Here is a 56,553-nt window from a genome sequence, read left to right on the forward strand (position 1 = left end):
GGGCCCGGGGGGGGGGCGGGGGGGGGGGGCCGCCCCCCCCCCGCGGGGGGGGGGGGGGGGGCCCCCCCCCCCCCCCCGCCTCCCGTCAGGTGGTGACGCGCAGCCCCCGCTACTTCGCGGAGACCGTCTCGCCCTCCGCCGTGATGCCCATCTCCTCGAGCGAGCGACCCTTCGTCTCCGGGATCTTCGCGATGACGAAGAAGAGGGAGAGCAGGGCGAACAGGGCGTAGATGCCGTACGTGACCGTCAGGTTGAAGCCGGACAGCACCGGGAACGAGATCGTGACGACGAAGTTCGCGACCCAGTTGGCGGCCGAGCCGATGCCGAGCGCGGTCGCACGGATGCGGTTCGGGAACATCTCGCCGAGGAGCACCCACATGAGCGGCCCCCACGTGGCGCCGAACGACACGACGAACAGGTTCGCGAAGATCAGCGCGATGACGCCCCACGCGCCGGGGAGCTGCGGCTCACCGTCGACGATCGACGCCTGCGAGAACGCGATCGCGACCATCGTCAGCGACACGAACATGCCCGACGACCCGGCGACGAGCAGCGGCTTCCGGCCGAGCTTGTCCACCGTGAAGATCGCGATGAAGGTCACGGCGACGTTGACCACCGAGGTGATCGTCGAGATGAGGAAGGACTGCTCCTCCTTGAACCCGACCGCCTGCCAGAGCGTGGTCGAGTAGTAGAAGATCACGTTGATGCCGACGAACTGCTGCAGGACGGCGAGGATGATGCCGACCCAGACGATCGGCTGGAGGCCGAAGCGGTTGCCCCGGATGGAGCCCTTCTTCTCGGTGGCCTCCTTCTCGATGCCGTCCTGGATCTCCTCGAGGCTCGTGTTCACCGTGTCACGCGGGACGATCTTGCCCATGACGTCGCGGGCATCGTCCTTCCGGCCCTTGGCGAGCAGGAAGCGCGGCGACTCCGGCAGGGTGATGGCGAGCACGCCGTAGACGACCGACGGGACGACGCCGACGAGGAACATCCAGCGCCAGGCGGCGAGGCCGAGGACCTGTTCCGAGGCGCCGCCGGCCGTGACCGCGAAGAGCTGGTCGGACAGCAGGGCGGCGAAGATGCCGAGCGTGATCGCGAGCTGCTGGAAGGACGCCAGACGGCCGCGGATGGCCTTCGGGGACACCTCGGAGATGTACGCGGGGGCGATGACCGACGCGGTCCCGATGCCGAGACCGCCCACGAGACGCCAGATCACGAGGTCCCAGGTGGCGAAGGCGAAGGCGCTGCCGATCGAGCTGATGAAGAAGAGCACCGCGGCCCAGAACATCACGCGGGTGCGGCCCCAGCGGTCGGCCAGGCGGCCGGCGAAGTAGGCGCCGAAGGCACAGCCGATGAGCGCGGACGCGACCGCGAAGCCGCTGGCGGCGTCGGACAGGCCGAACTCGCCCTTGATCGCGTCGACGGCTCCGTTGATGACGGAGGAGTCGAATCCGAAGAGGAACCCACCGACTGCCGCCGCGATGGCGAACAGGGTGACCTTCCCCTTGAACGCACGGTCCTCGCCGTGCTGGGTGGACGTGTTCGACACGGTGCTCCAGGTTCCTGCCGCCGTGCTGGGTGGCGCACGGTGCCCCGGCGGTCGGCTTGTTCGCCGTCCGAGCGGCGTTGCGTGGTTCCGGAGCGCGCCCGACTGTACTCGCTGGTGGCCGCCGGGGCACATCGGGGTGCGGTGGGCGCGCCGGGGCCGAGGTCGGGGAGGGCGTGGGCCGGGTTCGGGTGGTGCGCCTGGGTCGCACGCGTTCTGCAACGTTCGACGTGTCGATCGACGCGTGCGGTGTCGCGGAGGAGGTGTCGCGGCGGAGGTGTCGTGCGGATCGGGCGCGACTCCGTCGCTGGGGCGCGGCGTTCCTGCACGGGGTGGGTGGGGCGGGCCGCCGTCCACAGCGCACCCTGCCGTCGTGTCCGAGGTGGTCCCGCTCCGCGATCCTCGGGTCATGCGCACGCCACCTGCACGGACCGGACCACGGACGGTCGTCACGGTGGTCGTCGCGGCGGTCGTCGCGGTGGTCGTCACCGCCGCCGTGGGCGTCGCGGCCGGGTCCACGACCGCCGTGGTCGTCGCGCCGGATTCGATCGTCCCCGGTGCACCGCGGCTGCTGTCCGCCGCGGTGCCCCGGGACGGTGACCGGCCCGGCGAGGCTGCCGCGCCGTGGGTGTGGCCGACCGGAGCGCGCGAGGTCGTCCGGGGCTGGGAGCAGCCGTCGGACGAGTACGCAGCCGGCCACCGCGGCATCGACGTCGCCGCGCCGGTCGGCACGACGGCGGTCGCGGTGGCGGACGGCACGGTCACGTTCGCGGGGCCGGTGGCCGGGCGGGGGGTCGTGACGATCGACCACGGCGGCGGCCTGGTGAGCACCCTCGACTCGGTCGACCCCGCGGTCGTCGCTGGCACGACGGTGGCGCAGGGCGACCCCGTGGGCACGGTCGCCGTCGGCCACTGTCCCGCGACCGCGCCCTGCCTGCACCTCGGTGCGCGCGTGGACGGACGGTACGTCGATCCGCTCCCCTACCTGCCGTCGGCCGACTGGCCCGTGCTGCTGCCGGAGTCGGCGTGGCCGGGGTGACCGTGGCGACCGGGGCGACCGGGGCGACCGGGGACGGTCAGGCGCGCGGGTGCGCCGTGCGGTAGACCTCCCGCAGCCGGGCGGAGGACACGTGCGTGTAGACCTGGGTCGTCCCGAGGCTCGCGTGCCCGAGCAGCTCCTGCACGGCACGGAGGTCCGCTCCGCCGTCGAGCAGGTGTGTCGCAGCCGTGTGCCGGAAGGTGTGCGGCCCGCTCGGTCCCGCGCCCGGCAGCCCCTCGAGGGCCCGGGCGACGATGCGGTACGCGCTCCGCACCCCGAGGCGCGCGCCCCGGTCGCCGAGGAACAGCGCCGACGGCTCCGGCGGTGTCGTCCGGCCACCGAGGACCGGCCGTCCGCGCTCGAGCCAGGCCTCCAGGGCATCGCGCGCGGGCACCCCGAACGGCACCACGCGCTCCTTGCCGCCCTTGCCGAGGACCCGCACCGTCAGCCGGGAGCGGTCGAGGTCGACGACGTCGATGCCCACGAGCTCGCTCACGCGGATGGCGGCCGCGTAGAGGAGCTCGACGACCGCGAGGTCCCGCAACGCACCCGCGCCGTCGGTGTCCGCACGGACCGCGAGCTGGTCGAGCACCATGCGCACCTGGTCCGAGGAGACCACCCGCGGCAGGTGGGTGGCACCCTTCGGCGCGCGCAACCGCACCCCGGGGTCGGTCGCGAGCACGCCGGTCTCGCTCGCCCACCGCGTGAAGGCCCGCACGGACGACGACCGACGCGCGATGGTGGACCGGGCGAGTCCGCGCTGGTCCGCCTCCCAGAGCCAGTCGCGCAGCAGTTCGAGCCCGAGGTCCTGCAGGCCGGTGCTCCCCCGCGCCGCAGCGAAGGCGACGAAGTGGTCGAGGTCGTTCGCGTAGGCACGGACGGTCTGGTCGCTGAGCCCCCTGGCGTGCCGGACGTGCTCGAGGAACGACTCCACCGCCGCCACGATCCGTCCGTCCGTCCGCTCCGCCACGACCCCAGGGTAGGCGCGTGCCGCGTCACGACCGGGTCCACCCGCCGACGCCGTGCACGACGAGCCCCTGCAGCTCGGCCAGCGCGAGGGCGTCCGCGACCTCGGCGAAGGACATCCCCGAGCGGACGGCGAGCTCCTGCTCCCCCAGCGCCCGCCGGCCCAGCGCGTCGAGCACCCGCAGCACCTCCGGGTCCTCCCGCCCCGGCGCGAGCGGTTCGTCGGCGTGCAGCACGTGCCGACCGCCCCGCGGACGGCGTGGACCGACCACCGCGTCGACGGGGTCACCCGGTCGGACCACGAGCTGCGCCCGCCCCTCCACGACCAACCGGTGACACCCCACCGACGCCGGCGACGAGAACGCCCCGGGCACCGCGAAGACCGGGCGGCCCAGCTGCGCGGCGTGGTGTGCGGTGTTGAGCGCCCCGGACCGCGCTCCCGCCTCCACCACCACGGTCGCGCTCCCCAGCGCGGCGATCAGCCGGTTCCGCGCGAGGAACCGCCACCGGGTCGGTCGCGTCCCGGGCGGCGACTCGGCGAGCAGCGCACCCTGCCGCGCGACGTTCCGCAGCAGCTCGACGTTGCCGGCCGGGTAGAGCTGGTCGATCCCGCCCGCGAGGACCGCGGTCGTCGGGGTGCCCGCCGCGACGGCCACCCGGTGCGCGGTGGCGTCGATGCCGTAGGCGCCGCCGCTGACGATCGTGCACCCGGCGTCGGCCGCCGCCGAGGTGATCTCCGCCGTCGCCTCGGCGCCCGCCACGGTGTTCGCCCGCGACCCCACGACGGCGAGGGCCGGTCCCGGCGCTGCTCGTCCGCACCGGGTCCAGAGGACGACCGGGGCGTGGGGTCCGAGGTCGTCCACCCCTGCCGGCCACGCGGCCGACCCGGGGACGAGCAACCGCGCGCCGGTCGTCACGGCCGCCGCGACGACCGCGGACACGTCGCAGCGGGCCAGCCGCGGTCCCCACCGCTCGAGCGCCGAGCCCACGGTGCCGAGGAACGCCACCGGGTCCTCCGCGCCGGGGACCCCGGCGTCCGCGCACTCCTCGACCAGGGCGAGCGGACCGTCGTCCTCCGCCGCCCGGACGGACGCCAGGGCACGTTCCGCCCCGAGTCCCTGCACGAGCGCACCGGCGACCGCATCCCCGGGCTCGACCACGGCCGACCACGCCACCCGCGCGGCGGCCTCGACCGGGTCGATCACATCGGTGGGACCACCGCCGACCGGCCCGAGCAGGGTGCGGACGGCCGCGAGCAGGTCGACGCCGCCGTTCACAGCGCACTCCGGAGCGCGAGGGCGTCGCGGACGTGCCGGTCGTCCGGCCGGTCCGCGCCCTGCAGGTCCGCGAGGGTCCAGGCCACGCGCATCGCGCGGTCCCACCCCCGCATCGTCAGCGTCCCCAGGTCGAGCGCGTGGTCGAGGACCGCGGTGGCTCCGGGGACCGCACGACCGGGACCGCGGAGCCACGCCCCGGAGACCTCGGCGTTGCGGGTCCAGCCCGTCCCGGCGAGCCGGTCGCGCATCACGGCCCGGGCGGCCGCGACGGCCTGCCTGGCCTCGGCGGTCGTCGGGGTGGCGCCGTCCGCACCGCGGATCAGCCCGGTCGTGACCCGCGGGACCCGGACGCGCACGTCCATCCGGTCGAGGAGCGGCCCGGACATCCGACCGAGGTACCGCCGCACGGCCGCCGGCGGGCACTCGCACGGCTGCTGCGCCGACCCGGCGTTGCCGCACGGACACGGGTTCGCGGCGAGCACGACCTGGCAGCGCGCGGGGAACTCGGCCGCACCCGCTGCCCGGTGCACGGTGATCCGCCCGGACTCGAGCGGCTGCCGGAGTGCGTCGAGCACCGCGCGCGGGAACTCCGGCGCCTCGTCGAGGAAGAGCACGCCCCGCGTCGCACGGGACACCGCACCCGGTCGTACCGTGCCGGATCCGCCACCGATCAGCGACACCGCGGAGGCGGAGTGGTGCGGGGCCTCCCACGGCGGGCGGGTCGTCCACGACGCCGCTCCGTGCCCGGCGACCGAACGCACCGCCGCGACCTCGAGCGCGGCCTCGTCGTCGAGGTCCGGCAGCAGTCCGGGCAGCCGCTCCGCGAGCATGGTCTTCCCCGCCCCGGGTGGTCCCACGAACAGTGCGTGGTGCCCACCGGCCGCCGCGGTGACGAGGGCACGCACGCCGACAGGGTTCCCGACGATGTCGGCCAGTTCAGCGACGGGCGACCGCTCGGGCAGGGCCGGCGGGACGAGGACCGGCTCGACCTCGACCGGTGGCAGCAGCGCCCCGGCGTCGATGGCCGCGGCGCGGAGCGAGTCGACGGGGTGGACGTCCACGTCGCGGACGAACCGGGCCTCGTCGGCGTTGCCGGTGGGCAGCACCACCCGGGCGACCCCGGCGTCCCGCGCCGTGAGGAGCATCGGGACCACCCCCGGGACGGGACGGAGCCGCCCGTCGAGCCCGAGCTCGCCGATGTACACCACCCGCTCGTCGACGTGTGGCGCGACGTCCGCCCCGGCCAGGACGGCCATGGCGATCGCGAGGTCGAACCCGGACCCCCGCTTCGGGACGGCCGCCGGGGTCAGGTTGACCGTGATGCGCCGTGCGGGCAGCGGGGCTCCTGCGTTCGCCGCGGCCGCCCGGACCCGCTCGCGGGCCTCGCCCAACGAGGTGTCCGGCAGGCCGATGATGCTGAAGGCCGGCAGCTGGCTCGTGAGGTGCGCCTCGACCTCGATCCGCCGCCCGGTCACCCCGAGCAGCGCGACCGCGGCGGACCGACCGATGCCGCTCACAGGACACCCGCCACGTGCTCGAACCCGCACCGGTCGCCGTCGACGTGCACCGCGACCGCGTCCACCCGGATCGCCCGCGCGTGCACCCCGGGGTGCGCGGCGAACCACATCGGCACCAGCCGACGCAGCCGGGCGGCCTTCGCGGGCGTGATCGCCTCCAACGGGTGACCGGTCGTCGTGCCGGCGCGCGTCTTCACCTCGACGAAGACGAGTGTGTCGTCCTGCCGGGCCACGACGTCGATCTCACCCCGTGCACACCGCCAATTGCGTTGCACCACCCGGTACCCCTGCGCGGTCAACCATTCCACGGCGCGGTCTTCGCCGTACCTGCCGAGTGTTCGTCGTTCCATGTCGTCGCCTCCGAACACGACGATCACCGAACGAGGCGTTCCACCGCCGGTGGAGAACACAGACTGTGGAAGAGCACATGTCATGGAATTGCTGTGCAGGAATGACAGGACCCCGGGCGATCCACGATCACCCGGGGTCCTGGAACGGCAGCGTCAGTGTGCGGCTGCGTACGCTTCCTGCACCTGCGTGGAGATACGGCCGCGGCTCGAGACCTCGTACCCGTTCTCCTTCGCCCAGTCGCGGATCTTGGCGAGTTCCTCGGAGTTGCCGCGCTTCGGGGCGGACTTCGGCGCGGAACCGGCGCTCCCACCGGAACGGCGGCCGGAGACCTTGCGTGCTGCGGCGACGTAGTCGGAGATCGCCTCGCGGAACTTGTCCACGTTGTCGTCGGACAGGTCGATCTCGTAGTTGGAACCGTCGAATGCGAATTCGACGGTCCGGCCTTCACCGGCGGTGATGGGCGAGTCGTCGAGGTCGTCGACAAGCTGGACGGTGACCTTCTGTGCCATGTCGTGCTCCTGGGTCGAGGGGTGGGGATCTCCACCACCGTAGCGCGACAATTGCAGGAATGTCACCGGAATGACCTCGCGTCGCAATTCCCGACACGAAGTCGAAGATCACTCGTCGAGCGCGAGTTCCTTCGGGAGTTCGAGTTCCCGCGAGGTGAGTTCCTCGACGTTCACGTCCTTGAAGGTGAGCACACGGACGGACTTCACGAAACGGTCGGAACGGTAGACGTCCCAGACCCACACGTCGTTCATCGTCAGTTCGAAGTAGAAGTCGTGCTCGGTGTCACGGCGCACGAGGTCGACCTCGTTCGCCAGGTAGAACCGCCGCTCGGTCTCGACCACGTACCGGAACTGCGACACGACGTCGCGGTACTCGCGGTACAGGGCAAGTTCGACCTCGCGGTCGTAGTCGTCGAATTCGTCGTCATCCATCGCCCGCACAGTCTACGGCGACCGGACCGACGATGGACGACGCGGTCTCAGCCGACGGCGGAGAGCAGGTCGAAGCCGTCGAGGGCCACGGCCGACGCCTGGTGCAGCCAGCTCTTGCGGTGCAGCGCGTGCGCTCCGACGGCCCGGATGCCGTCGTAGTGGGCCGTCGACCCGTACCCCTTGTTCGACGCCCAGGCGTAGTGCGGGGCGTCGTCGTGGGCGGCCACCATCAGGGCGTCCCGCTCGACCTTCGCCACGACCGACGCCGCGGCGACCGACGCGCAGTCGCGGTCCGCCTTGACGCGGACGACGACCTCGAGCGGCCCGTCCGTGGGGGCGAGACCCGGCGGCAGCGCGCGGGAGAGCCAGTCGGAGGACCCGTCGAGCACGACGACGGCACCGTCGAGCGACAGTCCGTCACGCACCAGTTCGCCGAGGGCTGCCGCGCCGGCCTGTCCCAACGCGGGGACGATCCCCTGCTGGTCGACGACCTCGGCGGCGGTCATCCCGACGGCCGTGCGCGCCCACCGTCGCACCACGGGCACCAGCTCGGTGCGCCGGGGCGCGGACAGGAGCTTCGAGTCGGCGAGCCCCTGGGGCACGCGGCCGACGTCGACCGTCACGGCGGCGACACCGACCGCGACCGGGCCCGCGATCGCCCCGCGGCCGACCTCGTCCATGCCGATGACCGTCACACGACCGGCGCCGAGCAACCGCTTCTCGACACGGAGCGACGGCCGGACGGCGGTCACTCGTCCTTCTCCTCCACGCCCGCGAAGACCTCGGGGTGGTCGTCGAGCCAGGTCCAGCGGCTCATCGGCCACGAGATGACGAAGGCGCGACCGGTGACGTCGGACAGCGGCACGAAGCCCTTCGACGGGGTGTCGCGGTTGTAGCGGGAGTCCTTCGAGTCGTTGCGGTTGTCGCCCATCACCCAGATGGTGCCCTCGGGGACGGTGACCGAGAACGGGTCGGCAGACGCCGGCGCCCCGCTCGGCAGCAGCGTGTACGGCTCCTTGAGCGGCACGCCGTTCACCGACATCTGCCCGAGGTCGTTGCAGCAGGTCACCTTGTCGCCCGGCAGGCCGATCACCCGCTTGATGAGGTGGTCGTCGCTGTCACCGGTCCCGAGCCCGACCTGGGTGAGCAGGAAGTCGATCGCCTTCGCCGGCTGCGTCGTCGGCGCCACGCTCGGCACCTCGGTGCCGGTGAGCCAGCCGCCCGGGTCCTTGAAGACGACGACGTCCCCGCGCTTGAGCGACACGACGTCCGGCACGAGTTCGTTGACGATCACCCGGTCGTTGATCTGGAGCGTGTCCTCCATGGACGCCGACGGGATGTAGAACGACCGGATCAGGAACGTCTTCACGAGGAACGAGACGAGCAGCGCGGCGAGGAAGATGATGACGAGGTCCCGCAGGAACGTCAGGACGCCGTTGCCCTTCTTCTCGGTCTGCGGGCGGCGCCCCGATCCTTGCGTCGTGTCCGTCATCCCAGCTCTCGTTCACACCCACGCTCGAGGAGCGTGCAGGTTCCCACTCACGCTCGACGAGCGTGCAGACCGTTCGCGCCTGGACGGCGCGCACGACGGGAAAGCCCCCCGTCGATGCACAACCGTACATCGACGAGGGGCGTCCAGCGGCACCCGGCTCGCGGGCGCTCACTGTGAAGGCGATCAGGCGTCGCGCTTCTCCTTGATCTTGCGGCGGGCCGCCTTGCCGCGCAGCTCGCGCAGGTAGTACAGCTTCGCGCGGCGGACGTCACCGCGGGTGACGACCTCGATGTGGTCGATGATCGGGGAGTGCACCGGGAACCAGCGCTCGACGCCGACCTGGAAGCTCACCTTGCGGACCTTGAAGGTCTCGCCGAGGCCGTGACCCTGGCGCGCGATGACGACGCCCTGGAAGACCTGGACACGCGAGCGCGTGCCTTCGATGATGTTGACGTGCACCTTGATGGTGTCGCCGGGACGGAAGTCCGGGACGTCGGTGCGCAGGGACGCTGCGTCGACGTGGTCGAGGAGCTGCATGGTCGTTCACTCTCTGCGGACGCGCACGGGTCGCCGCGGATCGGTGGTGGAAGGAAGTGGTGTACCCGGAATCGGCGACTCCCCCGTGGCAGAGTCCAGCCAGGGCACAGCCACCCATCCTGCCACAGGACGGCGGTCCCCGCCAACCGGTGCAGGATGGGAGCATGATCGAACTCCGCACCCCCGCCGAACTGGAGGGCCTGCGCGCCGCCGGTCGGTTCGTCGCCGACGTGCTCGACGAACTGCTCGAGACCGTCGACGTGGGCGTGAACCTGCTCGACCTCGACCGCGTCGCCGCCCGCATGATCGCCGACCGGGGTGCGGTGAGCTGCTACGTCGACTACCACCCGTCCTTCGGCAACTCGCCCTTCGGCAGGAACCTCTGCACGTCGGTCAACGACGCCGCACTGCACGGACTCCCCCACGACCGCGTGCTCGTGGACGGCGACCTCGTCAGCCTCGACTTCGCCGCGAGCGTGGACGGCTGGGTCGCGGACTCCGCCGTCACCGTGCAGGTCGGTACGCCCCGCGACGAGGACCAGCGGCTCATCACGACCGTCGAACGCGCCCTGGCCGCCGGCATCGAGCAGTTCCGCCCGGGCAACAAGCTCGGTGACGTCTCGTACGCCATCGGCCGCGTCGCGAAGGACGCCGGGTTCGCGGTGAACACGCAGTTCGGCGGGCACGGCGTCGGGCGCACGATGCACGGCGAGCCGCACGTGCCGAACGACGGCCGCCCCGGCCGTGGCCTGAAGCTCCGTCCCGGCCTCGTCGTCGCGATCGAGCCGTGGCTCATGCAGGGCACCGACGAGCTGGTGCAGGACGAGGACGGCTGGACGCTCAAGAGCGTCGACGGCTCGCGCGCCGCGCACGTCGAGCACACGGTCGCCGTCACCGACGCCGGTCCCGAGGTCCTGACCCTGCGTCGCGCCCAGCGCGCCGAGGTGACGGACTGACGGACGGGAGGCGCGGTACCGGCTGGTACCGCGCCTCCCGTCCGCCCCGTCGTCGGGTCAGCGCGCGGTGTCGTCGGGCAGCAGGTCCGGGCGGACGCGTCGCGTCCGCTCCACCTGCTGCTCGTGCCGCCACGCGGCGACCCGGGCGTGGTGCCCGCTGAGCAGCACGTCCGGCACCTCGAGGTCACGCCAGACCGCCGGCTTCGTGTACGAGGGGTACTCGAGCAGGCCGTCCTCGTGCGACTCCTCGACGAGCGACTCGGGGTTGCCGACGACGCCGGGCACCAGTCGTCCGACGGCCTCGATCATCGCCATCGCGGCGACCTCGCCACCGTTCAGCACGTAGTCGCCGAGCGAGAGCTCGACGACCGAGCACCGGGACGCCGCCCACTCGAACACGCGGGCGTCGATGCCCTCGTACCGCCCGCAGGCGAACACGAGGTGGTCGGTGTCCGCGGCGAGGGACCGCGCGATCGCCTGCGTGAACGGCCGACCGGCAGGGGTCGGGACGACCAGGGTCGACGAGCCGTCGTCGCGGAGGACCGCCGACAGCGCCTGTGCCCACGGCTCCGGCTTCATGACCATGCCGGCGCCACCGCCGTACGGGGTGTCGTCGACGGTCCGGTGCCGGTCCGTCGTCCACGAGCGCAGGTCGTGCACGTGCACGTCGAGCAGCCCGTCGACGCGGGCCTTCCCGAGCAGGGAGACGTCGAGGACGGAGAAGAACTCCGGGAAGATCGTGACGATGTCGATGCGCACGGCGGCCTAGGAGATCGTCTCGGGCCGCGAGGTGTCCTCGGGGTCCTCGAACAGGCCGGTCGGCGGCGTCACCGTGACCGTGCCGGCCTCGATGTCGACCGACGGCACGATCGCCGAGACGAACGGCACGAGCACCTCGCCGCGGTCGGGGGTGTCGACGGCCAGCAGGTCCTGCGCCGGCAGGTGGTCGACCCGTGCGACGGTGCCCACATCGACGCCGTCGCGGAGGACCCGGAGCCCGACGAGCTGGTGGTCGTACCAGGCGTCGTCCTCACCGGTCTCGGCGTCGGCGTCCTGCTCGACCCAGAGGATCGCCCGCGCGAGGGACTCGGCGGCGGTGCGGTCCGCGACGCCCTCGAAGAAGGCGACCGGGTGGCCGTTGTACCAGCGGAGCTCGTCGATGGTCAGGGTCTTGCCCGACCACGGGGAGTCCGCGGGGACCTGGAGGGTGAACTCGGCCCCCGGCGTGAACCGACGATCCGGGTCGTCGGTGTAGAGCTCGAGCTTGATGCCGCCCTTGAGCCCGTGCGCCTTCGTGATTCGACCCACCCGGAGCTGGGTCGTCTCCCTAGGAATCGGTGTCGACCACGTCGACCCGCACCCGCTTGCCGTCGGCGAGAGCCGAGACGAGGGTGCGGAGCGCCTTCGCGGTCCGTCCGGCGCGACCGATCACGCGACCGAGGTCCTCGGGGTGCACACGCACCTCGAGGACCTCGCCACGCGCGGAGGTGGAACTGGCGACGCGGACGTCGTCCGGGTGATCGACGATCCCCTTGACGAGGTGCGTCAGCGCAGAGTCGAGCAAGGAATCAGGCCTCGGTCGTCTCGGCGGCGTCGTCGGCCGACTCGGCCGGAGCAGCGGCCGGGGCCGTCTTCTCCGACTTCGGCTTGAGGACGGCCTTCTTGGCGGTGTCCGCGACGAAGGCCTGCTTCGGCTCGGCGACCTTGACGGTGGACTCGGTGTTGCCCTCGCCCTTGAACTTGCCCCAGTCGCCGGTGAGCTTGAGGAGCGCCGCGACCTGCTCGGTCGGCTGCGCGCCGACGCCGAGCCAGTAGAGCGCACGCTCGGACTCGATCTTGATGACCGAGGGCTCCTCGGTCGGGTGGTACTGACCGATCTCCTCGATCACACGACCGTCGCGCTTGGTGCGCGAGTCGGCGACGACGATGCGGTAGTAGGGCGCACGGATCTTGCCGAGGCGCTTGAGACGGATCTTGACAGCCACAATTACTCCTGTTGCGTGTTGTTGTGGTTGAACCGGAACCGCGGGCGTGGGGGCACGCGCGGTGGAAGCTCGAAGGGAGTCGCGACCTGCTGGATAGAGGGTCGAGCAGACGCGATTCGACCGTTCATTCTTGCAGGTTTCCCGCCGAGAAGCGAGTCAGGACGCGCCGGTGCACCATTGGGTCACGGCGCGAGGCGTCGGACGGCCTCGAGCGCCTCGCTCGTCGCCCGCACCGCGTCGACGCTCCGGGCGTCCCGGGCACCGCCGACCACCTCGTGCGCGACACCCGCCGCACGGAGCGCCGCCACCAGGCCGTCGACACCGTCGGTGTCCGGTCCGGACGCCCGCTCCTGGCCGGCGCACACCACCACGTGGTCGGCCGGGACCGCCCGCTCGAGCCCGTCCTCGTCGCGGATCCAGAGCGCGCCCGGTTCGATCCGGAGGTACTCCTGCACGCCGCCGACCATCCGCACCCCGGCGTCCCGCAGCCGCCCGACCGCGACCCACCGCGAGGTGATGCCCACGCCCTGCCCGAACCGGCCCGACCGGCGGAGCACCGTCACCTGGTCCCCGGGCCGGAGCGACCGGTCCGACGCGGGCAGGCGCTGCGGCACGTCGCCGATGACGTCCGCGGCGACGTCGACGTCCCACCGCTCGGCGAACGCCGCGGCGCGGACGACCTCGTCGGGCGACTCCACCAGGAACGCCGCGGTGTCGACACCGATGCCACCCCCGCCGACGACCGCGACGGTGCCCGGCGGGACGCCGTCGCGGAGCGCCGTCTCGTACGACATCACGTGCGGCAGGTCCGCGCCCGGCAGGTCGACCACGCGCGGGACCACACCGGGGGCGAGCACGACGGCGTCGCTGCCGAGCAGGTCCGTGGTCGTGGCGGCCCGTCCGAGGTGGACCGTGGCACCGCGGTCGTCGAGCTCGGCCCGTGCGGCACGGACGGTGGCGGCGTAGTCCTCCTTGCCCGGGATCGCCGCGGCGAGGGCGAACTGCCCGCCGAGGGCACGGTCGGCCTCCCACAGGGTGACGCGGTGGCCACGACGTGCGGCGTCCACGGCGGCCGCGAGCCCCGCGGGACCGCCGCCCACCACGTCGACCCGCTTCGGCGCGGTCGTCGGACGGGCGGGGAACGCCAGCTCGCGGCCGGCACGCGGGTTCACCAGGCAGGAGACCGGCGCACCGACGATCGAGCGGTCGAGGCAGGCCTGGTTGCAGCCGATGCAGGTGTTGACGAGGTCGAAGCGGCCGTCGAGCGAGCGCCGCACCAGGTCGGGGTCGGCGAGGAACGGCCGGGCCAGGGCCACCGCGTCGAGGAGCCCGTCGCCGAGCACGGCCTCGCCGTCCCGCAGGTCGGTCATCCGGTTCGACGCGATCACCCGGACCTCCGGGTGGTCCGACGCCCGCACGACCCGGGCGACCCGGGCGGCGTACGCGAGCCACGCCCCGTGCGGCACCGCCGCCTGCACGGTCGGCGTGCGCGACTCGTGCCAGCCGATCCCCACGGAGATGCCGTCGAGACCGAGCGGCAGCAGGTCCTGCATGAGGGCGTCGACCTCGTCCTCGGTCGTCGACCCCGGCATGAGGTCAGCGCCCGACAGCCGGATCGTGACGGCGAGGTCCGGCACCGCGCTGCGGACGGCCCGCACGACCTCGACCGCGAAACGGCGCCGACGGACGGCGTCCCCGCCCCACTCGTCGTCACGCAGGTTCGTCAGCGGCGACTGGAACTGGTTGACCAGGTACCCCTCAGACGCCATGATCTCGACGCCGTCGAAGCCGATCGCCCGGGCCGCCCGGGCGGCGGCGGCGAAGTCCTCGACGGTCCGGCCGACCTCGTCCGCCGTCAGCTCCGTCGGCACGACACCACGGGCCGCGGCCCACGGCAAGGCGCTGGGCGCCACGACGCGCTGGGGACGTCCGTGCCGGTCGACCATCCCGCTGGCGAGTGCGTACCGTCCCGCGTGGAACAGCTGCGCGAGGACGGCCCCGCCCTCCTCGTGCACGGCCTCGACCGCGACGCGGAAGCGCTCGTCCGCTCCCCCGGCGCCGAACACCGCGAAGTCCGGGCCCCCGCGGGCCTCGTCGCTGATCGCGATCCCGCCCGTGACGATGCAGCCGACGCCCCCGGCCGCGCGCTCGCGGTAGAACGCGGCGAGGGCGGCCCCGCCGTCGTCGAGCACCTCGAGCCCGGTGTGCATCGAGCCCATCACCACCCGGTTCCGCAGGTGCAGCGGTCCGAGGGTCCAGGGCGACGCGACGGTCCGGAGCACGTCCGGGACCACGGGCGTCGAAGCGACGGTGCTCATGACACCACTCTGCCCGACGACGTGGTGCGGTCCGAGTTCCTTGTGCCGACCCTCCAACCCGACGGGCAGGATGGCTGCATGGACATCCGCTTCACCGAGTCCCGCCCGTCGACCCTCGGCGTCGAGTGGGAGCTCCCGCTGGTCGACCGCGACACCGGTGACCTCGCGCCCCGTGCCCCCGCCGTGATCTCCGCCGTGCAGGAACGCCTCGGCGACCCCGACCGGGTCACCGAGGAGCTCCTCACGAACACGGTCGAGGTCGTCACCGGCGTGCACGACACGGTCGGCGGCGCGACGCGGGAGCTCGCGGGCATCATCGGTGAGGTCGTCGACGCGGCCGAGCCCCTCGACGCGCAGGTGATGTGCTCGGGCACGCACCCCTTCGCGGTGTGGGACCAGCAGGAGATCACCCCGGACAGCGAGCACTACACGACGCTCATCGACCGGACGCGCTGGTGGGGTCGGCAGATGCTCATCTGGGGTGTCCACGTGCACGTCGGGATCGACGACCGCGACAAGGCGGTGCCGATCATGAACGCGATGCTCGCCTACGTGCCGCACCTGCAGGCCTTCACCGCGTCGAGCCCGTTCTGGGGCGGCACCGACACCGGGTACGCGTCGAACCGGGCGCTCATGTTCCAGCAGCTGCCGACCGGTGGGCTTCCGCCGGACGTCGCCGGGTGGGCCGACTTCGAGACGGTCGTCGACGACCTGACGAGGACCGGCGTGATCGAGGGCTTCAAGGACCTGCGGTGGGACATCCGCCCGTCGCCCGGCTGGGGCACGCTCGAGAACCGCGTCTCGGACGGCATCTCGACCCTGCACGAGGTCGGCGCCGTCACCGCGTTCGTCCAGTGCCTGGTCACCGCGCTCTCCGACCGCCTCGACCGCGGCGAGACCCTGCCGTCGATGCAGCCGTGGTTCATCCGCGAGAACAAGTGGCGCGCGGCGCGCTACGGCATGGAGGCGGAGATCATCACGAACGCCGCCGGCGACGAACGCCTGGTCACGGACGAGGTCCACGACCTGGTCGAACGCCTCGACCCGATCGCCGAGCGGCTCGGCTGCCAGCAGGAGCTGCACCACCTGGACACGATGATCGCCGACGGTGCGTCGTACCAGCGGCAGCTCCGGGTCGCGCAGGAGAACGGTGGCGACCTCCGCGCGGTCGTCCGTCACCTGGTGACGGAGCTGCGGGAGTCGCTCTAGACGCCACCACGGAACGGACGGGAGGCCCGGTACCAGCTGGTACCGGGCCTCCCGTCCGTCAGGGGCTCGTCCATCAGGGGGTCGCGACTAGCGGCCCAGGAACTTCTGCAGGCTGGCGAGCTCTTCCTCGCTCGGCGCCTTCCCGCCCTTGGCAGCGCCACCGAAGCCGAAGCCCGACCCGCTCGGCGCCTGCTGCTGCGGCTGCGCCGCCGCACCGGAGGCCAGGGCCGCACGCTTGGCGGGGTTGCCGACCTTCTTCTTCTTGGCACCGCCCTGCTGCTGCTTCTTCTTGCCACCGTGCATGCCCGGGATGGGGCCCATGCCCGGCATCTGCGGCACACCGCCGCGCGCGACCGTCTTCATCATCTTGGCCGCCTGCTCGAAGCGGTTCACGAGGGCGTTGACCTCGGTCACGGTCGTGCCGGAACCCTTGGCGATGCGGAGCCGCCGCGAGCCGTTGAGGAGCTTCGGGAGCTGACGCTCCTGCTTCGTCATCGACTGGATGATCGCCTCGGTCCGGACGATCTCGCCCTCGTCGAAGTTGTCGAGCGCCTCGCGCATGCCCTTGGCACCCGGGAGCATGCCGAGCATGCCCTTGATCGAGCCGGCCTTGCGCAGCTGCTGCATCTGCGCCAGGAAGTCGTCGAGCGTGAACGAGTCGGTCGCGATCTTCTCGGCGACCTTGCGGGCCTCGTCCTCGTCGAACGCCTGCTGCGCCTGCTCGATGAGCGAGAGGATGTCGCCGAGGTCGAGGATGCGGCTCGCCATGCGGTCCGGGTGGAACGGCTCGAAGTCGTCGAGCCCCTCGCCCGTGGACGCGAACATGATCGGACGACCGGTCACGCTGGCGACCGACAGGGCCGCACCACCGCGGGCGTCGCCGTCGAGCTTCGACAGGACGACGCCGGTGAAGTCGACGCCCTCCTGGAAGGCACGGGCGGTGTTCACGGCGTCCTGACCGATCATCGCGTCGATGACGAACAGGACCTCGTCCGGGTCGACGGCCTTGCGGATGTTCGCCGCCTGCTTCATCAGCTCGGCGTCGACGCCGAGACGACCGGCGGTGTCCACGATGACGGTGTCGTACTGCTGGTCGACCGCGGCCTTGATCGCGTTCTTCGCGACCTTCACCGGGTCGCCGACGCCGTTGCCGGGCTCCGGCGCGAAGACGTGCACGCCGGCCTGCTCACCGACGACCTGCAGCTGCTGCACGGCGTTCGGACGCTGGAGGTCCGCCGCGACGAGCATCGGGGTGTGGCCGTCCTTCTTGAGCCACTTGCCGAGCTTGCCCGCGAGGGTCGTCTTGCCGGCACCCTGGAGGCCCGCGAGCATGATGACCGTCGGCGGCCGCTTCGCGAACTCGAGTCGTCGCTGCTGGCCGCCGAGGATGCCGACGAGTTCCTCGTTGACGATCTGGACGACCTGCTGGGCCGGGTTGAGTGCCTTGTTGACCTCGTCGGAGAGCGCGCGCTCCCGCACCGAGGCGGTGAAGGCCTTGACGACCTCGAGCGCGACGTCCGCGTCGAGCAGCGCCCGGCGGATCTCGCGGACGGTGCCGTCGACGTCGGACGGGGTCAGCCGACCCTTGCTCCGCAGGTTGCGGAAGGTCTCGGTCAGCCGATCGGAGAGTGAGCCGAATTGCGCCATGATCCGTCGATCCTACCGTCCAGCCCGTCGCGGCCCCTGCAGACGCTCGCTCCGGTTGTTGTACTCCGTCCAGGAACTGCCGTACGGTGCTCCTCGTGGGAGAACTCGAGATCATCCGGTGGCCCGGCCTGCTCGACCACGCGGCGGGTGTGGCGGTGCAGCGCGGGTACCGGTCCGACGTGGTGGCCGGACGGTCGCCGGGCGTCGTGGTCCTCTGCGAGCACCCGTCGGTGTACACCGCCGGCCGCCGCACCGAGCCCACCGACCTGCCGACGGACGGCTCCCCCGTGGTCGAGGTCGACCGCGGCGGCCGCATCACGTGGCACGGCCCCGGTCAGCTCGTCGTCTACCCGATCGTCCGGCTGGCGGAGCCGCTCGACGTCCTGGCGTGGGTGCGCGACCTCGAGCAGGTCGTCATCGACGTCGCCGCGGCGGTCGGGGTGACCGCCGTCCGGGTCGACGGGCGGAGCGGCGCGTGGGTCCCGCGCGCGGCCGGGGCGGACCTCGACAAGGTCGGCGCGATCGGCCTGCACGTGGCCGAGGGTGTCACGAGCCACGGCATCGCGATCAACTGCACGAACGCCCTCGACGCCTACGCGGCGATCGTGCCCTGCGGGATCGCCGACGCGGGCGTCACCACCCTGAGCCGCGCCGCCGGCCGGGCCGTCACCGTCGACGAGGTCGCCGCCCTCGTCGGTCCGCGGGTCCAGCAGGCGGTCGACGGCATGCATACCGGCGACCGCATCAGCAGCACCACGCGACAGGAGGTCGCCGCATGACCCTCGCCCCCGACGGCCGACGGATGCTCCGCGTCGAGGCCCGCAACGCCGCGACACCCATCGAGGTGAAGCCCGCGTGGATCAAGACACGGGCGACGCAGGGACCGGAGTTCCGCGAGCTCTCCGGCCTGGTCCGCGACAAGCAGCTCCACACCGTGTGCCAGGAGGCCGGCTGCCCGAACATCTTCGAGTGCTGGGAGGACCGCGAGGCCACCTTCCTCATCGGCGGTTCACAGTGCACCCGGCGGTGCGACTTCTGCCAGATCGACACCGGCAAGCCCGAGGACCTCGACCGCGACGAACCCCGCCGCGTCGCCGACTCGGTCGTGTCGATGGGACTCAAGTACGCCACCGTGACCGGCGTCGCCCGCGACGACCTCGAGGACGGAGGCGCCTGGCTCTACGCCGAGACCATCCGGCAGATCCACGAGCAGTCGCCCGGCACCGGGGTCGAGATCCTGGTCCCCGACTTCAACGGTAGACCGGACCAGCTCGGGCAGGTGTTCGCCGCGCGTCCCGAGGTGTTCGCGCACAACGTCGAGACCGTCCCGCGCATCTTCAAGCGCATCCGGCCCGCGTTCCGCTTCGAGCGCTCGCTCGACGTCATCACGCAGGGTCGCGACGCCGGTCTGGTCACGAAGTCCAACCTCATCCTCGGGATGGGCGAGGAACGCGACGAGGTCGAGGACGCCCTGCAGCAGCTCCACGACGCGGGCACCGACATCGTCACGCTGACCCAGTACCTCCGGCCCTCGCCCCGGCACCTGCCGGTCGCGCGCTGGGTCGCGCCGGAGGAGTTCGTCGAACTCCGCGAGGTCGCCGAGCGGATCGGGTTCGCCGGCGTCCTCGCGGGCCCCCTGGTCCGGTCGTCGTACCGGGCGGGGCGCCTGTGGGCCCGCGCGACGGTGGCGCGTGGCGGCACCGTGCCGCCGCACCTGGCCCACCTGCTCGACGCGGCGCCGGGTCGCCAGGCCGTGTGAGGCGCGTGCGGCGCGTGGGGACGTGCAGACGGACGGGAGGCCCGGTACCAGCTGGTACCGGGCCTCCCGTCCGTCAGGTGGTCGCGCCTACACGCGGCTGCGGACACTCCGGACGATCCAGCCGACGACTGCCAGCAGGATGAGCACGATGCCGATGAACAGCAGGAACTTCAGGGCGGCGACGAAGATCCCGCTGAAGAGCAGGACGAGGCCGACGATGATTGCGATGACGAGCAGTGCGGGCATGGGGCCGACCGTACGCGCGATCAGCCCACGAGGTTCTGCACGAAGACGTGCGGCGTGAAGCCCGTCAGGTCGTTGATGCCCTCGCCCTGCCCGATGAGCTTGATCGGGATGCCGGTCTTCTCCTGCACGCTGAGCACGAACCCGGCCTTGGCGGAGCCGTCGAGCTTCGTGATGACGAGTCCGGTCACGCCGGCGCCCTCGATGAACGCCTGCGCCTGCGCGAGGCCGTTCTGCCCCGTGGTGGCGTCGAGCACGAGGAGCACCTCGGCGATCTCGGTCTGCTTCTCGACCACGCGCTTGATCTTCGTCAGCTCGTCCATCAGGCCGGCCTTGGTGTGGAGTCGACCGGCGGTGTCGATGACGACGATCTCGGTGCCGTCGTGGATCGCCTTCTCGACGGTCTGGTAGGCGACCGACGCGGGGTCCTGCCCGGGCTGCGCGGGCCGGACGACCTCGACGCCGGCGCGCTGCGCCCACGTGGCCACCTGTTCGACCGCCGCCGCGCGGAAGGTGTCCGCCGCGCCGACGACGACGGTGCGGTCGTACGTGCGGAGGAACTTCGCGAACTTGCCGATCGTGGTCGTCTTGCCCACGCCGTTGACGCCGACGACGAGCACGACGGCGGGCCGGGCGCTGAGCTTGAGCGTGGTGTCGAGCTTCGACAGTCGTTCCTCGAGGACCTCGCGGAGCATGCGCTGCAGGTCCGCGGGGTCGGTCGTGCCGTAGCGGTCGACGCGCGCGTGGAGGTCCTCGATGACCTCGTCCGCGATGTCGGGGCCGAAATCCGCACCGATCAACGCGGTCTCGAGGTCGTCCCACGTGGTCTCGTCGATGGTCTTCCGCTGGAACAGGCCGCGGAGACGGGTGGACAGTGACCAGGAACTCGCCATGCTCCCAGCTTAGAGCGCGCCACGGGCGGGCAGTGCCCGGTACCCTTGGGTCCTGAAGGGGAGTACTCCACTTCGGCGCACCCGTCAGTACGGTCTGGGACGATCCAGACCCGGGACGCCGGTCGTGTCGGACCATCTGGTCGACGCGGCGGAGGAGACCTTCAGGCCTCGGCGTACCCACGTGCGCCCATACCTGAAGGACATCCGATGGACGTTCCCCTCTACGTCTGGCTCCTCACCATCGCGGGCATCCTCGCGCTGCTGGTGTTCGACTTCTACTCCCACGTGCGGACGCCGCACGTGCCGCACATCAAGGAGTCCGCGTTCTGGTCGGCGTTCTACGTCGGCCTCGCGATCCTGTTCGGTGTCGGCATCCTGGTGTTCGGCGGCGGCCAGGCCGGCGGTGAGTACTTCGCCGGGTGGTTGACCGAGAAGGCCCTGTCGGTCGACAACCTGTTCGTCTTCCTGATCATCATGTCGAGCTTCGCGGTGCCGAAGGAGTTCCAGCAGAAGGTGCTGCTGGTCGGCGTCGCCATCGCCCTGGTTGCCCGCGGTGTCTTCATCGCCCTCGGCGTCACGATCATCGAGAACTTCTCGTGGGTCTTCTACCTGTTCGGTGCGCTGCTGTTCTGGCTCGCCTGGTCGCAGGCCCGCAGCGGGAACGACCACGGTGCCGAGGAGGGCGACTCCCGGCTCATCCGCATCCTGCGCCGCATCATCCCGACCACGGACAACTACCACGGTGACAAGCTGACCGCGAAGGTCGACGGCAAGCGCCTCTTCACCCCGATGCTGCTCGTCATGGTCGCGATCGGCCTCACCGACGTGCTCTTCGCGCTCGACTCGATCCCGGCGATCTTCGGTCTGACCCAGGACGCGTTCATCGTGTTCACCGCGAACGCGTTCTCGCTCCTGGGCCTGCGCCAGCTGTACTTCCTCATCGCGGGGCTGCTCGAGCGCCTCATCTACCTCGGGCAGGGCCTGGCGGTCATCCTCGCCTTCATCGGTGTGAAGCTCGTCTTCCACGCCATGCACGTCAACGAGCTGCCGTTCATCAACGGCGGCGAGCACATCGAGTGGGCGCCGGAGATCCCGATCTGGTTCTCGCTCAGCTTCATCGCGCTGACGATCGCCGTCGCGACGGTCGCGTCGCTGGTGGTCTCGAAGAAGCGCCAGGAGCGCGGTCTCACCCCGACGGGCGAGCCGAAGGAGCCGGTGACGGCCGACGCGGAGTAGTCGCGACGGTCTGCGGACGGGAGGCGCGGTGCCGGCCGGCACCGCGCCTCCCGTCCGTCCGCCCCCGCGTCCGCTAGGCGACCGCGGGCTCGCGCCGCTGCACCCGCTGACCGACGACGGCGGACACGCCGTCCTGCCGCATCGAGACGCCGTACAGCGCGTCGGCGATCTCCATCGTGCGCTTCTGGTGCGTGATGACGATGAGCTGCGAGGACTCGCGGAGCCGCTCGAACACCGTGAGCAGTCGTCCGAGGTTCGCGTCGTCGAGCGCCGCCTCGACCTCGTCCATGATGTAGAACGGCGACGGGCGCGCGGTGAAGATCGCCACCAGGAGTGCCACCGCCGCGAGCGACCGCTCCCCGCCGGAGAGCAGGGTGAGCCGGTCGATCTTCTTGCCGGCGGGCTTCACCTGCACGTCGAGCCCCGTCGCGAGCATGTCGTCCGGGTTCGTCAGCGTGATGGACCCCGTCCCGCCCGGGAAGAGGATCGGGAACACCACGTCGAACGCGGCCTTCGTGTCGTTGTACGCCGACTCGAAGATCGTCTGCATCTTCGTGTCGAGCTCCTCGATGATCGTGAGGAGGTCCGTCCGGGTCTTCTGCAGGTCGTCGAGCTGCTCCGCGAGGAACGCGTGCCGCTGCTCGAGCGCCTGGAACTCCTCGAGTGCGAGCGGGTTCACCTTGCCGAGCCGGCCGAGGTCCCGCTCGGCCGCCGCGAGCCGCTGCTCCTGTTCGGCGCGGACGTACGGCACGGTCTCGACGTCGGCGCGGTCCACTCCGTCGGTGGCGTCGAACTCGGGCAGCGCGGGTCCGCCGGGCAGGGTCGACTCGGCCGGCACGAGGTCCGCGTCGTCGACGTCCTCCGCGGGGTCCTCGTCGCCCCGGGCCGCTGCGTCGGCCGCCCGGGCACGCTCGGCCTCGCGGTGCCGGCGGGCGAGCACCCGCGGGTCGACCAGCACGTCGACCGGTACCGGGACGTCGGGACCGTACTCCGCGACGAGCACGGCCTCCCCCAGCCCGAGCTCGCTCTGCGCGCGGTCGAGCACGCCGGACACGTGCAGCTTCTTCTCGTAGATCTCCATCTCGAGCGAGTGCACGCCGTCGGTGATCGTCTGCAGCCGGTCGCGGAGCTCACGCTCCTCGTTCCGGATCACCTGCAGCTCGGTGTTGCGCTTCGTGCGCTCCGACTCCTCGGTCGCGAGCCGGACCCGGGCCTCCGCGAGCGAGCGGTCGACCGCGGCGAGCACACCGGGCAGGTCCGCGAGCACGTCCTCGGCCACCGCGATCTGGGCGCGCCGGACGACCGCCCGGCGCGCTGCCTCCTCGGCAGCAGCGCGCTCGGCCTCGAGCTGCCGCTGCAGCCCCGCCGCCCGGTTCCGCTCCGACCGCGCCCGCTCGCGCACGGTCTCGACCTGGATCCGCTGCTCGATCTGCGCCGCACGCGCGCCCTCGAGCGCCTCCTGCAGCGCGGGCCGCCCGGAGGCGTCGACGACCGGTCGTGGTCCCTCGTCGAAGACCCGCCGGGCCTCCTCGGCCTCGCGCACGGCACGGTCGACGGTCTCGATCGCCCCGTCCGTCTCGGCGAGGGAGGCGCGCAGCCGGTCCACCTCGGCGACGGCGTTCTCGGCCTTCGCCCGCGTGGACGCGCTCGACCGGTCGTACTCGGCCTTCGCCGCGGTGTGCGCGCGGAGCGCCCGGTCGGCCTCCTCGGCACGGCGGCGGGCCTCGTCGACGGCGGTGCGCGCGGCCTGGAGGCCCGTGGCCGCGTCGGCCGCGTCCGTCGCCACCGCGTCACGACGGCCCTGCGCGTCGTCCCGCTCGGCCACGAGCTCGATGCGGGACACGGTGCGGGCACCGCCACCGGTCACGCGGACGGTGCGCACGAGGTCACCGGAGCGCGTCACGACCGTCGCGTGCGGGGCGGCGGCGAGCACGGACTCCAGGTCGACGTCCTCGTCCACCGCGACCAGCGTCGTCCGGAGCACCGCGGTCAGCGCGGCCGGACCCTGCACCACGTCGAGCGCCGGCCGGACACCGGCCGGCAGCGTGCTCGGCAGCCCCGGACCGTCGACGACGGCGTCGGCGACGACGACGTCCACGCGGCCGAGGTCGGCCTCGCGGGCGTGCGCGACCGTGGCGAGGGCGGTGCCCCGGTCGGCGGCGAGCACGGCGTCGGCCAGGCCGTCGAGCGCCGTCGCGACCGGCGCCTCGAACCCGGGCTCGACGGTCAGCGCGTCGGCGAGGCGACCGAGCACGCCGTCGCGCCGGGCGTCGACCACGGCCTGCGAGCCGTCACGGACGTCGATCGACATGCCGAGCGCGGCGACGCGGGCGTCCAGGGCGTCCCGCTCGCGCTCGAGGGCGTGCAGCCGGTCGCGGAGGGCGTCGCGTGCGGTCTGCGTGCGCTCGAGCTCCTGCCGCGCCTCGTCGTGCGCCGTGGCGAGGGCGTCGACGTCGACGCCCTCCGCGGGATCGAGGCCGATCTCCTCGAGTGCCGCCGTGGCACGGGCGGCGCGGTCCTCGGCCTCCGCGAGGGCACGGGCCCGACGGTCGCGGTCGGCGACGACGGACGTGCGACGCGAGCGGGCGACGTCGACGGCGGCGCCGAACCGCTGGGCCTCGAGGTCGTGCCGGGACACACGCGCGGCCTGCGCGGCGATCTCCTCGTCGAGTGCGTCGAGTCGGGCACGGGCGTCCTGCACGGCCGCGGCGGCGGCACCGGAGCCGGCGGTCATCTCGGCAGCGCGCGCCTCGAGCCGCTCCGCCTCGGCGCGGACACCCTCCACCCGCTCCGGGGTGATCGTCGGTCCCTGCTGCGGGGCGTCGGCCTGCTGCGCGAGGAACACGAGCCGCTGGTTGGCCAGGCTCGACAGGCCGCGGAGGCGCTCCTGCACGCTCTCCAGGCGGTGCACCACGGTGCGGGCGCGATCGACGTCGTCCCCGACCATGCTCTGCTCGACCTGCTGCTGTCGGGCGCGCGTCTGGTCGAGGCGTTCCTGCAGGACGACCCGCTCGGACTTCCGACCCGTCTCGACCGCCTGGTGCTCGTGCAGCTCGCGGCGCAGCCGGACCACGTCGTCCGCGAGGATGCGCGCCTTCGCGTCACGCGCGACCGCGGCGACGGACTGTGCCTTGCGCGCGACCTCGGCCTGTCGGCCCAGCGGCTTCAGCTGGCGCCGGATCTCCCCCGCGAGGTCGGACAACCGGGTCAGGTTCGTCTGCATCGCGTCGAGCTTGCGGAGCGTCTTCTCCTTGCGCCGGCGGTGCTTGAGGATCCCGGCGGCCTCCTCGATGAAGCCGCGGCGGTCCTCCGGGGTGGCGTGCAGCACCTTGTCGAGCTGGCCCTGCCCGACGATGACGTGCATCTCGCGCCCGAGCCCGGTGTCGCTCAGGAGCTCCTGCACGTCGAGCAGACGGCAGTTCTCGCCGTTGATGGCGTACTCGCTCCCGCCGTTCCGGAACAGCGTGCGGGAGATCGTCACCTCGGCGTACTCGATCGGCAGGAGCCCGTCGCTGTTGTCGATCGTCAGGAGCACCTGCGCGCGGCCGAGCGGGCCGCGCGTCGAGGTCCCGGCGAAGATGACGTCCTCCATCTTGCCGCCGCGGAGGGTCTTCGCGCCCTGCTCCCCCATGACCCAGGCGAGGGCGTCCACCACGTTGGACTTGCCCGACCCGTTCGGCCCGACGATGCAGGTGACACCCGGCTCGAACGCGAACGTCGTCGGCTGCGCGAAGGACTTGAACCCCTTGATGGTCAGGCTCTTCAAGTGCATGCGGGTCTCCGGAGTCTCTCGCTTCCGGGCAGGCTAACGCCTGCGCAGGCGCGGAGCGGGCTGGCACACGGGGCAGCGGTGGCTCGACCGGTTCATGAAGGCCTCGCGGACGATCGTCGTGCCGCACCGCGGGCACGGCTTCCCCTGCTGCCCGTACACCGCCAGGCGCTGCGAGAAGTACCCGGACTGCCCGTTGACGTTGACGTACTGCGCGTCGAAGCTCGTGCCGCCGTCCTCGAGCGCCCGGCCGAGGACGCTGCGGACCTCGGCGAGGAGCCGGTGCAGGTCGGCGCGGGGCAGGCGCTCCGCGGGCCGGTCGAAGTGCAGTCGCGCAGCCCACAGCGACTCGTCGGCGTAGATGTTGCCGATGCCGCTCACGACACCCTGGTCGAGCAGGACGCGCTTGATGCCGCTCGAACGCTTCCGTGCCGTCGCGACGAACCGGTCGTCGTCGAACGCGGGGTCGAGCGGGTCGCGGGCGATGTGCGAGACCTGCGTCGGGATGCTCCGCCGCCACGCCGCGTCCGGCTCCCGCTCGTCGACCGCGCCGGCGGCACCGGCCGGGGCACCGTCGATCGTCGGGACCATCGCGTCGATCGCCATCGACCCGAAGGTGCGCTGGTCGACGAACTCGAGTTCGACCGGTTCCTCCGGACGGCCGTCGCGGTCGGGACCGGTCGGATGCACGTCGATCAGGATGCGGCGGTGCTTCGCGGCCGGGCGACCGCGGCCGAGCAGCACCTGGCCGGACATCCCCAGGTGCGTGACGAGCGCCTCGGGACGGTCGCCGTCGTGTTCGGGCACCAGCGGGAACCACATGAACTTGCCGCGGCGCACGGCCGCGGCGATGGTCCGGCCGGTCAGCCGCTCGGCGAAGTCCTCTGCGGGGCCGTCGTGCCGGGTGAGCGCACGGTCGTCGACGACGTCCACGTGCAGCACGCGCGCACCGCTGACGGCGGGTTCGAGGCCGGCGCGGACCACCTCGACCTCGGGGAGTTCGGGCACGCGGTCAGGCCGCCCGGCCGGACAGGCGCGTCCACGCCTCGAGCGCGGCGGCCATCTCGGCGGTCTTCTTGCTCGAGCCGGAGCCGGTCGCGACGTCCTCGCCCTGCAGCACGACGGTGGCGTGGAACGTCTTGTCGTGGTCCGGGCCCTCCTCCGTCACGCGGTAGGCGGGGTTGCCGAGGGTCAGGCTCGCGGCGAGCTCCTGCAGGCTCGTCTTCGGGTCCATCGCCGCACCGAAGCGGGCGGGGTCGACCAGGAGCGGCTCGACGAGGCGCAGCACGAGCGCGGTCGCGTCGTCGGGGCCGGCGGACAGGAACGTCGCGCCGATGACGGCCTCGACCGTGTCGGCGAGGATGGACGCCTTGTCACGGCCGCCCGTCTGCTCCTCGCCCTTGCCGAGGCGCAGGTAGGCACCGAGCCCGATCATCCGGGCGATCTCGGCGAGGGCGACCGTCGAGACGAGGCTCGCGCGCCGCTTGGCGAGCTCGCCCTCGTCGAGGTCGGGGAAGGACCGGAAGAGCTTCACGGTCACGGCCTGGCCGAGGATGGAGTCCCCGAGGAACTCAAGGCGTTCGTTGTGCCCGATCCCACCGTGCTCGTACGCGTACGAGCGGTGCGTCAGGGCGAGCTGGAGCAGCTGGAGGTCGAGATCGACCCCCAGGATGCCCTGCAGACGAACGACGTCCGACCCCACGGGGCGGGACCCCGCGGCGCCGGACGTCGCTGTCATGTGCGGTGTCCGATCAGACGTCGGCGACCTTGCGGCCCTTGTACTCCATGTACAGGGCGGTGCCGGCCGAGTCCTCGACGACCTTCGCGCGGTGCGGGAGGCTGTAGGTGACCTTGCCGTTCTCGATCGTCTTCACGAGCTGGACCGGCGCGGCCTTCCACTGCGAACGACGGGCGTGCGTGTTGGCACGGGACTGCTTGCGCTTGGGAACGGCCATGGTGGTTCTCTTTCGGTTGGTCGGTGGTCAGGGGCGAGGAGCGTCAGGCCGTGCGGCCGTCGCCCTCGGGGCTCTGGGTGGGGGTGTTGCCGTCGGTGTCGTCGCCGGCACCCTGGAATCCGCTCAGTGCGGCCCAACGGGGGTCCAGGACCTCGTGCACCGGGTGCTCGTCGAGGTCGGCCAGCCGCTCACCCGTGACGGGGTCGAGGCCGGGGCAGTCCGGTCGGCAGACCGGCTGGAACGGCAGCGACAGCACCACCGCATCTCGAACGACCGGTTCGCAGTCCACGTGGTCGTCGCGAACGAAGAAGTCGAAATCCTCCGAGACATCGTACGCGAAGAGCTCGGCGAAATCGACCTCGACCGGTTCGCTGATGTCGATGAGGCACCTCGAGCACTCGCCGGTCGCCTCGGCCGAGGCGTGACCGGACACCAGGACGCCCTCGTGGAGGCCCTCGAGCTTGACGTCGAGCTGCATCGGAGCGCCCTCGCGCACGGCGATCAGGCCGGCTCCCATCGCGTCCGGCGCCGCGACGTCGAGCGAGTGCTCGCGCATCTCGCCCGGACGGTGCGCGAGGTCGCGCACGCGCAGGGCGTAGGGGCTGTTCACGGGGGAAGACACGATCGACGAGTCTACCGCGATCTGCGGCGGACGTCGAGGACGCCCGGGTCGCGGCGTGTCAGCGTGCGAGACGCTCCGCGAGCGCGTCCGCGACGACGACCGGCACGTACGGGGTCACGTCGCCCCCGAGCGTGGCGACCTGGCGGATGAGCGAGCTCGACACGTGCGCCCGCGAGGCCTCCGGGAGGAGGAACACCGTCTCGACGTCGGCCAGGTGCCGGTTCATGATCGCCATCGGCGTCTCGTACGCCACGTCCTCGCCGGACCGCACGCCCTTCACGAGCACGCCGGCACCGACCTGTCGGCAGTAGTCGACGAGGAGCCCGGAGGTCCACTCCCCGACCCGCACGGTGTCCGGCACGCCGACCTCGGCGAGCGACCGCTCGATGAGCCGCACGCGGTCGGCGGCGGCGAACATCGCCGGCGGCTTCTCCGGGTTGTGCACCACGAGTACGTGCACCTCGTCGAACAAGCGGGCGGCACGACCGATCACGTCGAGGTGCCCGAGGGTCACGGGGTCGAAGGAACCGGGGACGACCGCGATCTGTGCCATGCCGCCGACGATACCGGCGGCCCGGTGTCAGTTCTTGCCGAGGAACGCGGCGTCGGACTCGTCCAGGCGCCGGGCCAGGGCCTCGCGCAGCGCGGGGTGCCCTCGGAGCTCCGGGTCCGGCTCGAGGACCCGCTCGGCCTCGCCTCGGGCGTCGACGATGAGGTCGGCGTGCTCGACGACGCGCAGCAGGTTGAGGGACGACCGACCGCCGGACTGCCGCTCGCCGAGCACGTCGCCCTCGCGCCGGAGCTCGAGGTCGACCCGGGCGAGCTCGAAGCCGTCGTCGGACGCCGCGACCGCGTCGACGCGCTCGCGTGCGGTCGTCTCGGCCTCGGCCGTGGTGACGAGCAGGCAGACGCCGGCGTACTGCCCGCGGCCGATGCGCCCGCGGAGCTGGTGGAGCTGCGAGACGCCGAAGCGGTCGGCGTCGAGGACCGCCATCATCGACGCGTTCGGCACGTCGACACCGACCTCGATCACCGTCGTCGCCACGAGCACGTCGACGTCGCCGGCCGCGAAGGACGTCATCACGCGGTCCTTCTCGTCTGCGGTCATGCGCCCGTGCAGCACCTCGATCCGCCGGCCCTGCAGGACCGGCATCGTCCGCATCCGCTCGGCCGTCGCGAGCACCGTCGCCGGGGCGCGCTTCGGGGTGTCGTCCTCGGCGGGCTCGGGGCCACCGTCGTCCTCCGCGTGCGCGTCGTCGATGGCCGGGCAGACCACGAAGGCCTGGCGCCCGGCGGCGAGCTCCTCGGCCATCCGCGTCCAGATCCGCCCCTCCCACCCGGGGTGCTCGGCGAGGCCCACCGCGAAGGTCTCGATGCCCGCGCGTCCGGACGGCAGCCCGGTGATGGTGGAGACGTCGAGGTCCCCGAACACCGTCATCGCCACGGTGCGCGGGATCGGCGTCGCCGTCAGGACGAGCACGTGCGGCGGCGTCGCGCCCTTCGTCCGCAGGGCCTCCCGCTGCTCCACGCCGAAGCGGTGCTGCTCGTCGACGACCACGAGTCCGAGCTCGGCGAAGTCGACCCGGTCGCCCAGGAGCGCGTGCGTCCCGACGACGAGCCGGGAGCTGCCGGAGGCGGCCGCGAGCAGGGCACGACGCCGCTCGTCGGTCGACTGCGAGCCGGTGAGGATGACCGGCCGGAGCTCCGCGGCGAGGTCCGGACCGAGGAACTTCACGATCGAGCGGAGGTGCTGCGCCGCCAGGACCTCGGTCGGCGCGATCAGGGCCGACTGGCCGCCGGACTCCGCCACGGTGAGCATCGCGCGGATCGCCACGAGGGTCTTGCCCGAGCCGACCTCGCCCTGGACGAGCCGGTGCATGGGCCACTCGCCCGCCAGGTCGTGCGCGATCTCGGCGCCCACCGCCTGCTGGTCGTCGGTCAGGGTGAACGGCAGCGAGGCGTCGAAGCGCTCGAGGATGCCGCCGCTCGACGCCGTCCGCGGGGTCGCCGCCGTCGCGCGGGCCGCGATCCGCCGCTGCACGAGCGCCGTCTGCAGCACGAAGGCCTCGCGGTAGCGCAGGGCGTCCTGCGCCCGCTTGAAGTCGGCGACCTTCTCCGGCCGGTGCAGGAGCTCGAGGGCGCGACGGAACGGCACCAGGCCGAGGCGCGTGCGCGCGGGTGCCGGGACGGGGTCCGGCAGGTCGGGCAGGGTGTCGAGGAGGACCGCCATCGCCTTCGCGATCTGCCACGAGGTGAGCGAGGCCGTCGCCGGGTAGATCGGGATCGGCTGGCGGGACCAGCGGATCGCCTCCTCGTCCTCGGGGTCGGCGGTGGCGCGCGGGTCGTCGGCGTCGAACAGCTCGTAGTCGGGGTGGGCGAGCTGGCGGGCGCCGCGGTAGTCGCCCACCTTGCCGGCGAAGATGCCGCGGGCGCCGGGCACGAGGTCCTTCGTGCGCCAGCCCTGGTTGAAGAACGTCAGGGTGAGCAGGCCCTTCCCGTCGCCGATCTTCGCCTCGAGGATCGAGCCGCGGCGGGCGCGCATCGTGCGCTCACGGACGTCGATGACCTCGGCGACGATCGTCACGGACTCCCCGATCGCGAGCGAGTCGAGGGCCGTCAGCGCCCCGCGCTCCGCGTACCGGCGCGGGGCGTGCTCGAGGAACTCGCCGACCGTGCGGTACCCGAACGCCTTCTCGATCGCCTTGGCCGTCCGGCCGCCGAGCACGCCGCCCAGCCGCGCGTCGAGGGGTGCGGGCCCGAGGTCCGGAGGCCCGACGATATCAGCGGGTCCCGCGGGGTCGGCGGACTCCGTCGGTGCCGCGGCGTCGGAGGTGTCGGAGGTGACCACGCGACCACGGTACCGGGCGCGACCGACGCACCGGGTGCCTCCCGACCGCCCTGTGGACGGCACGCACGCCGCTACGGTGGCTGCATGACCCGCATCATCGCCGGCGCCGCCGGATCCACCGCGCTCCGCGTGCCGAAGTCCGGCACCCGGCCGACGAGCGACCGCGTCCGCGAGGCCCTGTTCTCGTCGCTCGAGGCGCGGGGGCTCGTCGACGACGCGGCGGTCGCCGACCTGTACGCGGGGACGGGCGCGCTCGGGCTCGAGGCGGCGTCGCGCGGTGCGGTCGAGGTCGTGCTCGTCGACCGCGCGGCACCCGCCGTCCAGGCCTGTCGTGCGAACGCGAAGGCGGTGCAGCAGCGGGTCCCGCGGGTCCGGATCGACGTGCAACCGCAGCCCGCGCTCGGGTACCTGCGCAGCACCGTGCGGACCTTCGACCTCGTCTTCGTCGACCCGCCCTACGACGTCGCCGAGGAGGAGATCGCCGACGTGCTCGAGGCACTCGTGCCACGGCTGACGGCGGGGGCCGTCGTCGTCGTCGAGCGCAGCAAGCGGTCGCCGGAGCCGACGTGGCCGACGGGGCTCGCCCCGTTCAGCAAGCGCAGCTACGGGGAGACGGTGGCCTGGGAGGCCGTCACCCCGTCCTGAGGCGGAGCTCGGCCGGCTGCGGGGCGCACCTGGTGCGACACGACGCGCGTCGATCGACGCGTGGGAAGTCGCAACATGCGTGTGCATCTGGTGCACGTGCATCGTGCGACACGACGCGCGTCGATCGATGCGTGGGACGTCGCGTCACGTGGTACCGCCGGCCGGGAGGCACGGCGCGGGCCCGGCGGTCAGCCCGCGGCGCCGTCCCAGTCGGCGTAGGGGTCCCACCCGGTCGTCGGGACCGGCGCACCACCGCGCACCAGGTCCGCGGCTCCGCGGTCGACGACGACCCCGATCCGGCGGAAGCCCCCGGGCAGCGCGACGTCCGGCGGGAAGGTCGCGAGCAGGCCGTGGTCCTCGCCGCCGTGGAGGGCGAGGTCGTCGAGCGGTCGGGTCGCGTCGAGCGGTCCGTCCGCGTCGAGTGCGAGCGTCACCCGGCTGGCTCGGGCGAGGCGCCCGGCGTCGATCGCCAGGCCGTCGGAGAGGTCGAGCATCGCGGTCGCCCCCGCGGCGGCCGCGGCCGGACCGTCGGCGATCGGCGGCACCGGACGGCGCTGCCGGGCGACGTCCGGGTCGGTGTCGGCTCCGCTCGCGACCGTCGCCGCCCGCGAGGGCTCACCCTGCGGGTCGACGCCCTCCCGGAACAGCCGCGCGAGTCCACGCGCCGCCCGGCCCAGCTCGCCGGACACCGCGAGCACGTCGCCGACGCGGGCCCCCGACCGGAGCACGGGCGGCCGCCCACCGAGGTCGCCGAACGCCGTCACCGAGACCGTGAACGTGGCGGAGGTCGACAGGTCGCCGCCCACGACGCCGCAGCCGGGCGACAGGGCCGTCACCGCCTCGCGCACGCCGTCCGCGAAGGACTCGAGCACCGCGACGGGGGTGTCCTGCGGTGCGGCGAGGGCGATCACGAGCCCGGTCGGCACCGCCCCCATCGCGGCGACGTCGGACAGGTTCGTCGCGGCCGCCTTCCACCCGACGTCGGCGGGCGACGACCACGCCCAGCGGAAGTCCGGCCCGTGCACCATCATGTCCGTCGTCACGACGAAGCGGCCGTCCGGAGCGGCGACGACCGCGCAGTCGTCGCCGGGGCCGAGCAGGGGTGTGCCGGCGGGCAGGCGTCGGACGATCCGGTCGAGGACCGCCAGCTCACCGGCCGTGCCGACCGTGTCCCCCGCGGTCGGTCCGGTCCAGGCTTCGTACGTCGCGTCCACGGGGCAACGGTAGCCTGGACGTCGATGGACACCGTGCGCCGCCCCCTCCGCTGGACCGCGATCGCGGGCGTCCTCGTCGCCCTCGCCGCCGGGCTGACGGGCTGCTCGAACGCCGTGTCGATGGCCCCGGCTCCGTCGGCCGACGCCGCCCAGTGCGCCGCCGTCCAGGTCCGGCTCCCGGCGGTCGTCGGGAACGACCAGGCGCTGCGGAACACCGACGCGCAGTCGACCGCAGCGTGGGGCGACCCGACCGCGGCGCTGTACCACTGCGGCGTCGCGGTGCCGACGGTGTCCGACCTGCCGTGCTTCAGCAAGGGCGGCGTCGACTGGATCCGCGACGACCGCGGGGCGCAGGTCGTCTACACGACCTTCGGCCGGTCCCCCGCGGTGCAGGTCGTCATCGACACCACGAGGACGACGGACCAGGTCGTCCAGGACCTGTCGGACGTCGTGTCGCTGCTGCCGAAGGACGGACACGCCTGCCTCGACCCCTCGGACGTGCAGGGCTGAGACGTGCAGGGCTGACGCGTGCGGGGCTGCCGCGCCCGCGACGTCAGCGGACGGCGGTGCGGCCCAGCTCGATGAGCTCCGTGACGAGCTCGCCGTAGGACACCCCGGACGCCGCCCAGCAGCGCGGGTACATCGACAGGGGCGTGAAGCCCGGCATGGTGTTGACCTCGTTGACCACGAACCCGTCCTCGGTGAGGAAGCAGTCGACGCGAGCGAGTCCGGCGCCGCCGATGGCGTCGAACGCGCGGGCGCCGATGGCCCGGATCGCCGCGGTCTCGTCGTCGGTCAGCGGCGCGGGGCACAGCAGTGCCTCGTCCCCGCCGAGGTACTTCGCGGCGAAGTCGTAGAAGCCGTCCTCGGCGACGACGATCTCGCCCGGCAGGCTCGTGCGCGGCACACCGTCGCGGCCCTCGAGCACGGCGACCTCGACCTCGCGCCCGACGACCCGCGGTTCGACGATCACCTTGGCGTCGTGCTCGAACGCCAGGTCCATCGCCGCCGCGAGCTGCGCGGGCTCGTCGACGCGCGAGACGCCCATGCTGGAGCCGGCGCGCGCGGGCTTCACGAACAGCGGCCAGCCGTGCGTCGCGACCGTGCCGGCGACCCCGTCCGGGTCGGCGGTCCACTCGCGCCGGAGGACCGTCGTCCACGGGGCCACCCGGAGCCCGGCGTGCTCGAGCACCGCCTTCGCGGTGTGCTTGTCCATCGCCAGGGCGCTCGCGAGCACGCCGTCGCCGACGTACGGCAGCCCGGCGACCTCGAGGAGCCCCTGGACCGTGCCGTCCTCGCCGAACGGGCCGTGCAGGATCGGGAACACCACGTCCACCGCGATCGTGGCGACCGTGCCGTCCGGGTGGGAGACGACGAGCTCTTTCGTCGCCGGCGACGTCGGGAACGCCACGCGCGTGCCGTTGTCCGGCACGGTGGGCAGCGCGCCGTCACGGAGCGCCCACTGGGCCGGGTCGTCGGACTGCAGCGTGAACGCGCCGTCCTTCGTGATCCCGACCGGCACGACCGTGTACGCCGAGCGGTCGACGACGTCCATGATGCCGCCGGCGGTGACGCAGCTGATCTCGTGCTCGCTGGACCGGCCGCCGAAGAGCACGGCGACGGTCGTGGGCGCGGGGGCGATCGTGGGCATGGGGGTCCCCTTGCTGGTCGGGCCCGGACCGGTCACTCGCCCTGGGGCTCGTCGGTCTCGGTGAGGTGCGGCGCGATGTTGCGCGGATCGAGCCTACCGGCGAGGACCTCGGCCACCTGGCCCACGATGGGCATGTCGACGCCGTTCGCCGCCGCGAGCTCGAGGATCGGGGCGACCGATGCCAGGCCCTCGGCGGTCTGGTCCATCTGCCGCACGACCTCGTCGAACCGGTACCCCTGGCCGAGCAGGCGGCCGGCCGTGTTGTTCCGCGACAGCGGCGACTGGCACGTGGCGATGAGGTCGCCGAGGCCCGCGAGCCCGGACAGCGTCGAGGGCTGCGCACCGAGCGACACGGCGAAGTCGGTCATCTCGGCGAGGCCCCGGGTGATGATCGAGGCCTTCGTGTTCTCGCCGTAGCCGACGCCGTCGACGATGCCGATCGCGACGGCGATGAGGTTCTTGAGCACCCCGCCGAACTCGGTGCCGATGACGTCCGTGTTCGTGAACGAGCGGAAGTACGGGTTCGTGGCGACCGCGGCCACCGCGGTGGCGGTGTCGATCGACGTGGACGAGACCACGGCGGCGGTCGGCTGCCGCCGCGCGATCTCGAGCGCCAGGTTCGGGCCGCTCGCGACGGCGATGCGGTCACGGTCGATCCCGAGCCCCTCGTGGAGCACCTCGCTCATCCGGAGGCCCGTGGCCTTCTCGACGCCCTTCATCAGGCTGACGACCGGCACGTCGTCGCCGAGCAGCGGCGCGATCGCGTCGAGGTTCGACCGCAGCGACTGCGACGGCACGGACACGTAGACCTGCTGCGCGTCGGCGAGGACCTGCTCGAGGGAGGTCGACGCGGTGAGGGTGCGCGGGAGGTTGATGCCGGGCAGGTACCCGGAGTTGCGCTTCGTCTCGGTGATCTCGCGGGCGACCTCGGGACGCCGGGCCCAGAGCACCGTCGTCGCCCCGCCCTCGGCGAGCACCTTGGCGAAGGTGGTCCCCCAGCTGCCGGCACCGATCACGGCGACCCGCGGCTTGTCGGTGGACTGCATCACCACGCGGATGGCGGCGGTGTCGACCGCACCGCGCGCGGCGACGGCGGGGTCCGGGTGGTCCTCGTGCGGGCGGAGGCCCGGGCGGTGGTCACTCAAACTTGCCGGTCTCCTTCTGGTTGTTCGCCGCCGGGTCCCAGCGCTCCGCGGGAGCCTGCTCGCCGCGGAGCTCCTCGAGCAGCTCGGTGATGCGCTGCATGACGACCTCGGTGGCCTCGACGAGCGTCTTCTGGTCGAGCGGACGACCGCGGTACGCCGACAGGTCGATCGGGTCGCCGACGATCACGTCGACGCGCGACGGCGGGAAGAGCCGCAGCTTCTTGGCGTACCGCGGCATGATCCGCTGCGTGCCCCAGTGGGCCATCGGGATGATCGGCACGTCGTTCTCGAGCGCGATCCGCACCGCGCCGGTCTTGCCGCGCATCGGCCACAGGTCGGGGTCGCGGGTGAGCGTGCCCTCGGGGTAGACGATGATCGCCCCGCCCTGCTCGATGACGGACCTCCCGCCGCCGAGCGGGTCGTTCAGGCGCGTGCGGCCGGAGCGCTCGACGGGAATCTGCCCCATGCCGGACATGAGCTTGCCGACCACCGGCACCCGGAAGATCGACGCCTTCGCGAGGAACCGCGGCGCGCGACGGGACAGCCACACGGCCGTGCCCACCACGAGCGGGTCGATGTTCGTGAAGTGGTTCGGGGCGAGCACGAAGGCGCCGTCCTCGGGCAGTCGCTTCGGCCCGTGCCAGTGGTACCGCGCCGAGAACCGGAAGATCGGGATGACCACGGACGCGGTGATGCGGAACGCCGTGTTCAGCTCACCGCGGCGCCACCGGCGCCCCGGGACCGGGAGGCCCGTGGTGACGTCCGTCGCGGACGTGCGCCGTGCCTCCAGGCCGTCCCCTGCTCCGTCTGCCGGACCGCGACCGGTCGCGTCAGCCGCCACCGGGCTAGCCCGCGAAGTCGAAGTCGGCGCCGAGCTTCCGCAGCTTCGGGATGAAGTGCTCGTACCCGCGGCTGATGATGCCGACGTTCGTGATGTGCGACTCGCCCTCGGCGGTCAGGGCCGCGATGAGGTGGCTGAAGCCGCCGCGCAGGTCGGGGACGCGCACGTTCGCGGCGTGCAGCGTCGTCGGGCCGGTGATGACGGCGGCCTGCTCGAAGGGGCGACGGGCGACCCGGCGGTCGTGCCCGGGCAGGCCCTCCTTGTGCACGACGATGTCGGCACCCATCTCGTTCAGCGCGTCGGTGAAGCCGAAGCGGTTCTCGTAGACGGTCTCGTGCACGACGCTCGTGCCCTCGGCCTGGGTCAGCGCGACGACGAGCGGCTGCTGCCAGTCCGTCATGAAGCCGGGGTGGACGTCGGTCTCGACGACGACCGGGCGCAGGACCTCGCGCTCGCGGTAGAAGCGGATGCCGTCCTCCTGGACGTCGAACCCACCGCCGACCTTGCGGAAGACGTTGAGGAACGTCATGAGGTCCTGCTGGTCGGCGCCCTCGACGAAGATGTCGCCGTTCGTGGCGAGCGCGGCGGAGGCCCAGCTCGCCGCCTCGTTGCGGTCGTTGATCGCGCGGTGGGTGTACCCGCGGAGCGACTCGACGCCCTCGATGAAGATCGTGCGGCTCGGCTCGACCGTGACGATCGCGCCCATCTTCTGCAGGATCGCGATGAGGTCCATGATCTCGGGCTCGATCGCGGCGTTGCGGAGCTCGGTGACGCCCTCGGCGAGGACCGACGACAGCAGGACCTGCTCGGTCGCGCCGACGCTCGGGTACGGCAGCTCGATCTTCGCGCCCTTGAGGCCGTCCGGGGCAGTCAGGTGGATGCCGTTGACCTGCTTGTCGACGACGGCACCCATCGCGCGGAGCGCGTCGAGGTGGAAGTCGATCGGGCGGTCGCCGATGCGGCAGCCGCCGAGGTCGGGGATGAACGCCTCGCCGAGCTTGTGCAGCAGCGGGCCGCAGAACAGGATCGGGATGCGGCTCGAACCGGCGTGGGCGTCGATCTCGGCGAAGTGCGCCGACTCGACGTTCGACGGGTCGAGGATGAGCTCGCCTCGTGCAGGGTCGGTGATGCGCACACCGTGCACCTCGAGCAGGCCGCGGACGACCTTGACGTCGGAGATGTCCGGCACGTCCTTGAGGATCGACGGGGTGTCACCGAGCAGCGACGCGACCATGGCCTTGGTCGCGAGGTTCTTCGCGCCGCGGACCTCGATGCGTCCCACGAGCGGCTTGCCGCCCCGGATGACGATCTCGTCCGACTTCAGGCCCACGCGGGCCCCTGCTGCTGCTGCGTCCTGTACGAGGGAGTTCACTACTTCACCGGCAATGTCTTCGGCCGCCATCGGGAGCGGCGGGATTCGAACTCCGTGATCGAGGTCTCGTCACGGAGGGTGAGCCCGATGTCGTCGAGCCCTTCCATCAACCGCCAACGAGTGTAGGCGTCGATCTCGAAGGGCACGTCCACCGCGCCGAGCGACACGCGCTGCGTGACCAGGTCGACGGTCGCCTCGATGCCCGGGTTCGCCGCGATCTCGGCCCACAGCCGCTCGACTTCCGGTTCGGTCACGATCGCCGTGACCAGGCCCTGCTTGCCCGCGTTGCCCTTGAAGATGTCCGCGAAACGGGGTGAGACCACGACCTGGAAGCCGAAGTCACGGAGCGCCCAGACCGCGTGCTCGCGGCTCGACCCGGTGCCGAAGTCCGGTCCGGCGACGAGCACGCGGGCACCCTGGTAGCGCTCCTGGTTGAGCACGAACTCCGGGTCCTGGCGCCAGCCGGCGAACAGCGCGTCCTCGAAGCCGGTCTTCGTCACGCGCTTGAGGTAGACCGCCGGGATGATCTGGTCGGTGTCGACGTTCGAGCGCTGCAGGGGCGCGGCGATCCCGGTGACGGTGGTGGTCTTGTCCATCAGACTGCTCCTTCGAGGACGGTGTTCGACTCGGCGTGCTCCAGGTCCCACGGGCTCGAGAGCGTGCCCCGGACGGCGGTGGCGGCGGCGACGAGCGGGGACACGAGGTGCGTCCGCCCGCCCTTGCCCTGCCGGCCCTCGAAGTTGCGGTTCGACGTGCTCGCGCAGCGCTCCCCCGGCGCGAGCTGGTCGGGGTTCATGCCGAGGCACATCGAGCAGCCCGCGAAGCGCCACTCCGCCCCGAAGTCGGTGAAGACCTTGTCGAGCCCCTCGGCCTCGGCCTCGAGCCGCACCCGGGCGGACCCCGGCACGACCATCACGCGCACGCCCGGTGCCTTCTCGCGGCCCCGGATGACCGATGCGAAGGCGCGGAGGTCCTCGATGCGCGAGTTCGTGCACGAGCCCATGAACACCGCGTCGACCGCGATGTCCTTCATCGGCGTGCCCGCCTGCAGGTCCATGTACTCGAGCGCCCGCTGCGCCGCGGCCCGGTCGTTCGGGTCGTCGTAGCCCGCGGGGTCCGGGACGCTCTCGGAGAGGGACACGCCCTGGCCCGGGTTCGTGCCCCAGGTGACGAAGGGCTCGAGCGCGTCGGCGTCGATGAACACCTCGGCGTCGAAGACGGCGTCGTCGTCGGTGGCGAGGGTGTCCCAGTACGCGACGGCGTCGTCCCAGTCCTGCCCCGTCGGTGCGTGGTCGCGGCCCTGGACGTAGTCGTACGTCGTCTGGTCGGGCGCGACCATGCCGGCGCGTGCCCCGGCCTCGATCGACATGTTGCAGATCGTCATGCGGCCCTCCATCGAGAGCGCACGGATGGCCGACCCGCGGTACTCGAGCACGTAGCCCTGACCGCCGCCGGTGCCGATCTCCGCGATCACGGCGAGGATGATGTCCTTCGCCGTGACGCCGGGGCGCAACGTGCCCTCGACCGTGATCGCCATCGTCTTGAAGGGCTTCAGCGGCAGGGTCTGCGTGGCGAGGACGTGCTCGACCTCGGACGTGCCGATGCCGAACGCCATCGCACCGAACGCGCCGTGGGTGGAGGTGTGCGAGTCGCCGCACACCACCGTGATGCCGGGCATCGTCAGGCCGAGCTGCGGGCCGACCACGTGCACGATCCCCTGCTCCTCGTCGCCCAGCGAGTGCAGGCGCACACCGAACTCCGCGCAGTTGCGGCGCAGGGTCTCGATCTGGGTGCGGCTCGTCGGGTCGGCGATCGGCCGGTCGATCGCGAGCGTCGGGGTGTTGTGGTCCTCGGTCGCGATCGTCAGGTCGAGGCGGCGCACGGGACGGCCGGCCTGGCGCAGGCCGTCGAACGCCTGCGGGCTCGTGACCTCGTGCACGAGGTGGAGGTCGATGTAGAGGAGGTCCGGGTTCCCGTCCTCGCCCTTGACCACGACGTGGTCGTCCCACACCTTCTCGGCGAGCGTCTTTCCCATCGGCCCGGCCCTTCCTCGTTGACGTCGGTACGCCGCGGGTGCGGCGTGGTCCGGCGAGTCTAGCAGGTTGGTATACCAACGCGCGTCGGGCGGTCGGACGCCCCCGGGAGCCGGACGGGAGGCGCGGCGCACGGCCGCCGCGCGCCTCCCGTCCGGCCGCGACCTCGCCCGGTGCACCGGGTCCGCGTCGACGACACTCGTCGCGGTGGGAGGATGGGAGCGACATGACGACACCTGCGCACTCGACCCGGACCACCAACCTCGAGGGCGCAGCCCGCGCCGCGATCGCCGGCGGCGTCCCGCTCGCACTGCTCGTCGCACTCGGGATGCCCGGGTACGCGGCGTTCGCGATGTTCGCCGGGTTCACCGCGATCTTCGGCGCGACCGAGCCGTACCGGCAGCGGATGGTGACCACGGGGATCGCGGCCGCGCTCCAGGGCGCGTGCATGGCGGCGGGGCTCGCGGTGTCGCTGTCCGGTGCGCCGCTGTGGCTGCAGGGCGTCGGGCTCGTGGTGGTCCTCGTCGTCGCGGTCTGCACGCTCAGTGCGCTGCAGACCATCCCCGCGCAGCCGATCTTCCCCGTGTTCGCGTTCTGCGTGTCGGCGCTCGTGCCCGTCCGTCCCGCCGACCTGCCGCTCGTCGCGACGATCATCGTCGCTTCGCTCGCCTGGGCCTGGCTCGTGGCGATGTCCGGCGGGTTGATCCGGCTCGTGCTGCACCCGCGGGCTCCCCATGTCTTCCGTCCGATCGCCCAGCGCAAGCACCGGTCGCTCGCCGTCCTCCGCACGGCCGCCGTGTGGGAGACCGTCGGGCTCAACGTCGTCGGCGCCCTCGTCGCCGGTGCGGTCGCCGAGACGGTCCCCGGGCTCGGGCACCCGTACTGGGCCGTCATCGCGGTCGTGTCGACGCTGCCCGCGATCCGGCAGCGCCACACCGTCGTCCGCGCGGTGCAGCGCTTCGTCGGCACCATCGGCGGCACGGTCGTCGCGGTGGGGATCCTGCTGCTCGAGCCCTCGGCGTGGTGGATCGTGGTCATCGCGGTGATCGGGCAGTTATTCGCGGAGATCTTCGTCGCGCGGCACTACGCCGTGACGCTGCTGTTCCTCACGCCGCTCGCGCTCGCCGTGTCGTGGCTGAGCCTGCCGGAGGCGCCGGAGCTCCTCGCGCTCGACCGGATCGCGCAGACGACGCTCGGGGCCGTGGTGAGCGTCGGGCTGCTCGTGCTGGGGCGGGCCATCGAGCGTCGGCGGGGTCGCGCGCTCGGCGCGACGAGCGCGATCCGGACGGTCTGACCCGCGGCACGTCGGGCTCGCGGAACGCAACGTGGGCGGTTCCTCGCAGCGTGATGTCGCTGCGGGGAACCGCCCGCGTTGCGTCGTGCGGAGGCGTCAGGCGCCGGGCGTGACGTTCCAGGAGTCGATGACGGGGCGCCCGTGCTCGTACCCGAGCGAGCTGACCGTCGCGGTCCCGAGCTTCAGCACGGCACCGTCCTGCGGCGCGAGCCGGATCCAGGCGGCACCGAGCGCGCGGAGGACGTGACCGTGCGCGACGACGATCGCGTCGTCGCCCTCGGCGAGCACCGGCCGCACGCGGTTCAGCACGCGCTCGACGCGGACGCGGACCTCGGCCGCGTTCTCACCGGGGGTGTCCCCCGCGGGCACGCCGTCGGTCCAGAGGTCCCACGGCCCGTGCCGCTTGACCTTGATCTGCGGGGTGGTCAGGCCCTCGTACGCGCCGTAGTCCCACTCGTACAGGTCCTCGTCGAGCTCCGGGTCGACGCCGACGAGCTCGGCGGTGTCGCGGGCACGCTGGAGCGGGCTGGACAGCGCGAGCGCGAACGTCCGGTCGGCGAGGTACCGGCCGGCGCGCTCCGCCTGCTCGATGCCGTGCTCGGTGAGCGGGATGTCGGTGCGGCCGGTGTGCTGACCGCTCTTCGACCACTCCGTCTCTCCGTGGCGGACGAGGACGAGTTCGCCGGGGCGTTCCGAGGTCATGTGTTCCTTCCGGTGTACAGGCCGAGCGCGGCTGCGCCGACCGAGACGACGAGCATCCCGAGGCCGTTCAGCACGGCGGGTCCGGGCCTGGCGGACCGGAACAGCTGGACGGTCTCGACACTCGCCGTCGAGAACGTCGTGTACCCGCCCATCATGCCCGTCCCGAGCACGGCGACCGTCGAGGGACCGAGTGCACCGGTCTCCCCGAGCCCGGTGACGAAGCCGAGGACGAGCGACCCGGTCACGTTGATGACCAACGTGCCGAGGGGGAACCGGCTCACCCGTGCCTTGACGATGCCGTCGAGCCAGAGGCGGAGCGCGGCACCCACACCGCCGCCGACGGAGACCAGGAGGAGTTCGAGCGGACTCACCGGCCCTGCCCCGCTCCGGAGCGGCGGGCGCGCCGTGTGCCGGCGATCCACGCTCCCGCCGCCGCGGCGACGAGACCGAGCACGACCGAGAGCAGTGCGTACCCGGCACCGGCACCCCAGCGGCCCGCGTCGAGCAGCCGGGCGGTGTCGTCGGCGAGCGTCGAGTACGTCGTGAAGCCGCCGAGCACCCCGGTGCCGACGAACAGCCGGACGCTCCGGCGACGCCCCTCGTCCGGACCGCGCTGCGCGAGCGACTCGAGCAGCAGTCCGAGGCAGAACGCGCCGACGACGTTGATCGCGAGGATCGTCCAGCTGATGCCGTCAACGGCGGGGAACGCCCCGGCGAGCGCGGCCCGGACGCCGGTGCCGATCGCGCCGCCGACGGCGACCAGTCCGAGGGACCGCCAGCGCAGGTGCGGCGGTCGTGTTCCCGTCCCGAGCGCCACGGCGGTCAGTCCACCACCGCGGCGACACCCTCGACCTCGACGAGCTGGTCGTCGTAGCCGAGGACGGTGACGCCCATCAGCGTGCTCGGGACGTCGTGGTCGCCCATCGCGGCGCGGACGACCTGCCACGCGGCGACGAGGTCCGCCTGGTCGGACGAGGCGACGAGGACCCGCGTGTGCAGGAGGTCGGCGAGCCCGGCGCCGGCGGCGACGAGCGCCGTCTCGAGGTTCGCCATGCACTGCGCCGCCTGCCCGCGGGGATCGCCGACGGCGACGGTCCGGCCGTCCTCGTCGAGCGGGCAGGCGCCGGCGAGGAAGACCGGTCGTGCTCCGGCGGGAGCCGTCGCGGCGTACGCGTACTCCGCGACGCTGCTGAGGCGGTCGGTCCGGATGAGCTGCACGGCACTGGTCACCCGGCCAGCCTGGCACAACCGGGGCCGCGAGCAGTCGCAGGGACGGCTCGCGACCCCGGTTCGTGTCCGGACCCTCAGCGAGCGACGGGGTTCGGCATCCGTCCGGCACGGATGAGGGACTCCGTCTGGGCGGACAGGTCCACCATCTGCAGGGTGTTCCGCAGCTGCAAGCGGTTCAGGCACGAGTGCTCGAAGTCCGGCACGCGCAGATCGAGCGGCCGGGCGCGACCGACCGACGCCGCGTCCACGCACGATCCCACGAGCCGCCAGAACACCGCACCCGGCAGCACCCCGTCCTCGTCGAGGATCGCGGCCAGGTGTCGCAGCACCCCGTCGAACACGTCCGTGAACACGCCGAGCGCCGCCTCGTCGTCGTCCACGGGGTGCACGATCCGCTCGATCCCGTCGGGGACCGCGACGTCACCGACGACGACGACCTCCTCACCGATGTCCTTCATGAACACCCGGGACACCACGCCGTCACGGAGGACGAGCACGAGGTTCTCGCCGTGCGGCATGAACAGCAGCTGGTGCTCGGTCAGGCAGTGCACCACCGGACGGAGGTACGCGTCGAGGTACCGTCCCACCCACGTGGCGGCGTCGAGCCCGGACCGCTGCACGAGCGCGGCGGCGACCGACCGGCCACGGGCGTCCCGGTGCAGCAGGGCCGCCATCGTGACGGGCCGCTCCCCCGGTGTGAGCCGCGGGACGGGGCTCTCGCGCCAGAGCGCCGCGAGCATCTTCCGCTGCGGCGCGCCCCGCTGCGCCGGCCCCGACCCGATGCGGTGCCAGGCATCGCCAGTGTACCCGACCGCCGCGTGCTCGCGGAGGATCCCGAAGCCGGCGTCGGCGAGCACCGGGTCGGCCGCGACCAGGCCGGCGACCCAGTCGTTCACCGCCGGCGTCGTGCGCATGTAGGCCGGGGACATGCCCCGGAGGAACCCCATGTTCTGCACGGCGAGCGCCGTCTTCACGTACGAGCGGCCCGGGGACGCGCGGTTGAGGGCCGTCCGGATCGACTGCTGGGGCTGGTGGTCGTCCGGCCCGTCGCCGAGGTCGACGAGGTCCTGCCGTCCGAGGTCCGGCGCGAAGGTGACGGCGATCCGGTGCTGCCACTGCCACGGGTGCACCGGGAACCACGTGTACGCGTCCGGGTCGAGCCCCCGGCGTTCGAGCGTGTCCCGGAACCGGTCGACCGCTGCGCCGTCGAGCTCGGCTGCCCAGTGCTGCTGCTCGGTGCGGTCCGCGGCGAGCGCCAGGTCCGTGTGCTCCCGTCGTGCGGCGAGCCACCGGTACCGGAACCGACCGCCCGACTCCGGTGCGTACGCCCGGTACTCGTCGAGGCCGAAGCCGATCCGGCCGTTCGCGGCGACGAACGCCGGGTGCCCCTCGGTCATCGCCGCCTCGGCGTCCTGGAACCCCGCGACGACGTCGCCGTCGGACCGTCCGTGAGCGAGCTGCGCCGCGGACGGTCCCCCGCGGCGGTGCTTCGCTGCGGCGGACGCCAGGGTCGAGGCGATCTCCTCCAGGTAGGTGCCGAGCAGGTCGTCGGGGATCCCGAGCTCGTGCTGCAGCCCGAGGACCAGCTCCTGCGCGTCGAGCGGTACCGGACCGCACGACCCTCGGCGGCTGCGGGTCAGGGACGCCTCGTCGACGACCCAGTGCTCGAGCGGGTGCACCCGGGCGCGGAACCGGTAGGTCGAGTCCCCCGCGTCGAGCGCCCACGCGTCCCCGTCCGCGCGCGGTGCGACGAGCCGCTCGTGCGTGAACTCGGCGATCGCCTTCGCGACGAGGTGCCGTTGGGCCGGCTCCAGGTGCTCGGGCCGCAGGTGTGCTGCGGGGCCGTCGTCGTCGGGGACCCCGATCCGCTCGGTGTCGAGCACCGAGAGCAGCGCTCGCTTCCCGTCGACGTCGACCTCGCGGAGCGCTCGGAACCCGACCTCGGCGTTCTTCCGCTGCACCGCCAGGTTGCGGACGTCCGGTTCGACGACCACCCGTCGTGCACCGAGGGCGTCGCGGCAGTGCTCCACCACGGCCCGCACCACGGCGCTCGTCAGCCCGTGCACGCGGCCGTCCGCGGGCGGTGGGGCGACGAGCAGGTGCATCCCGACGTCGCCGGGCTCCGCGTCCCACACGTCGGTGAGGAGCACGACGCCCGGGTCGTAGGTCTCCGCGTACGCGATCGGCTCCCCGTGCCGGCGGAGCAGCCAGCCGGTCTGCGCCGGGTCCTCCTGCACGTCCCGCAGGTACGTGCGGACGGCGTCGACGTCGTGGTCGGTCATCGCCCACCACGAGGACGCCGGGTGCCCGAGCCACCGCTGCACGAGCGCGGCGTCGCGGTCCGGGTCGACGGGGTGGACGGACGGGAGGCCCGTGGTCGCGTCCGCCGGCACGGCGACCGTCACGGGGGCGCTCACGCCGTCATCCCGGCCGTCGCGCCCCGGCGGTCCACCGCAGGGTCGTCGGCGCTCGCCGCGGGGCCGACGCTCACCGCGCCGTCGGCGCTCGCCACGGGGACGGGGACCGGCCGCCCACCGGGCATGCCGAACTCCTGGAAGGCGATCCGTTCCTCCAGGCCGTACACGGCGCGACCCGTGACGGACCGGATGATCGACGCGTTCCGCCACGCGCCCATGCCGAGGTCCGGGGCGGTCAGTCCGTGCGTGTGCTCCTCGGCGTTCTGCACCCAGATGCGACCGCCCAGGGTGTCGATGTGCAGGTCGCGGGCGACCGCGAACCGTCCCCGGTCGTCACGGGCGACCAGGTGCTCGACGGGCGCGAGGAAGTCGGGCGTGCGCGGCCGGTACCCGGTCGCGAGGACGAGCCGGGCGACCTCGTGCTCCACCTCGGTGCCGAGCTGCCCGTGCCGGAGCGTCAGGCGGAACCGGTCGCGGTCCGGCAACCAGTCGGCGGCGACGACGCTCGTGTCGGTGCGGAGCGTCGTGGGCACCGGCCCGCGGACGCTCATCCGGTAGAGCGTGTCGTACACCTCGTCGACCAGGTCGGCGCTGATCCCCTTGTACAGGCCGCGTTGCTCGCGGCCGAGCCGGTCACGCACCTCGCGGGGCAGGGCGTGGAAGTGGTCGGTGTACTCGGGGCTCGTCATCTCGAGCGTGAGCTTGGTGTCCTCCATCGGGAAGAACCGGGGCGAGCGGGTGATCCAGTCGAGGCGGTAGCCGCCGTCGCGGATGCCCTCGAGCAGGTCACGGTAGACCTCCGCCGCGGACTGCCCGCTGCCGAGGACCGCGATCGAGTCGGCGCTGCGGAGGTCGTCCCGGGCGGGCAGGTACCCGGCGGAGTGCACCACCGGCCCGTCGAGGTCGCGGAGGGCGTCGGGGACCGCGGGCTCGGTGCCGATGCCGAGCACGACGTGCCTGGTGAGGTACCGCTCCGGTCCGTCGGCGGTCTCGGCGTGCACGGTGAAGAGGTCCGCGTCCGGGTCGTGCTCGACGGCCACCACGCGGCGACCCCACCGCAGGGTGTCGAGCCGCTCGGCCGCCCACCGGCAGTACGCGTCGTACTCGACGCGCAGGGGGTGGAAGTCCTCGCGGATGAAGAACGGGTAGAGCCGTCCGGTCTCCTTGAGCCACGCGAGGAACGAGTACGGCGAGGTCGGGTCGGCCATCGTGACGAGGTCGGCGAGGAAGGGGACCTGGATGGTGGCGTCGTCGAGCATCATGCCGTGGTGCCAGGCGAAGCCGTCGGCCCGGTCGAGGAACACGGCGTCGACGTCGGCGACCGGGTCGGTCAGGCAGGCGAGGCCGAGGTTGAACGGGCCGATGCCGATGCCGACCAGGTCGCGGACGGTGGTGCTCGTGCTCGTACTGGTCGTCATCGGTCCGCTCCCGTCGTCGGAGCGCCGTGGGCGCCGGCGTGGGCGCGGCCGCGGACCCGCACATGGTGCAGCCGCGCGGCGGTCGCGACCACGTGGTCCAGCGACGCGACGACCTGGTCGACGGTGGTCTCGGGGTTCAGCAGCGTGAGCTTGCTGGTCGGCCGACCGTCGACGACCGTCTTCGCGACGAGCACCCGCCCCTCCGCGAGGAGTGTCGCGCGCAGCGGTCCCACGAGGGCGTCCGCGTCGACGTCGGACACCCCGTCCGGCTGCCAGCGGAACAGCACCGTGCTGAGTTGGGTCGGGGCGACGAGCACCAGGTCCGGGTGCCGCCGGACGTGGTCGTGCACGCGCTCGGCGACGTCGAGCACCCGGTCGAAGGCCCGCCCGATCGCCGGACCGCCGCTCGCCCGGAGCGTCGTCCAGAGCTTCAGCGCGTCGAAGCGCCGCGTGGTCTGGAGCGACTTGTCGACCTGGTTCGGCTCGTCGGCGTCCTCGGGGTTGAGGTAGTCGGCGTGCCACGAGGCACGACGGAGGTCGGCCGGGTCACGGACGAGCAGGGCACTCGACGACACCGGCTGGAAGAACGACTTGTGGAAGTCCGCCGTGACGCTCCTGGCGCGCTCGATGCCGTCCAGTAGGTGCCGTCGGGTCGGGGACACGAGCAGTCCGCACCCGTAGGCGGCGTCCACGTGGAGCCAGACGTCCTCGAGGTCGCACACGTCGGCGATCGGCTCGAGCGGGTCGATGCAGCCGCGGTCGGTCGTCCCCGCGGTGGCGACGACGGCCATCGGCGTCAGCCCCGCACGTCGGGCATCGGCGATCGCGTGGGCGAGGTCGTCCGGACGCATCCGGCCGGCGGCGTCGGTGGCGACGTCGACGACCGCGCGTTCGGGCAGCCCGAGGACCATCGCCGACCGCCGGACGCTGAAGTGGCTGGACACGGTGGCGAACACGACGAGGTCGTCGAGCGCGGGACCGCGGCCGGCCCGGGTCGCCGCCTGGCGTGCCAGGAGCAGGGCGTGCAGGTTCGACTGCGTGCCGCCGGAGGTGAAGACCCCGTCACCGGCGGTGAAGCCGATCGTGTCGGTGACCCACGAGACGACCCGGCGTTCGACCTCGGTGCCGATCCGCGACTGGTCCCAGGTGTCCACCGAGGTGTTGACGGCGGCGAGCACCGCCTCGGCGGCCACCGCGGGGACGGCGACGGGGCAGTTCAGGTGCGCCAGGTAGCCGGGGTCGTGGAACCAGACGGCCTCGGCCGTGACGAGGTCGTCGACCTCGTCGACCGCGGCCTCGGCAGAACCGAGCGGCCGGTCGAGGTCGACGGCGGCGACGCGGTCGCGGAGGACGGCTGCGATGGTGTCGGTGGTCGGGGTCGTGACGGCCGCCAGGCGGGTCGCGGTCCGGTCGACGGCACCGCCGACGACCGTTCGGTACCGATCGGCACGGTCGGACATGAGGATCTCGAGCAGTGGTTGCGTGCTGTTCACGTTAGGTAAGCCTAACCTTACTCGTAGGCAGACTGAACAGCACGGTGGGGGAAGAACGATCGGTCGGCCCGGACTGTCCTCCGGGTCGCACACGACTACCGTTGGACCGTGCCCACCCCGCCGTCCCTCGCGACCGTCGCGGTGATCGGCGCCGGCCAGGCCGGCCTGTCGGCCGCGCACCACCTGGTCGCCCGCGGCTTCGCCCCCGTCGGGCTCGACACCGCTCCGACGGCTCCGACGGCTCCGAGCGTCGTCGTGCTCGACGCCGGGGACCGCCCCGGCGGCGCCTGGCAGCACCGCTGGGAGTCGCTCCGGATGCGCACGGTGAACGGCATCTTCGCGCTGCCCGGCATGCCGCTGCCGGAGATCGACCAGGAGGAGCCGAGCCGCTCCGCGGTCCCCCGCTACTTCGCGGCGTACGAGGAGCACGAGCGCCTGCCGGTCCACCGCCCCGTGCACGTCCGCGCCGTGCGGTCCCCGGCCGGGACCACCGACGGCCCGCTCACGATCGAGACCGACCGCGGCGACTGGCGGGTGTCCGCCGTGGTGAACGCGACCGGCACGTGGGACACACCGGTCGTCCCGGAGGTGCCCGGCGCGGAGCGCTTCCTCGGCGAGCAGCTGCACAGCCGCGAGTACGTCGCTGCCGAGCGGTTCCGCGGCCGCCGGGTCGCCGTCGTGGGCGGGGGCATCTCCGCCGTGCAGCTCCTCGAGGAGGTCAGCCGCGTGACCGACACCGTCTGGTACACGCGTCGCGAACCGGTGTTCCTGCCCGGCGCGTTCGTGCACGAGCTCGACGGCGTCGACGTCGAGCGCCGGGTCGCCGCGGACGTCGCCGCGGGCCGTGTCCCGGGCAGCATCGTCTCGTACACGGGCCTGCTCTGGACCGACTACGCCCTCGCCGCCCGGGAGCGCGGCGTGCTCGAGCGCCGACCGATGTTCACCGGGATGACGCCCCACGGCGTGGTCGAGGCAGACGGGTCGTCCACCTCGGTCGACGTCGTGCTCTGGGCCACCGGTTTCCGGGCCGCGCTCGACCACCTCACCCCGCTCGGTCTGCGCGGACCGTCGGGCGGCATCGCGATGGTCGGGACCCGCGTGGCGTCCGACCCGCGCGTCCACCTGGTCGGGTACGGACCGTCGCAGTCGACGATCGGCGCGAACCGCGCCGGTCGGGCGGCCGCGCGCGAGGTCGCGCGCCTGGTCGACGGACGCGTGGCGCCGACGGACTGAGCGGGCGCCAGACGGGAGGCGCGGTGCGGGCCGGCCCCGCGCCTCCCGTCCGTCGCGCCGACCGACCGGGCGCCGGACCGGCACCGGTCCGCGTTCAGGACGCCGTGACGAGGGGCGGCAGCGGCCGCTCGGTGTCGGCGACCTGCGTCATGCGCGCCGCGAGCTTCCGGAGCGGTGTCCCGAGCAGGACCGCGTCGGCCGCTCGCCGGGCCGCCAGACCGACCCGGCTCCGTGGGTAGGCGAAGCGGATCATGCCGTCCGGGATCCCCTGCACGTCGTCGACGAGGGGCCGCATCCAGTCGTCGAACGACGTCAGCGCACGCTCGACCGTCGCACGGTCGAGCGGGCCGTCGACGAAGTCGCGGTCCACGGCCGCGCCGTCCACGGCCCCGACCACCGAAGCAGCGAGGACGTACCCGCCCGTGAGCGCGAGGGACGCGCCGCCACCACCCATGGGTGTGACGCACCACGCGGCGTCGCCGACCAGGGCGACGCGTCCACGCCGCCAGGACGGCATCCGGATCTGCGTGAGCCGGTCGACGTAGAGGTCGTCGGTGGCCGCGAACCCCTCGAGCACGCGGTCGGTCTCCCACCCGACCCCCTCGTACCGCCGGCGCAGGGCGTCGACGAGGTCGCCGCGGCCTCGGTCGACGAGGTCGTCCTCCCCCGCGTACGCGAGGATCGCGCGGGTCGTCCCGTACGGGTCCGGCCGGAGGTGCACCTGCCGACCCCCGACCGCGGTGTACCACCGCCACCGGTCGTCGTCGTCCGCGGTGCGGGGGATCGTGCCGAACGCCATCGTCACGCCGAGGTCCCGGGGGTCCACGTCGCCCAGTCCGGTGAAGACCAGGTCACGCGTGGACGAGCGCACACCCTCGGCGACGACCAGCAGGTCGGCGTCGAGCCGTCGTCGGCCGGTCGTGACGACGGTGACGGCGTCCTCGCGGTCGGTCACGGCGGCGACGGTGTCGCCGTAGAGGACCTCGACCCCGTCGGGCAGGTCGTCGAGCAGGATCCGCGCGAGGTCCCCGCGGAGGACCTCGAGCTCGGCGGTCGCGCCGTCCGGCCCGTCGCTCGGGAGCTCGGCGCGGACCGAGCCGTCCTGCCGGACGAGCACCGTGCCGGTCTCGGTGGTGTTCGCCGCACGGACCGCTTCGACGAGGCCCATCCGCTCGAGCACCTCGTGGGCCACCCCGCGGACGTCGACGTTCTGGCCGCCGGTCCGGAACGACGGCGCGCGTTCGACGACCGTGACCTCCCACCCGGTGCGGCGCAGCCACCAGGCGGCGGACAGACCTGCGATGCTCGCTCCGGAGATCACTGCGTGTGGTGCGGACATGTCCTGCTCCTCGGGACGGGGTGTCGGACGACCGTCCGGCCGCCGCGCTTTACAGTGAAGCAACTTGACTGTGGAGGAAGCTGGATGGACGTCGACCCGCTCGACACCGCGTGGACCGACGTCGAGGTCGCCGTGATGCAACGGCTCCGGGACTGGGCCGTCGCGTTCGACGAGCTCAACCGGCACCTCGGCGCCTGGGTGGACCTGACACCCTCCGACGCGAACGCCCTGGGCCAGGTGCTCTGGGCCGAGCGCGCGGGGGAACCGCTGTCCCCCGCGGAGCTCGCGCGACGGATCGGGATGACGTCCGGCGCGACCTCGGTGCTCGTCGACCGACTCGAGGCCGCCGGACACGTCACCCGCCACCGGGAGAGCACGGACCGGCGACGGGTCACGCTCCGGACGACCGAGCGGGCCCAGCGTGCGAACGCGGCGTTCCTCGGGTTCGCCGGCCACGAGATCGCCGGGACGCTGCGCGCGACGGAGCCGGACGACGCCCGGGCGGCACTGGCGTTCCTCGACAGGATGACGGGCGCGGCGACGACGGCGAACGCGCGGCTGGCGCAGCGTGCGCGGACCGGCGGCTGACGGCACCGACACCGGGACCGGGACCGGGACCGGGACCGGGACGACGAACCCCCGCCGAGCCGGAGCTCGACGGGGGTTCGTGTCGTGTGTGACCCCAGCGGGATTCGAACCCGCGTTACCGCCGTGAGAGGGCGACGTACTAGGCCGCTATACGATGGGGCCGTGGTCTCCGCGGACGGAGCACACGTGTTGTCGGACTCGGAGGCAAGCCACCTGTGGTGACCCCAGCGGGATTCGAACCCGCGTTACCGCCGTGAGAGGGCGACGTACTAGGCCGCTATACGATGGGGCCGTTCCGACAACCCGATAAGTATGGCACAGCAGTGCCGCGCTGCCAAAACGAGGCGTGTCGCCCGGGTGTGCCGCCTCAGAGCGCGAGCGTCTCGCCGGGCCGGAGCACCACGAGCTCCCCCTCACCGAGGGCCTCGCGCTGGCGGTCGACGTGCATCCCGAGGCCGACCTCGGAGAGCGTCGCCTCGTGGACCGGGAAGGCACGACGGGGGGCGACGGCGGCGATCCAGTCCATCATCTCCCCCACCTTGAGCCACGGGGCACCGACGGGAGCGGCCAGGACCTCGACCGGGACACCGGGGACCGTGTACGCGTCGCCCGGGTGGAACAGCCGGCCGTCCACGAGCACACCGGTGTTGTCGACGACCGGCACGGAGGCGTGGATGACGTTGTGGCGCGTGCCGTGGAAGTCGAGCGCGAACGGCCCGATCGTGCGGTGGTCGCCGTCGGTGACGACGTCCACCGGGATGCCGGCCGCGCCCAGCGCGTCGGCGACGCCCGCCGGCCCGAGCACGACCGCGTCGGGGTTCCGGTCGAGGATCCCCCGCACCTGCTCGGGCGTGACGTGGTCGGGGTGTGCGTGCGTGACGACCACGGCGACGACCCCGGTCACGTCGACCGGACGGGTGAAGCCGCCCGGGTCGAGGACGAGGCGGGCGTCGTCCGCGGTGACGACCTGGCAGGCGTGCTCGAGCTTGGTGACCTCCATGCGGGCGACCCTACGCGCCGGCGGCGTCGCCGTCGCGTTCTGGTTGCGGTCGCCGTCGCGGTCGGGTCGAACCAGGTTCCCGACGTCGAACCAGGGCGCGGCCCTGGTTCGACGTCGCATCCGTGGTTCCGCCCGTCGGCGCGAGCGTGGGCGACCGGCCGGGAGGCGCGTCACCCGTCGCCGTCGCGCCGTACCTCCGCAGGACGGCCCGTCGGGGTCGCACCGCGTCCGTCCCCGGGTCCGCCCACGGCCCGCGGTCCGACCCGACCCAGCGCGGGCCCCGCCGCCCCGATGCCGTCCACCACGCCGGTCGCCGCGGCGTGCCGCCGGAGCACGGCCACCCGCCACCGGTCGAGCGCCACCACTGCGACGACGCAGACGAGCAGCACCAGCGCCCACCCGAGCGCCGGCCGGCCGGTGACCTCGCACGCCACCGTCACGCCGAGGAACAGGAGCCCGAAGGTGCCGGCGAAGCCGATCGCCTCTTCGATCCGCGCGGTCGGCCGCCGCGGTGCGCGCTGGGCCACGTGACTCAGCCCTTCACGCCGCCGGCGGTGAGGCCCGCCACGATCCGCCGCTGGAACACGAGCACGAGGACGACGAGCGGGATCGTGACGATCGTGCCCGCCGCCATCACCGCGGTGTACGGCTCCTGGTGCGGCTGCGACCCGGCGAACGATGCGATGGCGACGGTGACCGGCTGGGTGGCGTCCGAGGACAGCTGGGAGGAGATGAGGTACTCGTTCCAGCTCGAGATGAACGCGAGGATCGCGGTGGTGAACACGGCCGGGGCGGCCAGCGGCATGATGATCCGCCGGAACGCCTGGATCCGGGTGCACCCGTCGATGCGGGCGGCCTCCTCGAGGTCCCACGGCATCTCGCGGAAGAAGCTCGCGAGCGTGTAGACCGTCAGCGGCAGCACGAACGAGATGCTCGGCAGGATGAGCGCCTGGTACGTGCCCATCCACCCGATGTCCGTGAAGAGCTGGAACAGCGGCGAGATGAGCGCGACGCCCGGGAACATCGACGCGGCCAGGATGGCGCCCGCGATGAGCGACTTCCCCCGGAACTCGAGCCGGGCCAGCGCGTACGCGGCGCTCGTGCCGACGAGCAGCGCGATGACCGTCACGACCCCGCCGATGAGCAGGCTGTTGAGCAGCGCCCGGCCGAGGTGGTTGCCGAGGGCGGTCGAGAACGCCGTCGTGTAGTTGTCGAGCGTGACGTGCGTCGGCCACGGGGTGGCGTCGAAGGTGAAGCCGACGTCGCGGAAGCTCGTGACGACCATCCAGTAGAACGGCAGCAGGCACCACACCGCGATGACCACGGCCTGGATCGCGGTGCGGAACTTCTGCCCGGTGTGCCGCTGGACACGGACGTCGGTGCGCTCACCGACCCGCTCACGGGGGTTCGGGACCGCTCGGGGACGGTCGGCTGCGATGGTCACTTGAGCTCACCCTTCTGCTGGGCGGCCTGGGTCTGCACGACGTTCGCGCCGAGGAACCGGACGAAGACGAACGCGACGACGAAGATCACCAGGAACGTGATGGTGGAGAGGGCCGACGCAGAGTTGAACCCCTGCCGGATCTGGTCGACGACGAGGATCGACAGCGTGGTGGTCGCGTTGCCGGAGCCACCGCCGCCGCCCGTCAGGATCGCCGGCAGGTCGTACATGCGCAGGGCGTCGAGCACACGGAAGAGCACGGCGACCATGAGCGCGGGCTTCACGAGCGGCAGCGTGATGTTCCAGAACCGCTGCATCGTCGATGCACCGTCCATCTTCGCGGCCTCGTAGACCTCGTCGGGGATGAGCTGCAGGCCCGCCAGGATGAGCAACGCCATGAACGGTGTCGTCTTCCAGGTGTCCGCGATGATGACCGCCCAGCGGGAGGCCCACTCGCCGCTCGTCCAGAGGACCTGCTGGCCGAGCACGTGGTTGAGCACGCCGTTCGCGTCGAAGATGAAGTACCAGAGCTTCGCGGTGACGGCGGTGGGGATGGCCCACGGCACGAGGATCGCGGCACGGACGAGGGCGCGACCCTTGAAGTCGCGGTTCATGATGATCGCCATCCAGACGCCGATGACGGTCTCGAGGGCGACGGTCACGACCGTGAAGAAGAACGTGTTGCCCATCGACACCCAGAACTGCGAGCCGAGGCTGCCGGGCGGGCAGGTGGTGGTGCCGCACTGCTGGCCGAGCCAGTGCACGTAGTTCGTGATGCCGGCGAAGCCGCCCTGCACGAACAGGCCGGTCGCCTTGTCGAGGCCCTGGTCGAGCTGGAACGACTGGACGACGGCGCTGACGACGGGGTAGCCGATGACGACGGCGAGGAGCACGATCGTCGGGCCGATCAGGTACACGGCCCAGCGGCCGTGCTCGGCGTTCAGGCCGCCGCGGCGGCGCTTCGGCTCCGTGCCGGTGGGGTTCGGGATCGCTGCGGGGATCTCGGTTGCTGCTGACACTTCGACGGCCTCCTCGGGCGGGTGTCGGGACGCAGGAAGGGGCGGACGGGAGGCGCGGGGCGGGATGGTCCCGCGCCTCCAGTCCGGCACGTGGTCGCGACTAGTTGCCGCTGCTGGTGGCCGACTGCAGGGCCTTCTGCATGTCCTTCACGGCTTCGTCGACGCTCTTCGAGCCCTTCAGCGCGGCGTAGCTGTTGTCCTGGATCGCCTTCGTCACGGCCGGGTAGAACGGCGTGACCGGACGCGGCTCGGCCGACTCGATCGACTTCAGGAGCGTCGGCAGGTACGGCAGCTTGCTCGTGAGCTCGGAGTCGGTGTAGAGGTCGCCGACGACCGGGGCGAGCGAGCCCTGGGTCGCGAAGAACTTCTGCGTGTCGTTCGAGATCAGGAACTCGAGGAAGTCGTGCGCCGTCGCCTTGTGCTTCGAGTACACGCTGATCGCCGCGTTGTGCCCGCCGAGGGTCGAGGCACCGACACCGTCCTTGCCGGGCAGCGGAGCGATCCCGAACGTGTCCTTGACCTTCGACGACCCGTCGGTCTTGGCGAGGTTGTAGACGTACGGCCAGTTGCGCAGGAACAGCAGCTTGCCGTCCTCGAACGCGGTGCGGCCCTGCTCCTCCTGGTAGGTGATCGCCTCGGCGGGGATGTTGCCGTCCTTGAACGCGTCGACGAGGTTCTGCAGACCGGCCTTCGCGGCCGTGGTGTCGACGTCGGGTGCGCCGTCCTTGCCGAGGATCGAGCCGCCGCCGCCGTTGATGGCCTCGGAGGCGTTCACCGTGAGGCCCTCGTACTTCGCGAACTGCCCCGCGTAGCAGCCGATGCCGGCCTGCTTCGCGATGTCGCAGTCCTGCATCATCTCGTCCCACGTCGTCGGGGGCGTCTTGACGAGGTCCTTGCGGTAGTAGAGGAGTCCGCCGTCGGAGGTCTGCGGCGCCGCGTAGAGCGTGTCGTTGTAGGTCGCCGTCTTCACGGTGGACGGCAGGAGCTTCGAGGTGTCGATCGCCATCGAGCCGGTCAGCGGGGTGAGCCAGCTCTTCGCGGCGAACTCGGCGGTCCAGACAACGTCGACGTCGACCACGTCGTAGTTCTCGTCCTTGGCCTGGAAGTGCTGCACGAGGTCGTCGTGCTGCTGGTCGGCCTGGTCGGACTGCTCCTTGAACGTGACCTTCTCGTCCGGGTGGGCGGCGTTCCACTTCTCGATCAGCGGTCGCACGACGTTCGAGTTGTCCTTGCCCTGGACGTAGGTGATCGGACCGCGGCTGTCCTGGCCGCTCTTCGCGTCGTCCGTGTTCGCGGCACCGCCGGCCGAGCAACCGGTCAGCACGAGGCCGACGGCGGCGAGCCCGGCGACGGAGGCGAGGCGCACCTTGGT

56 protein-coding genes and 2 tRNA genes (1 of these 58 only partly in view) are annotated in these 56,553 nt (G+C 72.6%); 11 read left to right on the forward strand and 47 right to left on the reverse strand.

The window, feature by feature from the left end; translation table 11 throughout:
• Positions 1-109: 109 nt before the first annotated feature.
• A complete protein-coding gene (locus QUG92_RS15975; protein ID WP_182047886.1) occupies positions 110-1,549 on the reverse strand; it encodes a sugar porter family MFS transporter in 1,440 nt (479 codons plus the stop codon).
• Between the two features lie 406 nt (positions 1,550-1,955).
• Between QUG92_RS15975 and QUG92_RS15980 the strand changes: the two genes are divergently transcribed.
• The gene (locus QUG92_RS15980) at positions 1,956-2,585 is read left to right on the forward strand and encodes a murein hydrolase activator EnvC family protein (RefSeq protein ID WP_289459955.1); all 630 of its coding nucleotides are present in this window, start codon (positions 1,956-1,958) and stop codon (positions 2,583-2,585) included.
• 37 nt (positions 2,586-2,622) lie between these two features.
• Here the strand turns inward: QUG92_RS15980 and QUG92_RS15985 are convergent, their stop codons facing one another.
• The 9 genes from QUG92_RS15985 to rplS all read right to left on the reverse strand — a co-directional run bounded on the left by QUG92_RS15985 (position 2,623) and on the right by rplS (position 9,666).
• A complete protein-coding gene (locus tag QUG92_RS15985; RefSeq protein WP_289459956.1) occupies positions 2,623-3,555 on the reverse strand; it encodes a tyrosine recombinase XerC in 933 nt (310 codons plus the stop codon).
• Between the two features lie 25 nt (positions 3,556-3,580).
• Positions 3,581-4,828, reverse strand: a complete 1,248-nt coding sequence (gene dprA, locus QUG92_RS15990; RefSeq protein WP_289459957.1) for a DNA-processing protein DprA — start codon at positions 4,826-4,828, stop codon at positions 3,581-3,583.
• Positions 4,825-6,345, reverse strand: coding sequence for a YifB family Mg chelatase-like AAA ATPase (locus QUG92_RS15995; protein WP_289459958.1), 1,521 nt, complete (start codon positions 6,343-6,345; stop codon positions 4,825-4,827). The genes dprA and QUG92_RS15995 overlap by 4 nt, the downstream gene beginning before the upstream one ends.
• Positions 6,342-6,695: a YraN family protein gene (locus tag QUG92_RS16000; RefSeq protein ID WP_289459959.1), complete on the reverse strand. Its 354-nt coding sequence runs from the start codon at positions 6,693-6,695 to the stop codon at positions 6,342-6,344. The genes QUG92_RS15995 and QUG92_RS16000 overlap by 4 nt, the downstream gene beginning before the upstream one ends.
• A 153-nt stretch (positions 6,696-6,848) precedes the next feature.
• Positions 6,849-7,205: a histone-like nucleoid-structuring protein Lsr2 gene (locus QUG92_RS16005; protein WP_069710680.1), complete on the reverse strand. Its 357-nt coding sequence runs from the start codon at positions 7,203-7,205 to the stop codon at positions 6,849-6,851.
• Between the two features lie 108 nt (positions 7,206-7,313).
• Complete coding sequence (locus QUG92_RS16010) at positions 7,314-7,637, reverse strand: DUF2469 family protein (RefSeq protein WP_058730091.1); 324 nt, start codon at positions 7,635-7,637, stop codon at positions 7,314-7,316.
• Positions 7,638-7,684: 47 nt separating this feature from the next.
• On the reverse strand, positions 7,685-8,389 hold the full coding sequence (gene rnhB / locus QUG92_RS16015; protein WP_289459960.1) for a ribonuclease HII: 705 nt from the start codon (positions 8,387-8,389) through the stop codon (positions 7,685-7,687).
• Positions 8,386-9,129: a signal peptidase I gene (gene lepB / locus QUG92_RS16020; protein ID WP_182047820.1), complete on the reverse strand. Its 744-nt coding sequence runs from the start codon at positions 9,127-9,129 to the stop codon at positions 8,386-8,388. Before lepB ends, rnhB begins: the two co-directional genes overlap by 4 nt.
• Before the next feature lie 183 nt (positions 9,130-9,312).
• Positions 9,313-9,666, reverse strand: a complete 354-nt coding sequence (gene rplS, locus QUG92_RS16025) for a 50S ribosomal protein L19 (RefSeq protein WP_058730094.1) — start codon at positions 9,664-9,666, stop codon at positions 9,313-9,315.
• A gap of 164 nt (positions 9,667-9,830) precedes the next feature.
• Between rplS and map the strand changes: the two genes are divergently transcribed.
• Complete coding sequence (gene map, locus QUG92_RS16030; RefSeq protein ID WP_289459961.1) at positions 9,831-10,622, forward strand: type I methionyl aminopeptidase; 792 nt, start codon at positions 9,831-9,833, stop codon at positions 10,620-10,622.
• Between the two features lie 57 nt (positions 10,623-10,679).
• Here the strand turns inward: map and trmD are convergent, their stop codons facing one another.
• The 5 genes from trmD to QUG92_RS16055 all read right to left on the reverse strand — a co-directional run bounded on the left by trmD (position 10,680) and on the right by QUG92_RS16055 (position 14,925).
• Positions 10,680-11,381, reverse strand: a complete 702-nt coding sequence (gene trmD / locus QUG92_RS16035; RefSeq protein WP_289459962.1) for a tRNA (guanosine(37)-N1)-methyltransferase TrmD — start codon at positions 11,379-11,381, stop codon at positions 10,680-10,682.
• A 6-nt stretch (positions 11,382-11,387) separates the two neighbouring features.
• Positions 11,388-11,930, reverse strand: coding sequence for a ribosome maturation factor RimM (rimM, locus tag QUG92_RS16040; protein ID WP_434533053.1), 543 nt, complete (start codon positions 11,928-11,930; stop codon positions 11,388-11,390).
• Positions 11,931-11,949: 19 nt separating this feature from the next.
• Entirely contained in the window at positions 11,950-12,186 is a 237-nt protein-coding gene (locus tag QUG92_RS16045) for an RNA-binding protein (protein ID WP_058730104.1), read from the reverse strand.
• Positions 12,187-12,190: 4 nt separating this feature from the next.
• Entirely contained in the window at positions 12,191-12,607 is a 417-nt protein-coding gene (gene rpsP, locus QUG92_RS16050; RefSeq protein ID WP_066654835.1) for a 30S ribosomal protein S16, read from the reverse strand.
• Between the two features lie 182 nt (positions 12,608-12,789).
• Positions 12,790-14,925 (reverse strand): oxidoreductase, encoded by a 2,136-nt coding sequence (locus tag QUG92_RS16055; protein ID WP_289459963.1) that lies wholly within the window; start codon positions 14,923-14,925, stop codon positions 12,790-12,792.
• 78 nt (positions 14,926-15,003) lie between these two features.
• Between QUG92_RS16055 and QUG92_RS16060 the strand changes: the two genes are divergently transcribed.
• The gene (locus tag QUG92_RS16060) at positions 15,004-16,134 is read left to right on the forward strand and encodes a glutamate--cysteine ligase (protein ID WP_289459964.1); all 1,131 of its coding nucleotides are present in this window, start codon (positions 15,004-15,006) and stop codon (positions 16,132-16,134) included.
• Between the two features lie 87 nt (positions 16,135-16,221).
• Here the strand turns inward: QUG92_RS16060 and ffh are convergent, their stop codons facing one another.
• Positions 16,222-17,781 carry a signal recognition particle protein gene (gene ffh, locus QUG92_RS16065; protein WP_289459965.1) on the reverse strand — a complete coding sequence of 520 codons (1,560 nt, stop codon included), beginning with the start codon at positions 17,779-17,781 and terminating at the stop codon, positions 16,222-16,224.
• A gap of 110 nt (positions 17,782-17,891) precedes the next feature.
• On the opposite strand from ffh, the gene lipB reads away from it, so the two are divergent.
• Both lipB and lipA read left to right on the forward strand, forming a co-directional pair.
• Positions 17,892-18,560 carry a lipoyl(octanoyl) transferase LipB gene (gene lipB / locus QUG92_RS16070; RefSeq protein WP_434533055.1) on the forward strand — a complete coding sequence of 223 codons (669 nt, stop codon included), beginning with the start codon at positions 17,892-17,894 and terminating at the stop codon, positions 18,558-18,560.
• Entirely contained in the window at positions 18,557-19,540 is a 984-nt protein-coding gene (gene lipA / locus QUG92_RS16075; protein WP_182047836.1) for a lipoyl synthase, read from the forward strand. Before lipB ends, lipA begins: the two co-directional genes overlap by 4 nt.
• Before the next feature lie 87 nt (positions 19,541-19,627).
• Here the strand turns inward: lipA and QUG92_RS16080 are convergent, their stop codons facing one another.
• The gene (locus QUG92_RS16080; protein ID WP_182047838.1) at positions 19,628-19,786 is read right to left on the reverse strand and encodes a hypothetical protein; all 159 of its coding nucleotides are present in this window, start codon (positions 19,784-19,786) and stop codon (positions 19,628-19,630) included.
• A gap of 20 nt (positions 19,787-19,806) precedes the next feature.
• Positions 19,807-20,676, reverse strand: a complete 870-nt coding sequence (gene ftsY, locus QUG92_RS16085) for a signal recognition particle-docking protein FtsY (protein WP_069710671.1) — start codon at positions 20,674-20,676, stop codon at positions 19,807-19,809.
• 207 nt (positions 20,677-20,883) lie between these two features.
• On the opposite strand from ftsY, the gene QUG92_RS16090 reads away from it, so the two are divergent.
• On the forward strand, positions 20,884-21,912 hold the full coding sequence (locus tag QUG92_RS16090) for a TerC family protein (protein WP_289459966.1): 1,029 nt from the start codon (positions 20,884-20,886) through the stop codon (positions 21,910-21,912).
• A 73-nt stretch (positions 21,913-21,985) separates the two neighbouring features.
• Here QUG92_RS16090 and QUG92_RS16095 read toward each other — a convergent pair whose 3' ends face one another.
• From QUG92_RS16095 to QUG92_RS16125, 7 genes are all read right to left on the reverse strand, one after another.
• Positions 21,986-25,684, reverse strand: a complete 3,699-nt coding sequence (locus QUG92_RS16095; protein ID WP_289459967.1) for a chromosome segregation SMC family protein — start codon at positions 25,682-25,684, stop codon at positions 21,986-21,988.
• A 33-nt stretch (positions 25,685-25,717) separates the two neighbouring features.
• Positions 25,718-26,689, reverse strand: a complete 972-nt coding sequence (gene mutM / locus QUG92_RS16100; protein ID WP_289459968.1) for a bifunctional DNA-formamidopyrimidine glycosylase/DNA-(apurinic or apyrimidinic site) lyase — start codon at positions 26,687-26,689, stop codon at positions 25,718-25,720.
• 4 nt (positions 26,690-26,693) lie between these two features.
• Positions 26,694-27,419 carry a ribonuclease III gene (rnc, locus tag QUG92_RS16105; protein WP_069710667.1) on the reverse strand — a complete coding sequence of 242 codons (726 nt, stop codon included), beginning with the start codon at positions 27,417-27,419 and terminating at the stop codon, positions 26,694-26,696.
• 13 nt (positions 27,420-27,432) lie between these two features.
• Complete coding sequence (gene rpmF, locus QUG92_RS16110) at positions 27,433-27,636, reverse strand: 50S ribosomal protein L32 (RefSeq protein WP_058728177.1); 204 nt, start codon at positions 27,634-27,636, stop codon at positions 27,433-27,435.
• Positions 27,637-27,679: 43 nt separating this feature from the next.
• The gene (locus QUG92_RS16115) at positions 27,680-28,246 is read right to left on the reverse strand and encodes a YceD family protein (protein ID WP_289459991.1); all 567 of its coding nucleotides are present in this window, start codon (positions 28,244-28,246) and stop codon (positions 27,680-27,682) included.
• A gap of 70 nt (positions 28,247-28,316) precedes the next feature.
• Positions 28,317-28,811, reverse strand: a complete 495-nt coding sequence (gene coaD, locus QUG92_RS16120; RefSeq protein ID WP_289459969.1) for a pantetheine-phosphate adenylyltransferase — start codon at positions 28,809-28,811, stop codon at positions 28,317-28,319.
• Positions 28,812-28,838: 27 nt separating this feature from the next.
• A complete protein-coding gene (locus QUG92_RS16125; protein WP_289459992.1) occupies positions 28,839-31,037 on the reverse strand; it encodes an ATP-dependent DNA helicase RecG in 2,199 nt (732 codons plus the stop codon).
• A 153-nt stretch (positions 31,038-31,190) separates the two neighbouring features.
• Between QUG92_RS16125 and QUG92_RS16130 the strand changes: the two genes are divergently transcribed.
• Positions 31,191-31,751, forward strand: a complete 561-nt coding sequence (locus QUG92_RS16130; protein ID WP_182047919.1) for an RsmD family RNA methyltransferase — start codon at positions 31,191-31,193, stop codon at positions 31,749-31,751.
• A gap of 188 nt (positions 31,752-31,939) precedes the next feature.
• Here the strand turns inward: QUG92_RS16130 and thiL are convergent, their stop codons facing one another.
• Positions 31,940-32,965, reverse strand: a complete 1,026-nt coding sequence (gene thiL, locus QUG92_RS16135) for a thiamine-phosphate kinase (RefSeq protein WP_289459970.1) — start codon at positions 32,963-32,965, stop codon at positions 31,940-31,942.
• A gap of 24 nt (positions 32,966-32,989) precedes the next feature.
• Between thiL and QUG92_RS16140 the strand changes: the two genes are divergently transcribed.
• The gene (locus QUG92_RS16140) at positions 32,990-33,475 is read left to right on the forward strand and encodes a DUF3515 family protein (protein WP_182047921.1); all 486 of its coding nucleotides are present in this window, start codon (positions 32,990-32,992) and stop codon (positions 33,473-33,475) included.
• A gap of 43 nt (positions 33,476-33,518) precedes the next feature.
• On the opposite strand, the gene QUG92_RS16145 is transcribed toward QUG92_RS16140, so the two are convergent.
• From QUG92_RS16145 to leuC, 6 genes are all read right to left on the reverse strand, one after another.
• Entirely contained in the window at positions 33,519-34,616 is a 1,098-nt protein-coding gene (locus QUG92_RS16145; protein ID WP_289459971.1) for a D-alanine--D-alanine ligase family protein, read from the reverse strand.
• A 32-nt stretch (positions 34,617-34,648) separates the two neighbouring features.
• Positions 34,649-35,662 (reverse strand): NAD(P)H-dependent glycerol-3-phosphate dehydrogenase, encoded by a 1,014-nt coding sequence (locus QUG92_RS16150; protein WP_069711316.1) that lies wholly within the window; start codon positions 35,660-35,662, stop codon positions 34,649-34,651.
• A gap of 91 nt (positions 35,663-35,753) precedes the next feature.
• On the reverse strand, positions 35,754-36,602 hold the full coding sequence (locus tag QUG92_RS16155) for a lysophospholipid acyltransferase family protein (protein WP_259346266.1): 849 nt from the start codon (positions 36,600-36,602) through the stop codon (positions 35,754-35,756).
• A gap of 4 nt (positions 36,603-36,606) precedes the next feature.
• Positions 36,607-37,974 carry a UDP-N-acetylglucosamine 1-carboxyvinyltransferase gene (murA, locus tag QUG92_RS16160; protein WP_289459972.1) on the reverse strand — a complete coding sequence of 456 codons (1,368 nt, stop codon included), beginning with the start codon at positions 37,972-37,974 and terminating at the stop codon, positions 36,607-36,609.
• Positions 37,974-38,570, reverse strand: coding sequence for a 3-isopropylmalate dehydratase small subunit (gene leuD, locus QUG92_RS16165; RefSeq protein ID WP_069710660.1), 597 nt, complete (start codon positions 38,568-38,570; stop codon positions 37,974-37,976). The genes murA and leuD overlap by 1 nt, the downstream gene beginning before the upstream one ends.
• Complete coding sequence (gene leuC, locus QUG92_RS16170; protein ID WP_182047924.1) at positions 38,570-40,009, reverse strand: 3-isopropylmalate dehydratase large subunit; 1,440 nt, start codon at positions 40,007-40,009, stop codon at positions 38,570-38,572. Before leuC ends, leuD begins: the two co-directional genes overlap by 1 nt.
• A 224-nt stretch (positions 40,010-40,233) precedes the next feature.
• On the opposite strand from leuC, the gene QUG92_RS16175 reads away from it, so the two are divergent.
• Positions 40,234-41,301 (forward strand): FUSC family protein, encoded by a 1,068-nt coding sequence (locus QUG92_RS16175; RefSeq protein WP_289459973.1) that lies wholly within the window; start codon positions 40,234-40,236, stop codon positions 41,299-41,301.
• A 96-nt stretch (positions 41,302-41,397) separates the two neighbouring features.
• Here the strand turns inward: QUG92_RS16175 and QUG92_RS16180 are convergent, their stop codons facing one another.
• The 7 genes from QUG92_RS16180 to QUG92_RS16210 form a co-directional block, all read right to left on the reverse strand.
• A complete protein-coding gene (locus QUG92_RS16180; protein WP_182047926.1) occupies positions 41,398-42,003 on the reverse strand; it encodes a histidine phosphatase family protein in 606 nt (201 codons plus the stop codon).
• Positions 42,000-42,374, reverse strand: a complete 375-nt coding sequence (gene crcB / locus QUG92_RS16185) for a fluoride efflux transporter CrcB (RefSeq protein ID WP_289459974.1) — start codon at positions 42,372-42,374, stop codon at positions 42,000-42,002. The genes QUG92_RS16180 and crcB overlap by 4 nt, the downstream gene beginning before the upstream one ends.
• Positions 42,371-42,820: a fluoride efflux transporter FluC gene (locus tag QUG92_RS16190; RefSeq protein ID WP_289459975.1), complete on the reverse strand. Its 450-nt coding sequence runs from the start codon at positions 42,818-42,820 to the stop codon at positions 42,371-42,373. The genes crcB and QUG92_RS16190 overlap by 4 nt, the downstream gene beginning before the upstream one ends.
• A gap of 5 nt (positions 42,821-42,825) precedes the next feature.
• Entirely contained in the window at positions 42,826-43,233 is a 408-nt protein-coding gene (locus QUG92_RS16195) for a RidA family protein (protein ID WP_182048070.1), read from the reverse strand.
• A gap of 74 nt (positions 43,234-43,307) precedes the next feature.
• Entirely contained in the window at positions 43,308-45,650 is a 2,343-nt protein-coding gene (locus tag QUG92_RS16200) for a GNAT family N-acetyltransferase (protein WP_289459976.1), read from the reverse strand.
• Positions 45,647-47,068 (reverse strand): lysine N(6)-hydroxylase/L-ornithine N(5)-oxygenase family protein, encoded by a 1,422-nt coding sequence (locus tag QUG92_RS16205; RefSeq protein WP_289459977.1) that lies wholly within the window; start codon positions 47,066-47,068, stop codon positions 45,647-45,649. Before QUG92_RS16205 ends, QUG92_RS16200 begins: the two co-directional genes overlap by 4 nt.
• The gene (locus tag QUG92_RS16210; protein WP_353063386.1) at positions 47,065-48,561 is read right to left on the reverse strand and encodes a pyridoxal phosphate-dependent decarboxylase family protein; all 1,497 of its coding nucleotides are present in this window, start codon (positions 48,559-48,561) and stop codon (positions 47,065-47,067) included. The genes QUG92_RS16205 and QUG92_RS16210 overlap by 4 nt, the downstream gene beginning before the upstream one ends.
• Before the next feature lie 108 nt (positions 48,562-48,669).
• Between QUG92_RS16210 and QUG92_RS16215 the strand changes: the two genes are divergently transcribed.
• A complete protein-coding gene (locus QUG92_RS16215) occupies positions 48,670-49,794 on the forward strand; it encodes an NAD(P)-binding domain-containing protein (RefSeq protein WP_289459978.1) in 1,125 nt (374 codons plus the stop codon).
• Positions 49,795-49,888: 94 nt separating this feature from the next.
• Here QUG92_RS16215 and QUG92_RS16220 read toward each other — a convergent pair whose 3' ends face one another.
• On the reverse strand, positions 49,889-51,133 hold the full coding sequence (locus QUG92_RS16220; protein ID WP_289459979.1) for an FAD-dependent monooxygenase: 1,245 nt from the start codon (positions 51,131-51,133) through the stop codon (positions 49,889-49,891).
• Between the two features lie 84 nt (positions 51,134-51,217).
• Between QUG92_RS16220 and QUG92_RS16225 the strand changes: the two genes are divergently transcribed.
• Positions 51,218-51,721: a MarR family winged helix-turn-helix transcriptional regulator gene (locus tag QUG92_RS16225; RefSeq protein ID WP_289459980.1), complete on the forward strand. Its 504-nt coding sequence runs from the start codon at positions 51,218-51,220 to the stop codon at positions 51,719-51,721.
• Between the two features lie 89 nt (positions 51,722-51,810).
• On the opposite strand, the gene QUG92_RS16230 is transcribed toward QUG92_RS16225, so the two are convergent.
• From QUG92_RS16230 to QUG92_RS16260, 7 genes are all read right to left on the reverse strand, one after another.
• Positions 51,811-51,883: transfer RNA gene (locus QUG92_RS16230), tRNA-Glu, on the reverse strand.
• 54 nt (positions 51,884-51,937) lie between these two features.
• A tRNA-Glu gene (locus QUG92_RS16235) sits at positions 51,938-52,013 on the reverse strand.
• Positions 52,014-52,088: 75 nt separating this feature from the next.
• On the reverse strand, positions 52,089-52,721 hold the full coding sequence (locus tag QUG92_RS16240; RefSeq protein WP_289459981.1) for an MBL fold metallo-hydrolase: 633 nt from the start codon (positions 52,719-52,721) through the stop codon (positions 52,089-52,091).
• Between the two features lie 170 nt (positions 52,722-52,891).
• Positions 52,892-53,248: a hypothetical protein gene (locus tag QUG92_RS16245; RefSeq protein ID WP_289459982.1), complete on the reverse strand. Its 357-nt coding sequence runs from the start codon at positions 53,246-53,248 to the stop codon at positions 52,892-52,894.
• A 5-nt stretch (positions 53,249-53,253) separates the two neighbouring features.
• The gene (locus tag QUG92_RS16250; protein ID WP_411469375.1) at positions 53,254-54,159 is read right to left on the reverse strand and encodes a carbohydrate ABC transporter permease; all 906 of its coding nucleotides are present in this window, start codon (positions 54,157-54,159) and stop codon (positions 53,254-53,256) included.
• A gap of 2 nt (positions 54,160-54,161) precedes the next feature.
• Entirely contained in the window at positions 54,162-55,151 is a 990-nt protein-coding gene (locus QUG92_RS16255; protein WP_289459994.1) for a carbohydrate ABC transporter permease, read from the reverse strand.
• 130 nt (positions 55,152-55,281) lie between these two features.
• A protein-coding gene (locus QUG92_RS16260; RefSeq protein ID WP_434533054.1) for an ABC transporter substrate-binding protein crosses the window boundary here: on the reverse strand, positions 55,282-56,553 show its 3' portion. 15 nt of this gene lie beyond the right edge of the window; only the last 1,272 of its 1,287 coding nucleotides appear in the window; the start codon falls outside the window, past its right edge; it ends in the stop codon at positions 55,282-55,284.

Origin of the sequence: Curtobacterium citri, assembly GCF_030362955.1 — a bacterium.
GTDB classification, from domain to species: Bacteria; Actinomycetota; Actinomycetes; order Actinomycetales; family Microbacteriaceae; genus Curtobacterium; species Curtobacterium citri.

Coding starts and splice junctions, on each gene's coding strand:
- QUG92_RS15980 (WP_289459955.1), top strand. CDS start 1,956: ATGCGCACGCCACCTGCACGGACCGGACCACGGACGGTCGTCACGGTG.
- QUG92_RS16000 (WP_289459959.1), bottom strand. CDS start 6,695: ATGGAACGACGAACACTCGGCAGGTACGGCGAAGACCGCGCCGTGGAA.
- QUG92_RS16005 (WP_069710680.1), bottom strand. CDS start 7,205: ATGGCACAGAAGGTCACCGTCCAGCTTGTCGACGACCTCGACGACTCG.
- QUG92_RS16010 (WP_058730091.1), bottom strand. CDS start 7,637: ATGGATGACGACGAATTCGACGACTACGACCGCGAGGTCGAACTTGCC.
- lepB (WP_182047820.1), bottom strand. CDS start 9,129: ATGACGGACACGACGCAAGGATCGGGGCGCCGCCCGCAGACCGAGAAG.
- rplS (WP_058730094.1), bottom strand. CDS start 9,666: ATGCAGCTCCTCGACCACGTCGACGCAGCGTCCCTGCGCACCGACGTC.
- map (WP_289459961.1), top strand. CDS start 9,831: ATGATCGAACTCCGCACCCCCGCCGAACTGGAGGGCCTGCGCGCCGCC.
- QUG92_RS16055 (WP_289459963.1), bottom strand. CDS start 14,925: ATGAGCACCGTCGCTTCGACGCCCGTGGTCCCGGACGTGCTCCGGACC.
- QUG92_RS16060 (WP_289459964.1), top strand. CDS start 15,004: ATGGACATCCGCTTCACCGAGTCCCGCCCGTCGACCCTCGGCGTCGAG.
- ffh (WP_289459965.1), bottom strand. CDS start 17,781: ATGGCGCAATTCGGCTCACTCTCCGATCGGCTGACCGAGACCTTCCGC.
- lipA (WP_182047836.1), top strand. CDS start 18,557: ATGACCCTCGCCCCCGACGGCCGACGGATGCTCCGCGTCGAGGCCCGC.
- QUG92_RS16080 (WP_182047838.1), bottom strand. CDS start 19,786: ATGCCCGCACTGCTCGTCATCGCAATCATCGTCGGCCTCGTCCTGCTC.
- ftsY (WP_069710671.1), bottom strand. CDS start 20,676: ATGGCGAGTTCCTGGTCACTGTCCACCCGTCTCCGCGGCCTGTTCCAG.
- QUG92_RS16090 (WP_289459966.1), top strand. CDS start 20,884: ATGGACGTTCCCCTCTACGTCTGGCTCCTCACCATCGCGGGCATCCTC.
- QUG92_RS16095 (WP_289459967.1), bottom strand. CDS start 25,684: ATGCACTTGAAGAGCCTGACCATCAAGGGGTTCAAGTCCTTCGCGCAG.
- rnc (WP_069710667.1), bottom strand. CDS start 27,419: ATGACAGCGACGTCCGGCGCCGCGGGGTCCCGCCCCGTGGGGTCGGAC.
- rpmF (WP_058728177.1), bottom strand. CDS start 27,636: ATGGCCGTTCCCAAGCGCAAGCAGTCCCGTGCCAACACGCACGCCCGT.
- coaD (WP_289459969.1), bottom strand. CDS start 28,811: ATGGCACAGATCGCGGTCGTCCCCGGTTCCTTCGACCCCGTGACCCTC.
- QUG92_RS16130 (WP_182047919.1), top strand. CDS start 31,191: ATGACCCGCATCATCGCCGGCGCCGCCGGATCCACCGCGCTCCGCGTG.
- QUG92_RS16140 (WP_182047921.1), top strand. CDS start 32,990: ATGGACACCGTGCGCCGCCCCCTCCGCTGGACCGCGATCGCGGGCGTC.
- QUG92_RS16145 (WP_289459971.1), bottom strand. CDS start 34,616: ATGCCCACGATCGCCCCCGCGCCCACGACCGTCGCCGTGCTCTTCGGC.
- QUG92_RS16150 (WP_069711316.1), bottom strand. CDS start 35,662: ATGCAGTCCACCGACAAGCCGCGGGTCGCCGTGATCGGTGCCGGCAGC.
- leuD (WP_069710660.1), bottom strand. CDS start 38,570: ATGGACAAGACCACCACCGTCACCGGGATCGCCGCGCCCCTGCAGCGC.
- leuC (WP_182047924.1), bottom strand. CDS start 40,009: ATGGGAAAGACGCTCGCCGAGAAGGTGTGGGACGACCACGTCGTGGTC.
- QUG92_RS16175 (WP_289459973.1), top strand. CDS start 40,234: ATGACGACACCTGCGCACTCGACCCGGACCACCAACCTCGAGGGCGCA.
- QUG92_RS16180 (WP_182047926.1), bottom strand. CDS start 42,003: ATGACCTCGGAACGCCCCGGCGAACTCGTCCTCGTCCGCCACGGAGAG.
- QUG92_RS16205 (WP_289459977.1), bottom strand. CDS start 47,068: ATGACGACCAGTACGAGCACGAGCACCACCGTCCGCGACCTGGTCGGC.
- QUG92_RS16220 (WP_289459979.1), bottom strand. CDS start 51,133: ATGTCCGCACCACACGCAGTGATCTCCGGAGCGAGCATCGCAGGTCTG.
- QUG92_RS16225 (WP_289459980.1), top strand. CDS start 51,218: ATGGACGTCGACCCGCTCGACACCGCGTGGACCGACGTCGAGGTCGCC.
- QUG92_RS16240 (WP_289459981.1), bottom strand. CDS start 52,721: ATGGAGGTCACCAAGCTCGAGCACGCCTGCCAGGTCGTCACCGCGGAC.